Source organism: Comamonas sp. UBA7528 (assembly GCF_002479375.1).
Classification (GTDB): Bacteria; Pseudomonadota; Gammaproteobacteria; order Burkholderiales; family Burkholderiaceae_C; genus Comamonas.
This window is the reverse complement of sequence record NZ_DLMU01000016.1, coordinates 112,373-168,494: the sequence shown is the minus strand read 5'-3', so window position 1 is coordinate 168,494 and position 56,122 is coordinate 112,373. Positions and strand designations below refer to the sequence as shown.

57 protein-coding genes (2 of these 57 cut by a window edge) are annotated in these 56,122 nt (G+C 63.8%); 10 read left to right on the top strand and 47 right to left on the bottom strand.

Going from position 1 to position 56,122, the window contains the following annotated elements:
- The 3 genes in view from napA to napE are tightly spaced (at most 14 nt apart) and all read right to left on the bottom strand, a layout consistent with a single transcriptional unit that may run on beyond the window.
- Nucleotides 1–2,227 carry the 5' portion of a periplasmic nitrate reductase subunit alpha gene (napA, locus tag B3349_RS20225; RefSeq protein WP_291591472.1) on the bottom strand. It extends 269 nt beyond the left edge of the window, so only the first 2,227 of its 2,496 coding nucleotides appear in the window; it begins with the start codon at nt 2,225–2,227; its stop codon lies off the left edge, out of view.
- Nucleotides 2,208–2,495, bottom strand: a complete 288-nt coding sequence (locus B3349_RS20220) for a chaperone NapD (protein ID WP_291591471.1) — start codon at nt 2,493–2,495, stop codon at nt 2,208–2,210. Before B3349_RS20220 ends, napA begins: the two co-directional genes overlap by 20 nt.
- Before the next feature lie 14 nt (nt 2,496–2,509).
- Complete coding sequence (gene napE / locus B3349_RS20215) at nt 2,510–2,668, bottom strand: periplasmic nitrate reductase, NapE protein (protein WP_291591470.1); 159 nt, start codon at nt 2,666–2,668, stop codon at nt 2,510–2,512.
- Nucleotides 2,669–2,983: 315 nt separating this feature from the next.
- Between napE and B3349_RS20210 the strand changes: the two genes are divergently transcribed.
- A complete protein-coding gene (locus tag B3349_RS20210; RefSeq protein ID WP_291591468.1) occupies nt 2,984–3,487 on the top strand; it encodes a reverse transcriptase-like protein in 504 nt (167 codons plus the stop codon).
- 6 nt (nt 3,488–3,493) lie between these two features.
- Here the strand turns inward: B3349_RS20210 and B3349_RS20205 are convergent, their stop codons facing one another.
- Both B3349_RS20205 and B3349_RS20200 read right to left on the bottom strand, forming a co-directional pair.
- Nucleotides 3,494–4,573 (bottom strand): ion transporter, encoded by a 1,080-nt coding sequence (locus tag B3349_RS20205; protein WP_291591467.1) that lies wholly within the window; start codon nt 4,571–4,573, stop codon nt 3,494–3,496.
- Between the two features lie 339 nt (nt 4,574–4,912).
- Nucleotides 4,913–5,221, bottom strand: a complete 309-nt coding sequence (locus tag B3349_RS20200) for a hypothetical protein (protein ID WP_291591465.1) — start codon at nt 5,219–5,221, stop codon at nt 4,913–4,915.
- Nucleotides 5,222–5,734: 513 nt separating this feature from the next.
- Between B3349_RS20200 and B3349_RS20195 the strand changes: the two genes are divergently transcribed.
- The 3 genes from B3349_RS20195 to B3349_RS20185 all read left to right on the top strand — a co-directional run bounded on the left by B3349_RS20195 (nt 5,735) and on the right by B3349_RS20185 (nt 7,508).
- Nucleotides 5,735–5,881, top strand: a complete 147-nt coding sequence (locus tag B3349_RS20195; RefSeq protein ID WP_172591823.1) for a hypothetical protein — start codon at nt 5,735–5,737, stop codon at nt 5,879–5,881.
- 187 nt (nt 5,882–6,068) lie between these two features.
- Complete coding sequence (locus tag B3349_RS20190; protein WP_291591463.1) at nt 6,069–6,275, top strand: hypothetical protein; 207 nt, start codon at nt 6,069–6,071, stop codon at nt 6,273–6,275.
- Nucleotides 6,276–6,812: 537 nt separating this feature from the next.
- Nucleotides 6,813–7,508 (top strand): RDD family protein, encoded by a 696-nt coding sequence (locus tag B3349_RS20185; protein ID WP_291591461.1) that lies wholly within the window; start codon nt 6,813–6,815, stop codon nt 7,506–7,508.
- A gap of 174 nt (nt 7,509–7,682) precedes the next feature.
- On the opposite strand, the gene guaA is transcribed toward B3349_RS20185, so the two are convergent.
- From guaA to B3349_RS20055, 27 genes are all read right to left on the bottom strand, one after another.
- Entirely contained in the window at nt 7,683–9,299 is a 1,617-nt protein-coding gene (gene guaA, locus B3349_RS20180) for a glutamine-hydrolyzing GMP synthase (RefSeq protein ID WP_291591460.1), read from the bottom strand.
- A gap of 34 nt (nt 9,300–9,333) precedes the next feature.
- Nucleotides 9,334–9,768 (bottom strand): type II toxin-antitoxin system VapC family toxin, encoded by a 435-nt coding sequence (locus tag B3349_RS20175; RefSeq protein ID WP_291591458.1) that lies wholly within the window; start codon nt 9,766–9,768, stop codon nt 9,334–9,336.
- Nucleotides 9,765–10,025 carry a type II toxin-antitoxin system Phd/YefM family antitoxin gene (locus B3349_RS20170; protein ID WP_291591457.1) on the bottom strand — a complete coding sequence of 87 codons (261 nt, stop codon included), beginning with the start codon at nt 10,023–10,025 and terminating at the stop codon, nt 9,765–9,767. Before B3349_RS20170 ends, B3349_RS20175 begins: the two co-directional genes overlap by 4 nt.
- Before the next feature lie 101 nt (nt 10,026–10,126).
- Complete coding sequence (guaB, locus tag B3349_RS20165; protein ID WP_291591456.1) at nt 10,127–11,602, bottom strand: IMP dehydrogenase; 1,476 nt, start codon at nt 11,600–11,602, stop codon at nt 10,127–10,129.
- A gap of 396 nt (nt 11,603–11,998) precedes the next feature.
- On the bottom strand, nt 11,999–12,733 hold the full coding sequence (locus B3349_RS20675; protein ID WP_414646952.1) for a 4'-phosphopantetheinyl transferase family protein: 735 nt from the start codon (nt 12,731–12,733) through the stop codon (nt 11,999–12,001).
- A 62-nt stretch (nt 12,734–12,795) separates the two neighbouring features.
- Entirely contained in the window at nt 12,796–13,230 is a 435-nt protein-coding gene (locus B3349_RS20160; RefSeq protein ID WP_291591454.1) for an excinuclease ATPase subunit, read from the bottom strand.
- 54 nt (nt 13,231–13,284) lie between these two features.
- Nucleotides 13,285–13,680, bottom strand: a complete 396-nt coding sequence (gene apeA, locus B3349_RS20155; RefSeq protein ID WP_291591453.1) for an ApeA family protein — start codon at nt 13,678–13,680, stop codon at nt 13,285–13,287.
- Between the two features lie 18 nt (nt 13,681–13,698).
- Nucleotides 13,699–14,943 carry a beta-ketoacyl-ACP synthase gene (locus tag B3349_RS20150; RefSeq protein WP_291591452.1) on the bottom strand — a complete coding sequence of 415 codons (1,245 nt, stop codon included), beginning with the start codon at nt 14,941–14,943 and terminating at the stop codon, nt 13,699–13,701.
- Nucleotides 14,940–15,683 carry a 3-ketoacyl-ACP reductase FabG2 gene (locus B3349_RS20145; protein WP_291591449.1) on the bottom strand — a complete coding sequence of 248 codons (744 nt, stop codon included), beginning with the start codon at nt 15,681–15,683 and terminating at the stop codon, nt 14,940–14,942. The genes B3349_RS20150 and B3349_RS20145 overlap by 4 nt, the downstream gene beginning before the upstream one ends.
- A complete protein-coding gene (locus B3349_RS20140; RefSeq protein WP_291591448.1) occupies nt 15,676–16,179 on the bottom strand; it encodes a hotdog family protein in 504 nt (167 codons plus the stop codon). The genes B3349_RS20145 and B3349_RS20140 overlap by 8 nt, the downstream gene beginning before the upstream one ends.
- A gap of 12 nt (nt 16,180–16,191) precedes the next feature.
- Nucleotides 16,192–17,382, bottom strand: a complete 1,191-nt coding sequence (locus B3349_RS20135) for a beta-ketoacyl-ACP synthase (RefSeq protein WP_291591445.1) — start codon at nt 17,380–17,382, stop codon at nt 16,192–16,194.
- Nucleotides 17,379–17,957 (bottom strand): ApeN family LolB-like membrane protein, encoded by a 579-nt coding sequence (apeN, locus tag B3349_RS20130; RefSeq protein ID WP_291591444.1) that lies wholly within the window; start codon nt 17,955–17,957, stop codon nt 17,379–17,381. The genes B3349_RS20135 and apeN overlap by 4 nt, the downstream gene beginning before the upstream one ends.
- 14 nt (nt 17,958–17,971) lie before the next feature.
- Nucleotides 17,972–19,213 (bottom strand): NAD(P)/FAD-dependent oxidoreductase, encoded by a 1,242-nt coding sequence (locus B3349_RS20125; protein ID WP_291591442.1) that lies wholly within the window; start codon nt 19,211–19,213, stop codon nt 17,972–17,974.
- Nucleotides 19,210–21,651, bottom strand: a complete 2,442-nt coding sequence (gene apeM, locus B3349_RS20120; RefSeq protein ID WP_291591440.1) for an ApeM family transporter — start codon at nt 21,649–21,651, stop codon at nt 19,210–19,212. The genes B3349_RS20125 and apeM overlap by 4 nt, the downstream gene beginning before the upstream one ends.
- A gap of 12 nt (nt 21,652–21,663) precedes the next feature.
- On the bottom strand, nt 21,664–22,332 hold the full coding sequence (gene apeL, locus B3349_RS20115; protein ID WP_291591438.1) for an ApeL family LolA-like protein: 669 nt from the start codon (nt 22,330–22,332) through the stop codon (nt 21,664–21,666).
- Nucleotides 22,329–22,769, bottom strand: a complete 441-nt coding sequence (locus tag B3349_RS20110) for an acyl-CoA thioesterase (RefSeq protein ID WP_291591437.1) — start codon at nt 22,767–22,769, stop codon at nt 22,329–22,331. The genes apeL and B3349_RS20110 overlap by 4 nt, the downstream gene beginning before the upstream one ends.
- Nucleotides 22,759–24,309, bottom strand: coding sequence for an HAL/PAL/TAL family ammonia-lyase (locus tag B3349_RS20105; protein WP_291591436.1), 1,551 nt, complete (start codon nt 24,307–24,309; stop codon nt 22,759–22,761). The genes B3349_RS20110 and B3349_RS20105 overlap by 11 nt, the downstream gene beginning before the upstream one ends.
- Nucleotides 24,310–24,333: 24 nt before the next feature.
- Entirely contained in the window at nt 24,334–25,329 is a 996-nt protein-coding gene (locus B3349_RS20100; RefSeq protein ID WP_291591434.1) for a lysophospholipid acyltransferase family protein, read from the bottom strand.
- Complete coding sequence (locus tag B3349_RS20095; RefSeq protein WP_291591433.1) at nt 25,326–26,081, bottom strand: glycosyltransferase family 2 protein; 756 nt, start codon at nt 26,079–26,081, stop codon at nt 25,326–25,328. The genes B3349_RS20100 and B3349_RS20095 overlap by 4 nt, the downstream gene beginning before the upstream one ends.
- Nucleotides 26,081–27,808 carry an ApeI family dehydratase gene (locus tag B3349_RS20090; RefSeq protein ID WP_291591432.1) on the bottom strand — a complete coding sequence of 576 codons (1,728 nt, stop codon included), beginning with the start codon at nt 27,806–27,808 and terminating at the stop codon, nt 26,081–26,083. The genes B3349_RS20095 and B3349_RS20090 overlap by 1 nt, the downstream gene beginning before the upstream one ends.
- Nucleotides 27,809–27,821: 13 nt before the next feature.
- Nucleotides 27,822–28,397, bottom strand: a complete 576-nt coding sequence (locus B3349_RS20085; RefSeq protein ID WP_291591430.1) for a COG4648 family protein — start codon at nt 28,395–28,397, stop codon at nt 27,822–27,824.
- Nucleotides 28,398–28,411: 14 nt separating this feature from the next.
- On the bottom strand, nt 28,412–28,675 hold the full coding sequence (locus B3349_RS20080; protein ID WP_291591429.1) for an acyl carrier protein: 264 nt from the start codon (nt 28,673–28,675) through the stop codon (nt 28,412–28,414).
- A gap of 21 nt (nt 28,676–28,696) precedes the next feature.
- Nucleotides 28,697–28,957, bottom strand: a complete 261-nt coding sequence (gene apeE / locus B3349_RS20075) for an ApeE family acyl carrier protein (RefSeq protein ID WP_272971148.1) — start codon at nt 28,955–28,957, stop codon at nt 28,697–28,699.
- Complete coding sequence (locus tag B3349_RS20070; RefSeq protein WP_291591426.1) at nt 28,944–29,720, bottom strand: lysophospholipid acyltransferase family protein; 777 nt, start codon at nt 29,718–29,720, stop codon at nt 28,944–28,946. Before B3349_RS20070 ends, apeE begins: the two co-directional genes overlap by 14 nt.
- Nucleotides 29,713–30,501 carry a beta-ketoacyl synthase chain length factor gene (locus B3349_RS20065; RefSeq protein WP_291591424.1) on the bottom strand — a complete coding sequence of 263 codons (789 nt, stop codon included), beginning with the start codon at nt 30,499–30,501 and terminating at the stop codon, nt 29,713–29,715. Before B3349_RS20065 ends, B3349_RS20070 begins: the two co-directional genes overlap by 8 nt.
- 419 nt (nt 30,502–30,920) lie before the next feature.
- On the bottom strand, nt 30,921–31,274 hold the full coding sequence (locus tag B3349_RS20060; RefSeq protein ID WP_291591422.1) for an RnfH family protein: 354 nt from the start codon (nt 31,272–31,274) through the stop codon (nt 30,921–30,923).
- The gene (locus B3349_RS20055) at nt 31,267–31,707 is read right to left on the bottom strand and encodes a type II toxin-antitoxin system RatA family toxin (RefSeq protein ID WP_291591420.1); all 441 of its coding nucleotides are present in this window, start codon (nt 31,705–31,707) and stop codon (nt 31,267–31,269) included. Before B3349_RS20055 ends, B3349_RS20060 begins: the two co-directional genes overlap by 8 nt.
- Nucleotides 31,708–31,851: 144 nt before the next feature.
- Between B3349_RS20055 and smpB the strand changes: the two genes are divergently transcribed.
- Entirely contained in the window at nt 31,852–32,328 is a 477-nt protein-coding gene (gene smpB / locus B3349_RS20050) for an SsrA-binding protein SmpB (RefSeq protein ID WP_291591418.1), read from the top strand.
- A 232-nt stretch (nt 32,329–32,560) separates the two neighbouring features.
- Here the strand turns inward: smpB and B3349_RS20045 are convergent, their stop codons facing one another.
- The 11 genes from B3349_RS20045 to B3349_RS19995 all read right to left on the bottom strand — a co-directional run bounded on the left by B3349_RS20045 (nt 32,561) and on the right by B3349_RS19995 (nt 45,293).
- A complete protein-coding gene (locus B3349_RS20045; protein WP_291591417.1) occupies nt 32,561–33,658 on the bottom strand; it encodes an enoyl-CoA hydratase/isomerase family protein in 1,098 nt (365 codons plus the stop codon).
- Nucleotides 33,659–33,896: 238 nt separating this feature from the next.
- The gene (typA, locus tag B3349_RS20040) at nt 33,897–35,726 is read right to left on the bottom strand and encodes a translational GTPase TypA (protein ID WP_291591416.1); all 1,830 of its coding nucleotides are present in this window, start codon (nt 35,724–35,726) and stop codon (nt 33,897–33,899) included.
- Entirely contained in the window at nt 35,723–36,715 is a 993-nt protein-coding gene (gene truB / locus B3349_RS20035) for a tRNA pseudouridine(55) synthase TruB (RefSeq protein WP_291591415.1), read from the bottom strand. The genes typA and truB overlap by 4 nt, the downstream gene beginning before the upstream one ends.
- A gap of 4 nt (nt 36,716–36,719) precedes the next feature.
- Entirely contained in the window at nt 36,720–37,097 is a 378-nt protein-coding gene (gene rbfA, locus B3349_RS20030; RefSeq protein WP_291591414.1) for a 30S ribosome-binding factor RbfA, read from the bottom strand.
- Between the two features lie 6 nt (nt 37,098–37,103).
- The gene (infB, locus tag B3349_RS20025) at nt 37,104–39,935 is read right to left on the bottom strand and encodes a translation initiation factor IF-2 (RefSeq protein ID WP_291591413.1); all 2,832 of its coding nucleotides are present in this window, start codon (nt 39,933–39,935) and stop codon (nt 37,104–37,106) included.
- Between the two features lie 23 nt (nt 39,936–39,958).
- Entirely contained in the window at nt 39,959–41,446 is a 1,488-nt protein-coding gene (gene nusA, locus B3349_RS20020; RefSeq protein WP_291591412.1) for a transcription termination factor NusA, read from the bottom strand.
- A 76-nt stretch (nt 41,447–41,522) separates the two neighbouring features.
- Nucleotides 41,523–42,104: a ribosome maturation factor RimP gene (gene rimP, locus B3349_RS20015; RefSeq protein ID WP_291591411.1), complete on the bottom strand. Its 582-nt coding sequence runs from the start codon at nt 42,102–42,104 to the stop codon at nt 41,523–41,525.
- 203 nt (nt 42,105–42,307) lie between these two features.
- Nucleotides 42,308–42,697, bottom strand: coding sequence for a thioredoxin family protein (locus B3349_RS20010; protein ID WP_524535974.1), 390 nt, complete (start codon nt 42,695–42,697; stop codon nt 42,308–42,310).
- Nucleotides 42,698–42,722: 25 nt separating this feature from the next.
- A complete protein-coding gene (locus B3349_RS20005) occupies nt 42,723–44,024 on the bottom strand; it encodes a c-type cytochrome (RefSeq protein ID WP_291591409.1) in 1,302 nt (433 codons plus the stop codon).
- Nucleotides 44,025–44,107: 83 nt separating this feature from the next.
- On the bottom strand, nt 44,108–44,887 hold the full coding sequence (locus B3349_RS20000; RefSeq protein WP_414646947.1) for a c-type cytochrome: 780 nt from the start codon (nt 44,885–44,887) through the stop codon (nt 44,108–44,110).
- Between the two features lie 244 nt (nt 44,888–45,131).
- On the bottom strand, nt 45,132–45,293 hold the full coding sequence (locus B3349_RS19995; RefSeq protein ID WP_291591406.1) for a hypothetical protein: 162 nt from the start codon (nt 45,291–45,293) through the stop codon (nt 45,132–45,134).
- Nucleotides 45,294–45,816: 523 nt separating this feature from the next.
- Here B3349_RS19995 and B3349_RS19990 point away from each other — a divergent pair.
- Nucleotides 45,817–46,455, top strand: a complete 639-nt coding sequence (locus B3349_RS19990; protein ID WP_291591405.1) for a lipocalin family protein — start codon at nt 45,817–45,819, stop codon at nt 46,453–46,455.
- A 126-nt stretch (nt 46,456–46,581) separates the two neighbouring features.
- Here B3349_RS19990 and B3349_RS19985 read toward each other — a convergent pair whose 3' ends face one another.
- Complete coding sequence (locus B3349_RS19985) at nt 46,582–48,210, bottom strand: ABC transporter ATP-binding protein (protein WP_291591404.1); 1,629 nt, start codon at nt 48,208–48,210, stop codon at nt 46,582–46,584.
- A complete protein-coding gene (locus tag B3349_RS19980; RefSeq protein WP_291591403.1) occupies nt 48,207–49,292 on the bottom strand; it encodes an ABC transporter permease in 1,086 nt (361 codons plus the stop codon). The genes B3349_RS19985 and B3349_RS19980 overlap by 4 nt, the downstream gene beginning before the upstream one ends.
- A gap of 122 nt (nt 49,293–49,414) precedes the next feature.
- Here B3349_RS19980 and B3349_RS19975 point away from each other — a divergent pair, with 122 nt between their 5' ends.
- Complete coding sequence (locus B3349_RS19975) at nt 49,415–49,915, top strand: DUF2127 domain-containing protein (protein ID WP_291591402.1); 501 nt, start codon at nt 49,415–49,417, stop codon at nt 49,913–49,915.
- 20 nt (nt 49,916–49,935) lie between these two features.
- On the opposite strand, the gene B3349_RS19970 is transcribed toward B3349_RS19975, so the two are convergent.
- Nucleotides 49,936–50,967, bottom strand: a complete 1,032-nt coding sequence (locus B3349_RS19970) for a microcin C ABC transporter permease YejB (RefSeq protein WP_291591401.1) — start codon at nt 50,965–50,967, stop codon at nt 49,936–49,938.
- 84 nt (nt 50,968–51,051) lie between these two features.
- On the opposite strand from B3349_RS19970, the gene B3349_RS19965 reads away from it, so the two are divergent.
- Both B3349_RS19965 and B3349_RS19960 read left to right on the top strand, forming a co-directional pair.
- Nucleotides 51,052–51,936: an amino acid ABC transporter substrate-binding protein gene (locus tag B3349_RS19965; protein ID WP_291591399.1), complete on the top strand. Its 885-nt coding sequence runs from the start codon at nt 51,052–51,054 to the stop codon at nt 51,934–51,936.
- Between the two features lie 7 nt (nt 51,937–51,943).
- Nucleotides 51,944–53,698 (top strand): diguanylate cyclase domain-containing protein, encoded by a 1,755-nt coding sequence (locus B3349_RS19960; protein WP_291591397.1) that lies wholly within the window; start codon nt 51,944–51,946, stop codon nt 53,696–53,698.
- A gap of 52 nt (nt 53,699–53,750) precedes the next feature.
- On the opposite strand, the gene B3349_RS19955 is transcribed toward B3349_RS19960, so the two are convergent.
- Complete coding sequence (locus tag B3349_RS19955) at nt 53,751–55,583, bottom strand: extracellular solute-binding protein (protein WP_291591395.1); 1,833 nt, start codon at nt 55,581–55,583, stop codon at nt 53,751–53,753.
- Nucleotides 55,584–55,684: 101 nt separating this feature from the next.
- Between B3349_RS19955 and fabI the strand changes: the two genes are divergently transcribed.
- Nucleotides 55,685–56,122, top strand: partial view of an enoyl-ACP reductase FabI gene (gene fabI / locus B3349_RS19950; protein ID WP_066535028.1) — the 5' portion only. 363 nt of this gene lie beyond the right edge of the window; the window shows 438 of its 801 coding nt (coding positions 1–438); its start codon is at nt 55,685–55,687; its stop codon lies off the right edge, out of view.

Genomic DNA, 56,122 nt, shown 5'->3' with positions numbered 1-56,122 from the left:
CACGGTGCAGCTCGGGCACGCGGCGGGTCATCGACCCCGAATGCCAGTGCTCCAGCACGCGGCCGGTCGACAGCCAGAACGGGAACTCCTTGTCCGGCGACTCGGCAGCGGGCTCGTACGGCAGGGCAAAGATATTGGCCTTGTTGTCCACGTTGCCGTAGAACTGGTAACCGGTGCCTGCCTTCACATACGGGTCGGAGCCTTCGCGGTAGCGCCAGCGGGTTTCCTTGCCATCCACCACCGGCCAGCGCAGGCCGCGCACCTTGTGGTACTCGTCGAAGGGCGCCAGATCATGGCCATGCCCACGGCCAAAGGCCGCGTACTCTTCGAACAAACCTTTTTGCACATAGAAGCCGAAGTGGGTGGACTCTTCGTTGTCGTAGGCCTTGTCCATGTCCGTGACCGGGAACTTGTCCACCTGGCCATTGCGGAACAGCACCTCGTACATGGTCTTGCCGCGGTAGGCCGGCTTCTTGGCCAGCAGCTCCTCGGGCCAGACTTCCTCGATCTTGAAGCGCTTGGAGAACTCCATCAGCTGCCACAGATCCGAGTGGGCTTCTCCCGGCGCCTTCACCAGCTGGTGCCAGAAGTGGGTGCGGCGCTCGGCGTTGCCGTAGGCACCCTCTTTTTCCACCCACATGGCGGTGGGCAGAATCAGGTCGGCGGCCACGGCTGTCACCGTGGGGTAGGCATCCGAGACCACGATGAAGTTCTCGGGGTTGCGGTAGCCGGGGTAGCCTTCCTGGGCCAGGTTGGCACCGGCCTGGATGTTGTTGTTCACCATCACCCAGTAGGCGTTGAGCTTGCCATCCTTGAGCATGCGGTTCTGCAGCACGGCGTGGTAGCCGGGCTTGCCGGGGATGGTGCCTTCCGGCAGCTTCCACATCGCCTCGGCCATGGCGCGGTGCTTGGGATTGGTCACCACCATGTCAGCCGGCAGGCGGTGCGAGAAGGTGCCCACTTCCCGGGCAGTGCCGCAGGCCGAAGGCTGGCCCGTCAGCGAGAACGGGCTGTTGCCGGGCGTGGCGATCTTGCCGGTCAGCAGGTGGATGTTGTAGACCATGTTGTTCGCCCAGACACCGCGGGTGTGCTGGTTGAAGCCCATGGTCCAGAAGGACACCACCTTGGTCTTGGGGTCGGCGTACAGCTCGGCCAGCGCCTTCAGCCGGTTCGCGGGCACGCCGGTCAGCTCGGTCGTGTACTCCAGCGTGTATTTGGAGACGTACTTGGCGTACTCCTCATACGTCATCGGCTTGGCGCCGTTCGGATCGTCCGCATTCTTGGCCGCTTTCTGCAGCGGATGCTCGGGACGCAGGCCATAGCCAATGTCGGTATTGCCCAGCTTGAAGTTGCAGTGCTTGGAGACGAAGTCCTGGTTCACGCGCCCGGTGGCGATGATGTGGTTGGCGATGTAGTTCAGGATCGCCAGATCGGTCTGGGGCTTGAACGTCAGCTCGATGTCGGCCAGCTCATACGAGCGGTGCTCGAAGGTCGACAGCACGGCCACCTTGACGTCCGGATTGCTCAGGCGGCGGTCGGTCACGCGGGTCCAAAGCACCGGGTGCATTTCCGCCATGTTCGAGCCCCACAGCACAAAGACCGTGGCCTGCTCGATATCGTCGTAGCAGCCCATGGGCTCGTCCATGCCGAAGGTGCGCATGAAGCCGGCCACGGCAGACGCCATGCAGTGGCGCGCATTGGGGTCGATGTTGTTGGAACGGAAACCTGCCTTGAACAGCTTGGAGGCGGCATAGCCTTCCCATACCGTCCACTGGCCCGAGCCGAACATGCCCACCCCGGAAGGACCCTGCTTTTTCAGCGCCTTTTTGAACTGCTCGGCCATCACGTCGAAGGCCTTGTCCCAGGACACGGGCTGGAATTCACCGTCCTTGGCGTACGCGCCATTCTTCATGCGCAGCAGCGGCTTGGTCAGCCGGTCTTCGCCGTACATGATCTTGGACAGGAAGTAGCCCTTGACGCAGTTGAGCCCCCGGTTCACTTCCGCTTCGGGGTCGCCCTGCGTGGCCACCACGCGGTTGTCCTTGACGGCCACCATCACGCCACAGCCCGTGCCGCAGAAGCGGCAGGGGGCCTTGGACCATGTCAGTTGCGCGCCGCCTGCCTGCGGCACCGTACCCTGCGAAATGGCTTCAATGGGAATGCCGGCCACGGCACCTGCTGCCGCAGCGGCAGATTGACGAACGAAGTCACGCCTTGTGCTGCTCATGCTTTACCTCTTGATTGAGTGAATGCCATGCCTCGGCATGCTGGTAGACCAGAGAGACGTTGATCACGCCCTCCAGGTGTTGGATGTTGGAAACACGGTCCAGGACGGAAGCGGCGCTGGGCCCTTCCAGCGTGACGACCAGCTTGCCGCTGGGGTGGGTGCCGTGCAGCACCAGCCCGTCGACACCGATCACCGCCTGCGCCACCCCCGTCAACGACGCGGGCACCACATGCACGACCAGACTGGCGATATGCAGTTCATCGCTCATGTATCACCTCCCCTTCACGCGTGAGGGGGGCCGGCGAACATTTGATAGAACCAGACGAGAAAACCGTAGGTCACGATGATGGCACCCGTAAGGACGGGGGCCATGACCACAGTCAGAAACGCAAAACTGCGCAGTTCCTCTTGGCGGGTAGAGGGGGCTTGAGGGTCGGCCATAGGGACTCCCGTGGGTGTGGCACCAAGGTGCCTTGTAGGTCACGCCAAACGCTTGCCAGCCCTTTCGGGGAGCCCTTCCGGACCGGGTCAGCAGCTCAGTGCAACGGGTTTTTTATTAATGCGCCCATAATATTTTCGATACTACGCCAAGTACTTGATGAATATCAAATGCAGTGCACCATCTTGGTGTCACGACACCGTAATTCGCACCAATTCGAATCACACTTACCCCGCACTTTGCGCACCGCGCACCCATACGCGCCATACCGCAGCCGGGTGCCGCCGCGCTCCCGGGATCGGCGCTACAGTGCTGCCATGCCTGAGACTGCCGCTATCCCTGCTTCCCCTGCTTCTTTCACTATTTCTCCGGAGCCCAACGCGCTCCATTGGACCGTCCATATCGACGGCAGCGCCCTGCCCAACCCCGGCCGCATGGCGCTAGGGGCGGTCCTGGTCAGCCCTGCCGGTATCTGCCACACCGTGTCGCAGGACACCCACCGCACCGGCTGCAACAACGAAGCCGAGGTACTGGCCCTGCTGGCCGCACTGGAAGTGCTGCGTACCCAGCAGGCCCAGCATGCGCGTGTCTACAGCGACAGCAGCATCCTGGTGGAACAGCTCACCCTGGCCAAGCCCAAGCCCGTGGTGCGCCTGACTCCGCTGTATGACCAGGCCCGTGCGGCAGTGCGGCAGTTTGCGGAAGTCACATTGCATTGGGTGCCGCGCCACCGCAACCAGCAGGCCGATGCCTTGGCTCGCGCGGCCTTGCAGCTCGCGGGGGCTGTGCCTGTCCCCACAGCCGTCAACCGTAAGCCGTAAGTCTGATCAAGCGGCCTGCGCCTCATCTGTATGCCTGCCGTCATTGGCAGGAGGCGTTGCAGGAGCCGCAGCGGGATCGGCTGGGGTGGTGCTAGCAGCCGGTGCTGTCCCCGCTGTGCTGGCAGTGCTGCCGGCACCGACTGCACCCACATCCGGTGCCGCCGCCCGCACCGTGCCTGCTTCGGCCTCGCTACGCGCCTCCGTCAGACGGGTGCCGCAACGCCGGCAAAAGCGTGCATCGTCCTCATGGCGTGCCTCACCACAGGTCTCGCAGTGCAGCGGCCGCCGGCAGGGCTTGGTGCCAAAACCGCGCGACAGTTCCACCCCCACAATACCGGTGGGCACGGCCAGAATGCTCCAGCCCACCAGCATCATCGCGGAGGCAAAGATCTTGCCCAACGGCGTGGACGGCGTGACATCGCCATAGCCCACGGTGGTCACAGTGGAAATGGCCCAGTACATGCCCATGGGCATGCTGGTAAAGCCATGCTCGGGGCCCTCGATCACAAAGATCAACGCGCCCATCACGAACACGATCACCGCCACCACGCTGAGGAAGACAAATATCTTGCGTGCGCTGTGCTTCAGCGCCCGGCCCAGCATGAAGTAATCCTCCAGGAAGCCACGCAGGATGGGGAACACATGGAAGGTGCGCACCAGCCGCAGCGCCCGGATGGCGCCCAGGAACTGGTATTCCGGATGGAACAACGACAGATAGCCGGGGATGATGGCCAGCAGGTCCACCAGTCCGTAGAAGCTCAAGGCATAGCGCCAGGGCCGACGCACGGAAATCAGCCGCAGGCCATATTCCACCGTGAACGCCAGCGTGAACATCCACTCCAGCGTGCGCAGCCCGTACACCATCCAGCCCTGGGCAATCGACGGAATGCTGTGCGCAATCACCACGCACAGGCTCAGCACGATGGCCACGGTCAGCCGCTTTTCAAAGCGTTTGCCCATGGGCGTGTTGGTCTCGAACACCGTGCGGTAGATGCTCTGGCGCCAGCGCGCCACCGGCACCCCCAGGCGCTCGGCCGAGGGGTATTTATCGTGGAAAAAGTCGATCAGAAAATCCAGCCAGCGCATGGGTCACCATCAGGTGGAGCGCATGACCGGCAGCTGGCGTGCGGCACGTCCCGCCTGCCCGAACCCAGCGGCCGGTCGCACGCCCCTGAAAATAAAGCGGCTTGTGCCGCTTTCGTCGGCAAAACCGCCAAGATCAAAGCTGCAAGCGCACAAGTTGCTCACATTTTGCCTAATCTCGCCTGCGCCATGCCTGGCACGACCTGCAAAACCCCGTCCTGTCGCCGCAATCCACCGCGGTGTGTCCCTCTGCCACAACTGGATGCAGGGGCAGCACCAAATGAAACACCCCGCCAGAAGCGGGGTGTGGTGTCAGCAGTGCGCATGCGCCGCCGCAGGGACTCAGGGGCGGATCACCACCTGCGGGCTGATCACGATCGCACCGGGCGGCACTGCAGGATAGACCATGACGGGCGGCGGCGGGCGGTGGTAGACCATGGGTTGCGCACGGCACTTGCGCTTTTCCTTGAACTCGCCGTTGCGCTTCCACTTGCGCTCCACCTTGCAGTGGCCGTCCCAGAATTCTTCCTTGTAGCTGCCGCCTTTGTGCTTGTGGCGGTGGCCATGGTCGTCATGGTCCGCCAGCACCGACAACGGGAGCGCACACAACAAGGCCGACAACAGCCAGTGGGGAGCCTGGGAGAAGATCATTGTTAGGAACCGGAAAAACAGAACGCGCAAGCCTACTGGAATGCCGCACGATCAGGTGTTTCCAATCATCACAGCAGCCCCGGCCACGGCTCAGCAATTGCCCTTCTTGGCCTGCCCCGGCGGACAGAAATCCCGGTCATTTCCACGGCCATGGTCATGGCCATAGCCCGGATACACCACACAGCCCGACAACAGGGCCACCACAGACAGCATCGCACACCATTTTTTCATCGCACAACTCCTTTGCAAGGCGTGGGAAGTCTAGAAAGTTTGCACCGCCAGCAATGGAAAGTCTTGTAAGAAATTGTCCGCTGCACCGACCTGTCCCATAGCCCGCGGCGCCCACATGCCTTGCATACCCACTCGGTTGGCACACCGCCGCTGCCAGCACGCTGACATGCCAATCAGCTACTGACTGACAAGCAGACACCCTGTCTGCCTCATATTGCGCCCCCCGGCGCCACCGATAGTGGGCAGACGAACGCACACCTACCCCCAGTCAGGAGACCGCCCATGACCGACGCTGATGCTGCACGCCTGGAATCCCATGCACCACCACCCGTCCTGGCGCCCTTGCCGGAGCCACTGCCGCCGGAAGAGGTGCTGCAGTTGCTGGCCCAGCAGTCCCCGTTGGGCGAACACAGCGTGGACGCGTTCTGAACTTCCACTGGCCCAGTTCCAGCACCCTGCGTGTGGTAGCTGCTAGAATTTGCACACCAGCTTCAAGTGCTGGTCGCCCGAGTTATGACTATTGCAGGGGCGTTACCAACTGCTAAAACGTTGAGCCGCGCACTCCTCCCCGCACGTAGCAGACGTTTCAACAGTCTGCGGGGAAACAGGAGTCCACATGGCAATCACCCAAACCACCGTATGCGCGCAGTTGGATGCCACCATCCAGTCCTTGGGGGCAGACCAACACCACCTGCTGATCACCAGCGTCGTCCCCAGCGCGCGGCGGCCAGAGCACCAGGTGCGCTACAGCAGTGCACTGACCACCGCAGAACTGCGCCGTCTGCGCGATGTGATCGACCAAGCGCTGACGCAGGCAGCCTGAGCCGTAACAACCCAAAGCCGACAGCCTCGGCATCCTTGTGCGCACCAGGTCAGCCCTACACAGCGGCGTGCCGCTGATCCGTATGTTGGCTACGTTCTGCGCTGGTCGATGGCGGAGGCTTTTCTATCCTTTGTTGAATCCAGCGCAGCGACGGCATGCCGCCATGAAGGCTGCAAGCACACGTGCCCCTGCGATCAAACGCACGGTCAACAAGCAGATGAATAGGACAATCATGCCGGCAGCGGAAACGTTCGAATCCGGATGACCCAAGCCAATTGCATCAATGGCTGATCCATTCTTGCGTGGCTGCCCGCAAGCAGCAGCCCTGGAGGTGCATGCATGGCAAACGGTACGTCCGCGGCCAAGCAAAATGCCCAGCCGCACTGGTCAACAGCCAAACTCTAATTCCCTGGGCTGCGGACAAACCATTCGCTTCATGTCGATCCGAATGCTCTGATCGGGCTGAGAGCAGACAAGAGAACCGGCGTGCTGTGCAGGTAAGATAAAACAAAATGTTTCACTCAGGGAGAAAATCAAATGTTTTGCACCCACTGCGGCACCGCACTGCCTACGCAAGCGCAATTCTGCCAAGCCTGCGGCAAGGCAGTGGCCGCTTCGGCAGCCTCGCCGAATTGGCTGGATGCCCAGGTAAACAAGCCCACCACCTTCAGTGCGCCTGAATCTTTTTCTTCTTCAAAGAGTCAAACGACCGAGGAAACAGACGTCAATCAAGTGCGACCATGGGTTCGGTTCTTTGCGCGGACCATCGACATATCGTTATGGGCAATTACTCTCGGAGTTCTATGGGGGATATTTGCTCCCCAACTACCTATCACAAAGGAAAATGAATACGCAACTGGTCTGCTTGCACTATTCACGTGGGTTTTTGTAGAACCGTTCTGTCTGTCCACATTTGGCACCACGCCAGGCAAGTTCCTGCTCAAGACCCGGTTGATCTACAACGCCCCGCACGCCCTCACCTACGGTCAGGCATTGAAACGCAGCGCCAAAGTCTGGTGGCGAGGCTTGGCCGCAGGATTCCCTTTGATCAACTTGGGCACATTGATTTACGCCTATAGGATGCTCCGTGCGAACGGCCGGACCACCTGGGATGCCGAAGAAGGATTCAGAGTATCCCACGGGCGGATTGGGACAGGGCGTGGCCTCCTCGTGGTTGCCCTTTTACTCGTTTTCTTTGCAGCGCTTGTCGTCGGTTCGATTCCAGAGAACTGACTATATTGCTCAACGCCTCTCCGACAACGGTGAGCAACAGATCCGATAACGCGTCAAAAACTCCCGGGACAAACTGCTTTTGATGCATCCCCTATCAAGGGCTCCATAAAAAAGGCCCGCAATTGCAGGCCTTTTTATCTGCAGTGGAGCGCCACGCTCCACCAGCCAGCGGGATTATTCCCACTCGATGGTTGCAGGCGGCTTGGTGCTCACGTCATAGGTCACGCGGTTGATGCCACGCACCTCATTGATGATGCGGCCGGACACCTTCTTCAGCAGACCATAAGGCAGCTCTGCCCAGTCGGCCGTCATGAAGTCACTGGTCTGCACCGCACGCAAGGCCACCACGTAGTCGTAGGTGCGGCCATCGCCCATCACGCCCACGCTCTTCACAGGCAGGAAGACCGTGAAGGCCTGGCTGGTCAGGTCGTACCAGCTCTTGCCGGTCTTCTCGTCGATCCAGTTGTTCAGCTCTTCGATGAAGATGGCATCGGCGCGGCGCAGCAGGTCCGCGTATTCCTTCTTCACCTCGCCCAGGATGCGCACACCCAGGCCCGGGCCGGGGAAGGGGTGGCGGTAGACCATGCCGCGCGGCAGGCCCAGGGCCACGCCCAGTTCGCGCACTTCGTCCTTGAACAGGTCGCGCAGCGGCTCCAGCAACTTCAGGCCCAGCTGTTCTGGCAGGCCGCCCACATTGTGGTGGCTCTTGATGGTGACAGCCTTCTTGCTCTTGGCACCACCAGACTCGATCACGTCGGGGTAGATCGTGCCCTGGGCCAGGAAGGTCGCGCCCTTGCTGCCGGCGTTGGCCGCCTTGAGCTTGGAGGCTTCGGCCTTGAACACGTCCACAAACAGGCGGCCGATGATCTTGCGCTTTTGCTCGGGCTCGGACACGCCAGCCAGCTCGCCCAGGAACAGGTCGGAAGCATCGACACGCACCACCTTGGCGTGCAGCTTGCCTTCGAACATCTCCATGACCATATCGCCTTCGTTCAGGCGCAGCAGACCGTGGTCCACGAACACGCAGGTCAGCTGGTCGCCGATGGCGCGGTGGATCAGCGCCGCAGCCACCGACGAATCCACGCCACCGGACAAGCCCAGAATCACTTCCTCGTCACCCACCTGTTCACGGATCTTGGCGACCGCTTCTTCGATGTAGTCGCCCATGATCCAGTCGGCCTGTGTGCCGCAGATATCCAGCACAAAGCGGTTCAGCAGCGCCTGGCCCTGCACGGTGTGCGTGACTTCGGGGTGGAATTGCACGGCGTAGTAACGGCGTGCTTCGTCGGCCATGCCGGCGATGGGGCAGCTGGGGGTCGAGGCCATGACCTTGAAGCCGGGAGGCAGCTCGGTGACCTTGTCGCCGTGGCTCATCCAGACCTTGAGCATGCCGTGGCCTTCGGGCGTGACGAAGTCTTCGATGCCCTTGAGCAGTTCGGTGTGGCCATGGGCACGCACTTCGGCGTAACCGAATTCGCGGCTGTTGCTGCCTTCGACCTTGCCGCCCAGCTGGGTGGCCATGGTCTGCATGCCGTAGCAAATGCCCAGCACGGGCAGGCCCAGCTCGAACACGGCGTCCGGTGCGCGGTCGTCCACTTCGTAGACGGACGCGTGGCTGCCGGACAGGATGATGCCCTTGAGCTTGCCATCGGCGGCGAATTCGCGCACCCAGTCGCTGCTCACATCGCAGGGGTGGACTTCGCAGTAGACATGGGCTTCGCGCACGCGGCGGGCAATCAGCTGTGTGACCTGAGAGCCGAAGTCCAGAATGAGTATCTTGTCGTGTTGCATGGTGTTCAAGGGCAAGAGGGTGACAAAAAAGGGGCTAGAAATCTTCTGGCGCCAGCAGCGCGACGCCGCGTTTGCGGGCGGCGGCGATCTGGGCGGCATCGAATGTGGCAAGTGGCAGGCGCAGCGACTGCGCCAGCCACAGGTAAGCAGCGTCGTAGGTGGGCAAACCCGTGTCCAGCGCCACATCCAGCACGGCTTTGTGCTGGGCGGGTGCCAGATCGTGCAGCTCCACGCGGTGGCGGATGGCTTCCAGCACGCCCCACAGGCCTTCGACAGACCCATGCGGAATGCGGCCATTATTCACACCCGAGGCGATCAGATTGCCGCATTCCCACTGCCAGAGATTGGGGGCTTGCGGATCGACCTCATCGCGGCGGATGCGGGTGTACAGGCGCTCGGTGTGGCGGCTGGCATGTTCGGGCAGCAGCCAGGCAGCGGTGACAGAAGCATCCAGAATGAAAGCGCTCATGCCACGCTCCGTCCGGTCTGGCGCAGCGGGGCCACCGTGTCCACCGCCGTGGCTGGGCGGACGGAGCGCTGCAGCGCCTGGATCTGCTCCAGCTCGCGGGCGATCTGTTCATCGGTGATCACCGGTTTGCGGCGCACCGGCAGCATGCGCACCACTTCCTTGCCGTGGCGCGTGATGCGCACTTCCTCGCCCTGCTCGACCAGTTCGATCAAGGCAGAGAAACGGGTCTTGGCTTCGTAGATGCCGACGGATTGCATAAAGTGGCTGCGCAAAAAAGAAAAATCTGGCCTGACATTGGAATCAGACCAGATTTTAACATTCAGACCAGAATTTGCAATCTGGTCAGATTGAGTGGAACTCAGTCGGCGCGGTAATTGGGCGCTTCCTTGGTGATCTGCACATCGTGCACGTGGGATTCACGGATGCCGGCCGCCGTGATCTCCACGAACTCGGCGCGTTCGTTCATCTCGGCAATCGTGGCGCAACCGCAGTAGCCCATGGAGGCGCGCACGCCGCCGGCCATCTGGTAGACGATGGAGACCATGGAACCCTTGTAGGGCACGCGGCCTTCAATGCCTTCAGGCACCAGCTTGTCGGCATTGGGGTTGCCGGTGGAAGATTCCTGGAAGTAGCGGTCGGCCGAGCCTTGCTGCATGGCACCGATCGAGCCCATGCCACGGTAGCTCTTATACGAGCGGCCTTGGTACAGAATCACTTCACCCGGTGCTTCTTCGGTACCGGCGAACATGCCGCCCATCATGATGGTGGAGGCACCAGCGGCCAGGGCCTTGGCGATGTCACCCGAGAAACGGATACCACCGTCACCGATCAGCGGCACGCCTGTGCCCTTCAGTGCCTGGGCCACGTTGTCGATGGCCATGATCTGGGGCACGCCCACACCTGCCACGATACGAGTGGTGCAGATGGAGCCCGGGCCGATACCGACCTTCACGCCGTCGGCACCGGCTTCCACCAGTGCCAGCGCAGCCGCGCCGGTGGCGATATTGCCGCCGATCACGTCCACCTGCGGGTAGTGCTGCTTGACCCAGCGCACGCGGTCGATCACACCCTTGGAGTGGCCATGTGCCGTGTCCACCACCAGCGCATCCACACCGGCCTTGACCAGCAGTTCCACGCGCTCTTCGGTGCCAGCACCCACGCCCACGGCAGCGGCCACACGCAGGCGGCCGGCGGAGTCACGCGCCGCATTGGGGAAGGTGGTCTGCTTGTTGATGTCCTTGACCGTGATCAGGCCCTTGAGTTCAAAGGCATCGTTGACCACCAGAATACGTTCGAGCTTGTGCTTGTTCAGCAGCGCCTTGGCCTGTGCCGGGGTGGTGCCGTCTTTTTCGTTGACGGTGATGAGCTTTTCGCGCGGCGTCATGATCTCGCGGACCTTGACGTCGTAGCGCGTCTCGAAGCGCACATCGCGGCTGGTCACAATGCCGACCACCTTGCCGCCATCGCACACGGGGAAGCCGGAGATGCCGCGCTCTTCCGACAGCTGCAGCACTTGCAGCACGGTGTGCTCGGGGGTGATGACCACGGGATCGTGCACCACACCGGATTCGTGGCGCTTGACCTTGGACACTTCGGCGGCTTGCTGCTCGGCCGTCATGTTCTTGTGGATCACGCCAATGCCGCCTTCCTGGGCAATGGCAATCGCCAGACGCGCTTCTGTCACAGTGTCCATCGCGGCCGAAACCAGGGGCAGGTTCAGCGTGATGTTGCGCGTGAATTGGGTGGAGAGAGAAACGTCCTTAGGCAGGACTTCAGAGAATGCGGGAACCAGCAGAACGTCGTCGAACGTCAGTGCTTTACCGAGAAGGCGCATGTGAAAGCTCCAAAAGAAAGATTGTACCTGCCCTCTGATTCCCTTTGCCAACGGATAGCCCAGTCCCCATGCATGATGCCCCTGAACTGCCCCGCTCTCTACGCCCACCGCCAACTTCTGCTAGCACGGGAAAACACCCATTCAAGCACTGTACATCCCCCGAAACGATGGAGGAACGGCAGCGGCCATCATGATGCGGTCAGCCTTATCCCGGCCAGAACCGCTCCTTACCCGACACGCCCCTGCCCGATGCCGGGCCACGCCACAGCACCGGATGAGCGAAGCTTGGGGGGATGCGATGCCACACCCAAAGCAAGTGAGCCAGCAAACCAGAGCAGTCAGGCACCAAACTTCCCAATGCAAGCGGTGACCAACAATGTCTTCTTTCCTTACTTTTCAGTATGGCTCCGACCTCTGCGTCACCGCTAACAGGCGCCATTCTGTAACGCTGCGCCAACCCAATTCGGCACCGGTCACACAAGGCGTAAGGGCTGGCAGCGGGCTGCAGGCACACAGAGCCATGCACACCACTGCGCCGTCCTCCGTCCACGACTGCCACACACGTGCATGTGCCTGGGGCAGGCGGTGCGCCCGAGCAACCACAGGCACATCCGGCGTGGAATCGCCGTGGCGAACATGCCATGCACTGTGGCGAATGCGTGCCAAATCAAGCCCTGTGCCCAGGCATTTGAAATACGCCTCTTTCAGGCACCAAAGTTGTAAAAAGCACTGCTGCTGCGTCTCGGTAGGATGCGACAGCACCCAATCCAGCTCCGAAGGCGCACACACCAGCGCCGCCAGAGCCTGCACATCACGCTGTCGGTCCGCTGCTTGCACCTCCAGATCCACGCCGACCGCCACCGGCGCCTTGGCGCAGGCAATCCAGCCTCCGCTGTGCGACAGGGACAGCCATGGAACCGGGCTCAGGTCAACCCGGCCCCCATCCCGCTCCACCCATGGAGCACGAGCCGCGCAACTGCCCAACGACCAAGTGTTCGGAGCTCCACCGTCTGCCGCCAGCAACTGCCGCAACGCAAAGCGACACGCCACAAACAAAGACTGGCGGGCCGCTGTTCGCAGTCCCGCCAGTCTGTGCTGCTCTGAATCACTCAGCCACCCGGGGCACTCCATGCCCGCCTGCTCCGCCATGGCGACCTGCGGGGCCAGCAACAGCCCCCAGGGGGCTGCTGCCATCACTTCGCTACGCGGGCGTATGTGCCCTTCAGCGCCACCCCTATGACGACATTGCCGGCATGGCATTCGAAGTTCACAGGGTCCTTTTTCGGGTTGCGCTTGTAGAAGCTGTGCAGGTCCACCACCGCATTGGCGTCCTTTTGTTTCGCAGAAGCCTCGAAAGCCATCAGCGCCGACAGCGCCGCCCATTTGCAGGCGGCGGCATCGTCCTTGCCCACCCCATTGGTCTTCTTGTTGGAGACATCATCGCCCAATTGGGCACTGACCCGGGGGGTCGCTGCACCAGACAGATAGAACTTCACACTTCCATCCAGCTTGCCCAGGTCCAGGCCCATTTGCACCACATCCGCCAGCGGCAGCACCACCACGTCGTCGCGTGCGTGAGCCAGCGTGGTTGCGGCCAAGGCCAGCAACGTCAATGCCATCTTCTTCATGTCCTACCCTCTCCCTTCAAAGGCGTTGTTATCAGCAAAGTGCGCACGTTCCCCTCACGCCGTACCGATTCGTTTCATCAGGTTGCGAACCCAGCGGTTGTAATTGGGATGGATTTTGCGCACGCCGTTCGCCTCGGCAAAATCCAGATTCACGCTGCTCAGGTAGTCAATCTTGTAGCCTGTGGCGTCATATTGCACGGCAATCGTGACCTGGTGCTTGCCTTGTTTGTCATACAGCAGCTCCAGGCGTCCTGCCTCATCTTTGCTCACCACCCAGCCCAGCGACTGCCCTGCCGCCACAATGCGGTCACGCAACTGCTGCGGTGTCGGTTCCGCCGCTGATGCCCACAGCATCTTTGGTGGCTCATAGATTTCGGTGTTGCGTGCCATCGCACTGCCCACGGCCACAGCCATCACCACGCCCAAGGCGATTTGGCGTATCGTTTTCATGATTACTCTCCTTGTGATTTACGGGTTCCAGCGCCGAAAGATCAGCGATGTATTGATGCCGCCGAAAGCAAAGTTGTTGCTCATCACCACATCAGTGTGCAGTGCGCGCGGCGTATCCATGATGTAGTCCAGCGCCCCGCAGCGCGGGTCTGGTTGTGCGAGATTGGCGTTGGCAGCAAACCAGCCTTCGCGCATCATCTCGATGGTCATCCACGCCTCCAGAGCACCGCACGCACCCAATGTGTGCCCCATATAACCCTTGAGCGTGCTGACCGGCACGCGGCCGCCGAACAACTGGTGCGTGGCCTGCGACTCGGCAATATCCCCCTGGTCGGTGGCTGTTCCGTGGGCATTGATATAGCCCACGGCCTCCGGTGCCAGGCCTGCATCGTCCAGTGCCATGCGCATCGCCTGTGCCATGGTGGTGGGATTGGGGTGGGTGACATGGGTGCCATCGGAATTGCTGGCAAAGCCAATCAACTCCGCATGAATGTGCGCGCCGCGCGCCTGCGCATGTTCCAGCTCTTCCAGTACGAAGGTGCATGCCCCTTCGCCCAGCACCAGGCCATCACGCTGCGCATCAAAGGGACGCGGTGTCAGCTCCGGGGTGTCGTTCTTCAGGCTGGTGGCAAACAGGGTGTCAAAAACGGCCGCCTGGGTTGCATCCAGCTCCTCGGCACCGCCTGCCAGCATGGCCAATTGCTTGCCACTTTGGATCGCCTCGAAGGCATAGCCCAACCCCTGGCTGCCCGAAGTACAGGCACTGGACGTGGTGATGATGCGCCCCGTGGTGCCAAAGAACACACCGATGTTGACTGCCGCCGTGTGCGACATCATCTTGATGTAGGTATTGGCGTTGATCCCCTCGGTACTTTTCTCGGCCATCATGCGGCCAAAGTCACCGATGGCCGCCGGGGTGCCGGCCGATGAACCGTAGGACACTCCCATCTGCCCGCTCTTGACCAAGGGATCGCCCAGCAGACCCGCATCTTCCAGCGCCAGCTCACTCGCCCGTGTGGCCATCAGCGCCACACGCCCCATGCTGCGCATGGTCTTGCGGTTGTAATGTGCCGGCAGATTGAACTCTGGCACGGTGCTCCCGAGCTGGGTGTTCAGGCCATCATAGGCCTTCCATTCGTCCATCACGCGGATGGCCGTGCGGCCCGCGCGCAACCGCTCACGTACCGTGGACCAGTCATGCCCCAGGGGGCTCAGTGCGCCAATGCCGGTGACGACCACGCGCCGTTTGCTGCTTGCGCTCATCCGATCATGCCCCCATTGACGGAGATGACCTGGCGCGTGATGTATGACGCATCTTTCCCCATCAGAAATGCCACCAGGGCTGCCACTTCCTCCACCTGTCCCATGCGGCGCATGGGGATCAGCTCCAGCGCGTGTTCCAGTACCTCGTCGTTGACCATGTCGGTATCAATCAGGCCCGGCGCCACACAGTTGACAGTGATCTCGCGCTTGGCCAGCTCGATGGCCAGCGATTTGGTTGCGGCAATCACCCCGGCCTTGGCGGCGCTGTAATTGGTCTGTCCCCGGTTGCCCATCAGGGCCGATACTGAAGCCAGCGTGACAATGCGCCCCGGCTGGCGACGGCGCACCATGGGCATGACGATGGGGTGCAGCACGTTGTAGAAGGCATCCAGATTGGAGTGCACCACGGCGTCCCACTCTTCACCCGTCATGGCAGGAAAGGCGTTGTCCTGGGCGATGCCGGCATTGCAGACCACGCCGTAGTACGCGCCGTGGGCAGCCATATCAGCCTCCAGTTGCTGGGCACATGCTGCACGGTCGGCCACATCAAATTGCAGCACGCGGGCTTGTCGGCCCAACGCCTGGATGGCCTCCACCGTCTGCTGTGCCTGTTCGCGTCCGCTGCGGCAATGCACCACGATGTCAAAACCATCGCGCGCCAGGCGCATGGCAATCGCGCGGCCAATGCCCCGGCTGGACCCGGTCACCAACACGGTGGTGGTTTGGTGGGTCTCATTCATCTTGTTCACTCACTCCCTGTTTTTCCAGCGCGTGAATATATGCGCTTCCATCCTCGGGCTCGTACACCGAGATGCGTGCCTGTGCCAGCACACACTCCTGTCCGCGATCCCCTTCCGCCCCTCCCTGCACAATCTCGCAGGCGAACATGCCCAAGCCGTTCTCCCCCACCAGTTCACTGCGCACCCGCACAAGCAGCACCGCCCCCGGGGCGAAATGGCCGCATGCAGCCTGATACTTGCGTGTGCCCAGCAGGAACCCGAGCTTCACCGCCCTCTGGGCTTGCAGAGCCTGCCAGCCCGCCCAGGCGGCCACAGTCTGGGCCATGTACTCCATCCCCACCCAGGCCGGCATACCAGCATCCTGCACAAACAGTCCATCGCGGGAGACCGTCACCTGGGCCTCGGCGCCCTCGGCATCGGCATGCAGCAGGCGCTCAAGCAGCAGCATCACCCCCCGGTGGGGGACATAGTTCTCAATGGGTAAAAACACACTCATCTGGATCGCCCCTCAGGCAGTCGCCAGTAGCAAGGCACAGTTGCTGCCGCCAAAGGCAAAGGAATTGCTCAGCACCGCACGGGGCGCGCGGCCCAGGGACATACCAGGCTGCACCACGCGCAGCGCAGGCAACTGCGGATCGGGCACACCATCCCACCAGTGCACGGGCAGCCGCCCCTTGGGATTGTCCTGCAACAGTTGCCAGGCCATCGCGGCCTCCAGCGCACCGGCTGCAGCCAGCGCGTGGCCAGTCAGGGGCTTGGTGGAGCTCACGGGAACCTGGTCGCCCAGCACCTGGCGCACGGCCAAGCTTTCCATGGCATCGTTGTGCACCGTGGCCGTCCCATGCAGATTGACATAATCCACATCCTGCGGTCGCAAGCCCGCGCGCTGCAGCGACAGTTGCATGGCCGCTGCCGCGCCCTGCCCACTGGGATCGGGAGCTGACATATGGTGGGCGTCCTGCGTCTCTCCCCAGCCGGCCAGCCATACGGGAGACTCTTGCCGTGTCAACAGGCAAAAAGCCGCACCTTCCCCCAGATTGATCCCCCTGCGCTGCGCAGACAGCGGATTGCAGCGCACTTCCGACACGGCTTCCAGTGCGCTGAAGCCCGCCACGGTAAAGGCGCACAGCGCATCCACCCCACCGGCGACCACGGCGTCAACCAGTCCCGCCTGCAGCCAACGCGCAGCCGACGCCAGCGCCTTCGCCCCCGAAGAGCATGCCGTGGAGATGGTGTGTGCCGGGCCCTGAACACCCAGGTGCTGGGCCAGGAAGGCCGCCACATTGCCCATCTCCTGCACCGCATAGTCAAAATCCTGCGGAAACTGCTGCTGCGCGCGCCAGTGTGTCGCGGCCTGCGCACCTTCTTGCACCCCGGCCGTGCTGGTGCCCACCACCACGGCCACCCGGTGCGCACCCCAGCGACCAATCGCCTGGTCAATGTCTGCGCGCAACTGCTGGGCCACCGACCAAGCCAGCGCGTTGTTGCGCGAACGTTGCTCCGGTGGCGCGAAATCCAGCGCAGGCAATTGCAGCTGTGCGGGCAAACACCCCAGCGGCAGGCTGCGACCAGGGGAATAGCGGTCGGTAGTCTGCAAGCTGCAGGGATCTTGCTCGGCCCACATGCCGGCGCGCAAGCTGGCCGCATCGCCACCCAGGGCACTGCAGGCCGCCATCGCTGGGATATATACACGGCTCATGGCGCCTCCTGTCCTACCGCACAAGGTTGCAAGCCACCGGGTGATGCCACATGCAGGCTCCAGCCTGCCGGCACATAGCGGATATCGAATGCCCCGGCTCCGGCTGCCAGCACATCCGTCCGCACCTGCCCCTTGTAAGACAGGAGCCGCCCCTGCGCCGCCTCCTGCACCTGCCACCCGGCAGGCAGTGCCTGCGCAATGGCGGCCACCGGCCACAATGCCAGCTGCAGGTCACTCAGCACTTGGGCAGGCGGCAGCTGCGCAGGCCACCAGCGTGACAGCTCGGTCTGCAGTTGCTGGCCATCCCAGTGCAGCACCCCCATGCGCTGCCCCATATGGAAAAGGGCCAGATGCACGGCCTGCCCATCCACTTCCAGCAATGCATCCAGCGTCTGCACAGCTGCGCTGGGCGGCTGCACCGTAAGTTGCTGCTGCACCGCCACACTGCACCCCAGCGCGGCCGGAGCCAGCGCAAGCTGCAGTGGCGCTGCGCCAGTAGCCACCGGGCCGCTGGCACAACCGGTCAGCACACAGACCGCCACACAGGCACTCCAGGCCGAGAGTGGCGCAACCAAACCAGGCATTTTCATCATGCGGCCACGGCCCCACACAGGTCGCGCAGCACACCCAGGCGGCGCTGTGGCTCAGCCACATAGGGGTTGTCCGCATCCCAGGCGTAGCCCGCCAGGATGGATGAGATCATGCGACGTATCTCCGGCGCGTGCGGCTCATGGAAGATCACATCCTGAAAGCCGCCGTCGTACCAACCCTGCACAAAAGCGCGGAAAGTGTCGACGCCGGCCTGCAGCGGTACGGCATAGTCCGTCTGCCAATCCACGGCCTCGCCCTGCCACATGCGCGCAATGCAGCCGGCCGCCAGGCTGGCGGACTTGAAGGCGATGGTGACACCGCTGGAGAACACCGGATCCAGAAACTCGCCCGCATTGCCCAGCAGGGCATAACCGTTGCCCCACAGCGAAGTCACATTGGCAGAATAGCCCGTGATGGATCGCCCAGGGCTGTCCCACCGGGCATTGCGCAACACATGCAACAGGCTGGGCGCTTGGGCAATGATGGCACGCAGGCGCTCCACTTCCGAGCCCTGGTAGCGGGCCAGGAATTCCGGAGTGGCCACCACGCCCTGCGAGCAACGGCCGTTCGAGAACGGGATGGTCCAGAACCACACATCCCGGTGCTCTGGATGCACCGAGATCAGAATCTTGTTGCGGTCCATGTCCTGGTGCGCGATACGGTCCTCGACATGGGTAAAGAGGGCCCCACGCACCGGAAAATCCGAAGGATATTCCAGGTCCAGCATGCGTGGCAGGATGCGCGCAAAGCCGCTGGCATCCAGCAGATAGCGGGCCTGTACCACATATTCTTCCCCTTCGGGCGATCGAACTCTCACCTGCGGCTGGATACCGCTGACATCCACCGCCACCACGGTGTGGCGGTAACGGATTTCGGTACCGGCTTTCTCCGCCGCATCCGCCAGTACCTTGTCGAAATGACCGCGCTGCACCTGGTAGGTCGTACCCCAGCCTGGCGAGAATTTGTCGCGAAAGTCAAAGTCCGTGTGCTGCTCGCCTCTGGCAAAAGCCGCGCCATTCTTGTACTGGAAGCCCGCTTCCACCACGTCCTGCAGCATGCCCGCTTGCGCGATGTATTCCATGCTCTGTGGCAGCAGGCTTTCGCCAATCGAAAAACGGGGGAAGGTCTCTTTTTCCAGAATCAGCACCTGGCGTCCCTGCCGGCGCAACAGGCCTGCGGCCACCGCCCCCGAAGGGCCGGCGCCAATGATCAAAATCTCGGTCTGCTCCATCCGTGTCATCTCCTCACTCCTTTGTGGCAAGGGGTTGTACCCTCTCCCTTGCCAGGTGCGGCTTGCTCTCGATCAAGCAATGGTGGCGCGCCAGCGCCGGCTGCCGCAGTGTCCGCGCGAAAGAGCGGCGCCAGCACCAGAACCAGCGGCAGGCCCAGCATCAGCGTCACGCCAAAGGCGCGCAGCGCGGGCGTGCTGGACAGGCCCAGCAAACCGAAGGACAGCCAGGTGCTTCCCGCGCCGATGACCACGGCCAGCCAGGCATGGGGATCGCCCTCGTGCTCCTGCAGGAAAATGCCGTAATCAATACCAACCCCCAACAGCAGCATCAGCGCCAGCACGTTGAACAACTGCCAGGGCAGGCCCCAGACCGCCATCACGGCCACCACCGCCAGGCTGGCCATCACCGTCGGCACCCAGGCACGCAAGGCCTTGCGTCCGAAGCGCAGCCACAAGGCGCCCAGGACCAGGACGTGGCCCAACACCAGCAACTCGGTCATGGAAACGCGATAGCGCTGCAGCAGGCCCGAGATTTCCGCAGGCTTGTCCACCCAGGCCACTCCTTCCAGCCCCTGGGCCGCAGCAGCCAGCGCAGGCAGTGCCGCCTGACCCTGCACGCCACGCAGCATCAGCAAGCTGCGCATGGCACCGCCATCCGCACCCAGCCACAAAGGCCTGACCGCAGCGGCAATGGGCTGAGCCAGCCAGTCCGACAGCGTCAAAGGAGGCACGAAGGCCGCAACCGGGGCTTCAAAGGCCTCGCCCAGCTGCGCATTGATGCCCCGCAGCACATCGGCTTGGACGCTGCGCACCAGGGCCACATCCTGTGCTTGGCGCTGCGCGGAAGGCACCCAATCCGATACCGCCGCATAGCCATCCAGCAGGTGCTGCTGCACCAGCGCATCCAGCCGAACCTTGAGCGCTTCTTCGCGCTGCAACACCTGCTGTGCGTCGCTGCCTTTGACCAGATAGAACTGCGCCGGGCTGGGCAGGCCCAGCATCTCACCCACCTGCCGTTGCTGCGCCACCAGGGCCGGCGATCCGTTTTGCAGCTGGCGCACGTCGTCCTGGATGTTGACGCCACCACCCAGCCACAGCGCAGCGGCCATCGCCACGCACAGCAGTGCCGATCCCCAGGCAGCACCACGCCAACGCGGCCATGCATTGAGCGTCAGGCCTATGCGCTGGGCAATGCGGCTTTGTGGCACCTTGCCGCTGTCCAGCCACGGAAACCAGCACACCACCGTCAACATGGCGGCAGTCAGTCCCACCACGGAAAACAGCGCCATCTGCCGCAGCCCCGGAAAAGCAGCCGTACCCAGTGCCACATAGGCGATCGCACTGGTGCCCAGTGCCAGCCACAGCGCGGGCTGCAGTGCCCGCATCAACGCATGGGGTGTACGCTCAGGGGCGCCCTGGCGCGCAGCGAAATAGTGAATGCCATAGTCTTCGGCCACGCCCACCAGGCTGGCGCCAAATACCAGGGTCAGCAAATGCACCTGCTCAAAGCAGATGGCCGTCACCGACAATGCGACCGCCGTGCCCACCAGGAGTGACAGGCCCACCAATGCCACCGGCCGCACCGAGCGGAACGCCAACCAGACCAGCAGCAACACACCGGCCAGCGAGCCCCAGCCAATGGTGTTGATCTCGCCGTGGGCCTGGGTGGCCGCAGCTTCGGCATGCAGTGGCACACCAGCCAACAGCAGCTGGGCGTCGGGCCATTGCTGGCGCACCTGGGCCAATGCGGCCTGCATGGCCTCCTGCAAAATAGGTTCGCCCGACAGGCGAAAGGCAGAACCTGACAAGCCATACTGCAGCAGCACCCACTGGCGATTCTGTGCCGCCAGCCACAGCTCTCCATCGCGTGGTCGCGCCTGGCTCTGTGCGGCGCGGGCCGTCCACCACTGCGTCCACAAGCCCAAGGGGTCGCTGACCCAATCGGTCAGCCGGGCCTGCATGCCGGGCTGGTACAGATCCTGCAACGCTTGCTGCACCAGTGCCTCGCGCGGCGTGTGCAGCAAGTGCTCACGCTGGTGCGGGGTAAGCAGCGCCTGCCGCCAGGGCTGGTAGAAATCCAGCGCCGACCGCATCGAGGTCTGCTGCGCCAGCGGCTCTTCGCGCAGCGGCGCACGCTGTTGCCGCACCAGGCTGTGGCGAAACACCTGGGCGGCCTGGCGACTGTCAGACCACTGCGCCGTGCCCAGCAACACCACCACCTGGCGTGACAGCTGCTCGGACAGTTGCTGTGTGGCACGTGCCACATCCGGAGCCTGCTCGTTCAACGGCAGCAAGGCCAGCACATCGGTGTCGATGCGGTTCTGCTGCCAAAAATGCCACTGGTGCCCGGCCACCGCCAGCACCACCAGCAGCCAGGCAAACGCCGCCCCACGCCACAGGCGGCCAGGGCCTGCTGCAGACCCAGTGGAGGAAGGAGAAAGGTGCATGCAGTTCAGGCTTTACTCAAAAAGTGGAGCATCCTGTGCACGCAGCGCTTTTTCTGCGACGGGATTCTGTATCAGAATCTGGCTGTGATCGCCACGCGCTTCCTGCAGCTGCACCTCCTGCACAAACTGCTGACCGCGCAGGTCTACCGCCTGCAGCCATTGCGCCAGCATGGCGTCGCGTGGCACCAGGTGCAGCGTCCAGTTGCCTGCCTGCACCTGCCCGGTCACCTCGAAATATTGGCCCAGCTGTTCCAGGTCGGCTGCCATCACGGCAAACAACATGGCATTGATGGTGCGCAGCACCGGCTCATCCTGCGCCTTCATCTGCATGGCCACGCGGCCATCCGCGCCGCGTGACAGCAGGCTGTCTGGCTTGACGATCAGGGTCGATGCGAACGGCTTGCGCACCAGCCAGGCAATGCCTTTGCCCCGTGCCGCCACAAAATCGCCCGACGACTGCAGAGGCTGCTTGAAGCCCTGTACCGTCTTGCGCTGCGTGAACTGCCCACGCACCACCGGTGCGTCCTGCACGCGCTGGCGCACCTGTGCCAGCAGGGTCTGCACGGCCGGTGTTTCTGCTTTCGCCGCAGCGGCCGGTGCCGCCTGCACCGCCGAAAAACCTATCAGACTTGCACAGACCGCCAGCAAGGCGCCCACGCACGACCGCGGCACCCGCTTCATGGCTGCACTCCCAGGCGTTCCCAGAGCACCGGGGGGCAGACAAAGCACATCTCACGGGTTTGCATATTCACCGCCACCTGGATGGTATGGGCCGTGTTGACCTTCTTTCCCGTGGCTGCATCGCGGATAACGTAGTCGATGCGCAGGCGGTTTTCCCACTCGGTGATGCTGGCACGCACCTTGAGCTTCTGCCCGAACAGCGCCGGGCGCACATACTTGAGGCGCATGTCCACCACCGGCCAGCCATAGCCGGAATCGCGCATCCGTGGATAGTCGTAGTCGAACTGGGCAAGCAGCGCGCTGCGTGCCAGCTCCAGGTAACGCACATAGTGCCCGTGGTAGACGATCTCCATCACATCGATGTCGTAGAACGCAGGGACCACGTCGATCTCGCAGCTCAGTCGCTCCCGCGAAGCGATTTCTGGTTCAGTGGGCATACAGGCTCCAGGCGCGATCGCGAATATCCACCAGCAGACGCTGCAGATCCTGGTCCAGCGCACGGTCTTCCTCCACCAGCGGCACGCGGGCGGCCAGGTCCGCAATCCAGGAGCGTACTGCCGCCCCCACGGGCACATCGGCCTGCACGCGCTGGCGCAAGGTCACAGCCTGGCGTGCTGCAATCAGCATGGCGGCCACTACCTGCTCCGTCAGCTCCAGCACCCGCAGCGCATCGCGCGCGGCAATCGTGCCCATGCTGACCTTGTCCTGGTTGTGGCATTCGGTGGAACGCGAGAACACCGAAGCCGGCATGGTCTGCTTGAGTGCCTCGGCCGTCCAGGCCGACACGCTAATCTGCACCGCCTTGAGCCCGTGGTTGATGGCCTGGCGTTCGCCCTGGACGGCGGAAAGGTTGGATGGCAGTCCCTGGCTGTAGCGCGTGTCCACCAGCTGGGCCAGCTGGCGATCCAGCAAATCGGCCACATTGGCCACGGCGTTCTTCAGTCCATCCATGGCGAAAGCAATGTGACCACCGTAGAAATGGCCGCCGTGCAGCACACGTTCCTGCCCGGGATCGATCAGCGGGTTGTCGTTGGCCGAGTTCAGCTCACCCTCCACCAGCTGGCGCATAAAGGGCAGTGCGTCTTCCAGCACCCCGATCACATGCGGGGCGCAGCGCAGCGAATAGCGGTCCTGCAGTCGGTGGGAATTGCGCAGCGGTGCCTCGGCCACCAGGTCGGAGCGGATGCGCGCAGCCGCCCGTTGCTGGCCAGGGTGCGGCTTGGCGGCAAACAGGGTCTCATCGAAATGGTGGGCGTTGCCGGCGATGCCCACGACATTGGCTGCCGTGATGCGGCAGGCGAGCTGGGCCACATACTGGGCGCGCTGCCAGGCCAGGCAGGCCAGCGCGGTCATCACCGCCGTGCCGTTCATCAACGCCAGGCCTTCCTTGGGCCGCAGCCGCAATGGAGTGACACCAGTCAGCGCTAGGGCATCCGCGGCAGACATGCGTTCATTTTGAAAGAGCACCTCGCGTTCGCCACACAAGGCTGCAGCAACATACGACAACGGCGTCAGATCGCCGCTGGCGCCCACCGAGCCTTCGGCCGGGATCAGCGGCAAGATGTCCTGCTGCAGCAGGTGCTCCAGCTGCTGCAGCAGCGCCCAGCTCACCCCCGACATGCCTTGCGCCAGCGATGCCATGCGACAGGCCAGCACTGCGCGTGTCTCTACCGGCGTCAGCCAGCGGCCTGCACCGCAGCCGTGGTAGGCATACAGATGGTGCGGCAGCTCGGGCACCAGCATGGGAGGGATTTCCACCGTGCACGAATCGCCATAGCCCGTGGTCACGCCATAGACCACACCGTCTTCGGCCAGCAGGCGGTCCAGAAAATCGGCGCCTTGCTGGATGCGCGTACGAAACGTGGGCTCGGGCGACAGCGCGGCCTGTGCCTGCTGGTGGGCAATGGCATGGATCTGCTCGATCTGCAGGGGTGTGCCATCAAAAAAGATGAGCACAGGGCGGGCATTCTGGGTCATACGAAATCACTCACGGCAAACAAATCAGGCGGAAGGCAGGGGTTGCACGGCCATTGACGCGCCCTGCTCCCAGAACGGGAAAAAGTTGAACCAGTCGTAGGGCGCGGTGCACAGCAGGCGCTCCAGCTGCTGTGCATACAGCTGGGCATAGCCAGCCAGCGCCTCGTTGCGCTTTGCCCGCGGCAATTGCACCTGGGCGGCAAGCGGCACAAACTCCACCGCATAGCCCAGGCCCTCGTGCACACAGCCCATGAAAAACAAGGGGCACTTGAGCAGCGCAGCCAGCACATAGGGGCCGCAGGGAAAAGCCGCCTCATGGCCCAGAAACAATGCGCGCGTGGTCTTGCTGTCGTGCACCGGCACACGGTCGCCGGCAATGGCGATGAACTCCCCCCGCGCCACGCGCTCAGCCAGCAGCATCGCCGTGGCAGCACTGAAGTCGGACACCTGCAGCAGACACACACCGCTGTCGGGTGCCAGACGCTGCAGCAGCCGGTTGAACTGCCTGGCATGCTTGGTGTGCACCAGGATGTTCAGGCGCAGACCGGGCCTTTGCCTCGCCAGGACCTGGCACAGCTCGATGCATCCCATGTGCGCCGTGACGATGACGGCACCCTGGCCCCGCTCCAGCAGATCCCGCAACGGCTGGTCGCCACCACAGCGCACCCGCTCGGTGCCGTAGCGCCCCGTCAGCGCCAGCAGTTTGTCCAGAATCACCTGGGCGAAGGTGCGAAAGTGCTTCTGACTCTGCCACCAGCCCGGCATGCGCTGCCACAGGCCATGGGCATGCTGCAAGCGCTGTAGATACTGGAGCGATGCACGCCGAGCCAACGGGCGGGTGAGCCAGTAATAGGCCACCACCGGGTACAGGCACCACAGAAACGGCCAGCGTCCCAGCACGCGATGCACGTGGTAGAGCGCCCACATCCCTGCCACAAAGGTACTCTCGCCGATCTGGGCCCAATGGGTGGCAGCCAACGGCGCCGTCCCCTGCACGCTACCTTGCGGAGTGGTGTTCATGCGCCACGCCTTCCTGCCAGCTTGCGCACAAGCAGCCGGGGACTGCGCCACAACATGCCGGCAAAAAGGCGTGCATGCATGCCCGAGATCAGCAGGTTGTCCCGCCAGACCTGGAAATGCGACAGGCCGTCGAGCGGATAGGTCACCGCCGTGGGCTGGGTCACAAAGCGCAGACCCCACCAGTGCATGCGCACCAGCACCTCGGTATCAAACTCCATGCGCTTGCCCATGGGGGCACTGTCCAGCACGGCCACCGTGGCCGACAGCGGGTAGATGCGGTAGCCGCACATGGAGTCACGGATATCCAGCGACAGCGTATTGATCCACACCCACACATGGGTGAGGTAGCGGCCATACAAACGGCCCTTGGGCACGCTGGCGTCATACACCGGTGCACCGCAGACCATGGCCTGCGGATGCTGGCGTGCCAGCGCAACGAAAACAGGGATATCGGCCACGGCATGCTGGCCATCGGCATCGATCTGCAGCCCATGGCTATAACCCTGGGCATGGGCCTGGCGCAGGCCGGCCATCACCGCCTGCCCCTTGCCCTGGTTCTGTGCCAGACGCAGCAGCTGTACCCGGGGCGCATGCTGGAGGGCCAAATCCTGCAGCACGGCGGCACAGTGCGGCTCGCTCCCGTCGTCCACCAGCAGACAAGGCAACCCTGCCCGCAACACCCCTTGCACCATCTGGCCGATGGTGTTTGGGTGGTTGTAGACGGGAATCACGGCAATCGGGCGAAAGCTCATCATGCCCTCCACTGCAACAGCTTGCCGCTGGCATGCGCGCCGCGCGCCGATGTCAGGGCAAACTGCAGACAGCCTTTGTCCGGCAGCCATTGCAGTTGCATCTGCACGGTATCGCCCGGCAGGATGGGCTGCTGGAATTTGAGCAACTGGGCGTCTGCGAAATGTGCATCCAGGCCGAATGCCTGCAGCCCCAGGCTCACCGCCCAATGCAGCTGCGCTACACCTGGCACCAGCGTCGCTCCGGGGAAATGGCCTTCCAGCACGCGCAGCCGGGGTTGGATGTATAGCTCGGCTGTCGCCTGGGTGGCACTACGCTCCCGCCAACGCGGCAACGGCACCACCGGATTGAACAGGGTCTGCAGACTTTGCTGTGTGATCTTGCTCTGGGCGTTGACCGGCAGTTGCGCCACATAGCGCCAGCTGCGTGGCAGAGCCACACGCTCCACCGCGCCTTCCAACACTCCGCGCAAGGTCTGGCCCATATGGCGTCGGCCGTACTGCTGCAATGCGTGCCAGCCAGCATCGGTCAGCTCCACCACCATGCCTACCCGCGCAAGGGAGGGACCGCCTTCGGGCGTCTGCTCCAGCACCACCGCCCTGCTTTGCTGCACCCAGTCGTGGGCCTGCAGGCAGCGCTCCATGGCGGTCAGCGACACACGCTTCTCCGCAATCTTCACAATGCGGTCTGAGCGGCCGAGCAGTACAAAGCTCCGGCCATCACCACTGGCTTCGACACAATCGGCGGTTTCCCACCAGGTCGTCGCTGCGGGCAGATGCGAAGACTTCACGGCCAGACAACCGTTGTCCAGCACACGCAATGCGACACCCGGCAGCGTCTGCCAGGTGTCGCCCTGCTCGGAGCGGCGGCGCCATGCAATGCCGCCGGTCTCGGAGCTGCCAAACACCTCCGTGGGTGAATGGCCCAGCAACTGCTGGGCGAGAACTGATGCCTCGTGCGGCAGCGGACCACCCGAGGAGAACACGCCATGCAAACCCACTGTGGCCGCTGCCCAGTCCAACTGCACAGGCAAGCGCCCGAGCAGGGCTGGACTGGACACCAGCAGGCTCGACGGAGCTGCCTGCAACTGCTGCACCAGCTCTTCCGGGTAACGTGCAAAGCTGGTGCCCAGCAGGCGCCCGGTCGACAAAGGCCACAGCAGCCGGAACAGCAAACCGTAGATATGGTGGTGCGACACGGTCGACAACACCTGTGCCCCATCTACAGCCAGATCCGCAGCGAAAACGGATTGCAGAGCGTGGACCTCGGCATCCAGCTGCGCCAGGCATTTCTCAATACGCTCCGGCATGCCAGTGGATCCGGAGGTGAACAACACCAGGCGAGCCAGCGCCATGTCCAGAGGCTGCAGAGCCACCGCATCCACCGCGGTCGCATCCTGCGCCGGACCGATGGCACCGGGCCACGGCCCCACGCAGGCCCCCACCTGAGGCAGCAACTGCGCCACGGTCTGGGGCTGGGTGTCGCTGAGCAGTACCGGCGTCTTGCCCGCATGCCAGGCGCCCCACAGCGCCGCGGCAAAGACCAGCGGATCCTCCAGATACAGGGCCACATCCTGCCCCTGCACCTGCTGCAAGGCGGCACACCAGGCTTTTACCTGGCGCACCCATTGCGCATGCGTGACCACGCCCGCAGCCAGCCGGGCCACGGCATGCGTCGCCGCACGGGACTGCGGCAGGGCCACCTGGGCCAATGTCAAGCCTGGATTCACAGGACCTTCATCCTCATTCGTTTGCGGCCGCCCCGGCCGGATGTCCACCTTGGCGGCGCTGCACATGCTGGCGCACCAGCCACTCGCCGGCCATTAGCCCCCCCATGGCCACGTAGGCCAGCAGCCCGTTGTAGAGGGCCCAGATGGCATCGCTGCAGTACAGCGCCGTATAGACCGCGGCTGCGCCATTCAGTACAAAAAAACCGCACCACAGTGCCGTGACCCGTGCCGTGTAAGCCACGGCCGCAGCCGGCAAGTCCGGGGTCTGCAAGCGCGCCAGCCGCTCCACCACCGACGGCGGGCAACGCAGGCTCCAGCCAAACACGACCAGCAACACCGCATTGACCAACACCGGGTAAAGCTTGACGGCGCGGGCATCACCCAGCCACCACGACGCCAGGGCCAGCACCCCAGCCCCTGCGGCCACCAGATACCAAAAACTCTGGCGCGTGCTGACTGCCCGCAGCAGGACCAACAGCACCAAGGCTCCAGCCAGCCACTGCGGCGCCACATGGTCCAGCGCAGCATAGATTCCCAGCGGATACAGCAGCGTCAACACCAACAGAGCCCCGGCCGCGGCTTTGCGCATGGCGTGTGCGGCTTTCAGACGGCGACGGCGCTGTCTTCGTTGACCAGCAGGTACAAGGCGTCCACCACGTCCTGGATGGTACGCACGGCCTTGAAGGCCTCGGCGTTCAGACGCTTGCCCGCCAGAGGCTTGAGTTGCACGATCAGGTCCACGGCATCGATGCTGTCGATGTCCAGGTCTTCATACAGTTTGGCACCAGGCGTAATGCGTTCGACCTCGATATCGAAGGTGTCCTGCAAGATCTGGACGATGCGCTCGTAAATGGCTTCTTTGTTCATGGGATATTTCCGGTTCAGGACTCAGTGGGCACGGTGAGAGGCCACGAAAGCGGCCAGCGCCTGGACGCTGCGAAAATGCTGACGGGTCTGCTCGGAATCGGCCGACATGCTCACGCCATAGCGTTTTTGCAGTGCCAGGCCCAGCTCCAGCGCATCGATCGAGTCCAGGCCCAGGCCATCGACAAACAGCGCCTCGCTGGCATCGATGTCCTGCGGCGTGATGTCTTCCAGCGCCAGGGAAGAAATGATGAGTTCTTTAATCTCTTGCTCAAGCTGAAGCACGTGAAGGCTCTCTAAAAAGTTGCTCTGACAGATGTTCTGTGACCTGGCGCGCAGCCAGCACCTCGCTGGGCGCGGTCTCGCAAAAGGGCGCCACGGCAATGTCCTCACGCACCTCGATGGTGAAGTGCGGTTTGCGCAGCGGCACCTGCCACCAGGGCGTGCCCTTGGTCAGCATGGGCAGACTGCTGTGGATATGCACCGGCGTGATGGCGATGCGCCCTTTCACTGCCACATGGGCAGCGCCGCGCTGCAGCCGCACCCGACCTTGCAGAGGCGTGCGCGTGCCCTCGGGAAAAATGATCAGGTTGTTGCCGGCCTGCAGCGAGTGCAGGCAGTCGTCCAGCAGTTCGGACCCACCGCTGTTGGTGATGAATCCCGCCGCCGTGATCGGCCCACGCGTGAATGGATTGCGTGCCAGCGCCGCTTTGACGATGCAGTCCGCATGGCGCACAAAGGAAATCAGAAACACCACATCGATCAGCGAGGGGTGGTTGGCCAGAATTAACAACCCTCGGCGCTGCAGGCGTTCCATGCCCCGCACCTCGTAGGACAGCACCCCAACGCAGCGCATCAGCGCCACAAACCAGCGGAAGCTGTGGTGAATCACCGCCTGCGACAGATGCTGGCGCCGCCCGGGTTGGCGCACCCCCAGCAACAGTGCCGGGTAGACCACGCAGCGCACCACCAGCCCTCCCAGGCCAAAGACAGCAAAGCACAGCCCGGTGGCCAACACGCGCCAGCCACGGTTCACCCATTCACCCATGACGACGCTCCCACAACCAACTGCCAGCATTGGCGGACACCGCTCCTGGCCTGCTGCGCAACTGGGGACTGCGCAGCGTGGGAGGCTCTTTTTGCAGAAGAAATTGCAGCACCTCCAGGCCATGGGGAAAGCGCCGCGGCGTGTCCTCCGCATGGTTGCCCGGCGCTGCTGCCGGCAGGGCCTGCAAGCTGAAGCCAGGCTCGCCAGGCGCCGCCCATGCCAGCAAGGCCGCCCAGGCGAAAGGCAGAACTGGCTCATCGTGAAAGCGGTCGTAGGGGGCCGGCAACGGTGCGTCGTAGCACACCAGCATCACCTCGGCCGCACCTTCGTGCAGCAGCCCCTGTGCCTCCACCACACCGGCCTCAGGGGCAGCATGGGCACAGGCCACACACACCGCATTGGCGCGCAAGCCACGCAGAATGGAATGCTGGGCACCGATGCCGTTGTGCACCGACAGAGCAAAGGCCGTAGGGGACAAAGGCTCGCCAGCCGCCTGATCCCGCAGCAGGGCCAGGGATTTTTCGGCATCACCGTGGCGCGAAGCCCAGACCACAGGCAGATCCGGCTGGCCGGCATGGGTCAGCACGGCATCGGCCACGAAAACCGCCCATTTGGCCTGCTGTCCCAGACGCCGGCGCGCCATGGCAGGGACATGCGACAGATCCAGCGTCACCTCACCACAGGGCCACACGGGCTCCTGGACCCACTGTTGCCAGTGCGCAGATGTTTGCAGCCCAGGCGCCAGCGCCGACCACGCACGCAAAGCCCAAACACGGCCCACGCAATTCCCTCAGTAATTTTTGGTATTGGATTTATCAGTGCATGGCGGATGCCCTGCGCCTGCTCTCTCAAAAGCGGCGCAATTGTACATATTGATACGATCAACGGTACAAAATATCAACGGCGTTGCAAAAGATATCCAACGGGCTTGATGCCGTGGCGCTTTTTTTCAAAAGACAGCCGTTGAAATCGATACCGCACGCCCTTCAAAAGTGTTTCCCAGAGCAACTTGTCAAAAGAGAAATGGGATTGAGAGATATTCAATGTCAGCATCCGCTCACATTCTGATTGCGCGGTATATGCGCGTTTATTTTCGGATCCACTGACATCGCGGAGCGAAAACACCCTCCCACCTGGAAATAAAGCCTTTGCCGTCCATATCAAAGGCGGTGCGCTGCACCACCCGGCTGGCCTTTGAATTCAGTAGCCTGCCTTGCTGTTCGCCCGTCGCTTGGCAAACAGCCCGGAGCGGCGTGCACCCTGCTGGGCAAAGCGTTCGCGGCGCGCCACCTTAGGGTCTACGGTCAAGGGGCGGTACAGCTCCACCCGATCCCCGTGATACAGCAAGGTGGCGGCATCGCACACCCGCCCCCAGATACCACAGGCCTGCCCTTCCTGCCAGGCCAGGCCGGCCGCCTGCAAGGCATCGGCCACGGTGGCGGGCGCTGACAGCCGCACACAGCGCTCCAGCACTTCACCCGGCGCAGGCGAATGGCACACGCACACCTCCAGCTCCGCCAGGGGCGTGGCAGCCGCAGACGAGGTATCAGCCATACACCGCTTCGGCGCGCTTGATGAAGGCATCCACCATGGAGTTGGCGATGCGATCGAACACCGGCCCGACCACCGCCGCCAGCGGCGCGGAGTCAAAACCATAATCCAGCTGCAGCTCTACCTTGCAAGCGCGCTGACTGCCATCCCCTACGGGGTGGAAGATCCAGCGCCCTTCCAGCCGCGAGAACGGCCCCTTGACCAGCCGCATGGCCACGCTGTGGCCTTCTTCGTGCGTGTTGCGGGTGATGAAGGACTTTTTGAGTCCGCCCAGCGACATACCCACCTCGGCCGTCATGCCCGTGGCGTCCTGCTCCAGCACCTTGGTGTGGGAGCACCATGGCAAAAACTCCGGATAGCGCGCCACGTCGGTGACAAGGGCGTACATTTCAGCAGGGCTGTACCAGATCAGGACGGATTTGTGGACGTTTTTCATCGATGGGTGCAGGGCCCCTGCATCCACCGGGAATGATTTCCCAGGCGGCACAACAGACCGTGCGAAACTAGAATTGCAGCTTGCGGCTAAGCGCCCATTGTAGAGAGAGCCCTGCTGGCACGGGGCGCACCGTATCAAAAACCCATGGCAACAAAAAAAACCGAAACACCCTCGCGCATTGCAGACAACAAGAAAGCGGCTTTCAATTACTTCTTCGAAGAGCGCTACGAAGCCGGCGTGGTGCTGCACGGCTGGGAGGTCAAAGCCCTGCGTGAAGGCAAGGTGCAGCTGACCGACGGCTACGTCCTCATCAAGGAGGGCGAGATGTTCCTGCTGGGCTGCCAGATCAACCCGCTCAAGACCGCCTCCACGCACGTCAACCCCGATGCCGCGCGCATCAAGAAGCTGCTGCTCAAGAAGAACGACATTGAGCGCCTGACCACCAAGGTTGAGCAAAAAGGCTACACCCTGGTGCCCATCAATCTGCACTGGAAGAACGGCTTTGTGAAGTGCGACATCGCACTGGCCAAGGGCAAGGCCGAGCACGACAAACGCGACGTCATCAAGGACCGCGAAGGCAAACGCGAAGTCGAGCGCGCGCTGAAAAGCCGCAGCCGCTGAAGCGCGTTGCCCCTGCCCACCACAGGCCGCCTTGCGCGGCCTTTTTTGACCGCGTTGCGGCATGCCTGAGATGGCTGCCGGCGCTGCACCATACGGGCACGGGCAGCCTGCTGCCGTCGAACGCCCGCGATCCGGAATCCGGGGTCCGGGACCTGAATACTCTTCAACCAGCAAAAAGGCCGCACCGGGGTGCGGCCTCGGCCTGCGGCACCACAGTGCCTGCGTTGCCGGCTTACGCGTCTTTCAGCATGGCCAGCGGGTGGGAATGCGCCGGCCAGGGGCTGACAAAGAAGGCGCGCCACAGGTCTTCGCTCACCTCTTCAATGCGTGGCGGATTCCATTGCGGATTGTGGTCCTTATCCACCGCCAGCGCACGCACACCTTCCACGGTCTCGCTCTGGCCAGGGCGCAGATAGAAGCAGTGGCGCACCATGTCGCGCTCCATGCGCAGATCGGTGGCCACATCCATGCCGCGCGCGCGGCGGATCTGCTCCAGCACCACATGCAGCATCAGAGGCGAACGCTTGCGCAGCGCCGCCGCTGTGCCCTGCGCCCATTCGCTGCCATCGGCTTCCAGCGTATCGATGATGGCCTGCACGGTGGGCAAGGCAAACACACGGTCGATATCGGCCGTGCTGCGCACCGTGCCCGGAGCCTGGGCTTGCGTGCGTGCCTGTGCAAAAGCCTGCACCGCCCTGCCGTCGGCAAACGACTGCGTGGCCAACGCCTCCCACAGCGCGCCCTGCTCTGCCGTGGGCAGGTAGGCATCGGCCAGCTTGAAAGCGATGGCATCGGCTGCGGTGATGGTGTCACCGGTCAGCGCCAGCCACTCCCCCACATGGCCGGGGCAGCGCGACAGGAAGTAGCCACCGCCCACATCGGGGAACAGGCCGATGATGGTCTCGGGCATGGCCATCTTGGTCTTCTCGGTCACGATGCGCAGGCTGGCCCCCTGGCTGATGCCCATGCCGCCGCCCATGACGATGCCATCCATGAAGGCGATATAGGGCTTGGGGTAGTTGAAGATCAGGTGGTTGAGGGCGTATTCCTCGGTGAAGAAATCCTCCAGCTCGGGATTGCCCGTGCTGCCCGCCGCATGCAGAAAGCGAATATCCCCGCCCGCGCAGAAATGGCCGAACACCCCTTCCTTGTGGCTGCCACGGATCGCCACGGCCAGCACCTGGTCGTCATGCTGCCATGCCAGCAGCTGGGCCAGCAGCGCGCGCACCATGCCCAGCGACAGGGCGTTGATGGCCTTGGGGCGGTTCAGGGTGATAAAGCCTACCTGGCCACGCACTTCGGCCAGAACGTCTGCGGTTGTCTCTGTCATGGGGAAAATCTCTCCGTAGGGGTTCGCGGATCCGGCGCACACCGCAAACTCTGCGGCTGCACCCGGTCAAACCGGCACGATAACCGAGGATGGTGCCAACTTCTGTCCCTCGCGCGCACCGCCTCCGCGTATTGCGCGATCTGGCCCTGCGGCGGCAGCTATTGCAACCGGAACGTCCAAAGAAAAAGGCCGCACAAGGCGGCCTTTGCTTGCAACAGCTGCCGAAGCAGCCGCTGGCTTATGCGTTTTCGCGCGAAGCACGCTTGCGATCGTGCTCCTTCAGGTGGCGCTTGCGCACGCGCAGGCTGACGGGAGTGATTTCCAGCAACTCGTCTTCTTCGATGAATTCCACACCGTATTCCAGCGACAGCTCGATGGGAGGCGTGATCTTGATCGCGTCTTCCTTGCCGCTCACGCGGAAGTTGGTCAGCTGCTTGGTACGGGTGGCGTTCACCACCAGGTCGTTGTCACGGCTGTGGATCCCGACGATCATGCCTTCGTACACGGGGTCGTTGGGCTTGACAAACATGCGACCGCGGTCATCCAGCTTGCCCAGGGCGTAGGTGAAGATTTCACCGTCGTCCATGGAGATCAGCACGCCGTTCTTGCGGCCGCCGATGTCGCCCTTATGGGGTTCGTAGCTGTCGAAGATGTTGGCGATCAGGCCGGAACCACGGGTCAGGTTCAGGAATTCGTTGGTGAAACCGATCAGGCCACGGGCTGGGATGCGGTATTCCAGACGGACGCGACCGCGGCCATCGGGTTCCATGTTCACCAGCTCGCCCTTGCGCTCGCCCAGGGCCTGCATCACGCCGCCTTGGTGGCCTTCTTCGATGTCGGCCGTCACCAGCTCGATAGGCTCATGGCGAACGCCGTCGATGGTCTGCATCACCACGCGGGGCTTGGACACGGCCAGTTCATAGCCTTCGCGGCGCATTTCTTCCAGCAGAATGGTCAGGTGCAGTTCGCCACGGCCGGAGACTTCAAAGATACCGTCTTCGTCGGTTTCCTTGACGCGCAGCGCCACGTTGGAGCGCAGTTCCTTTTGCAGGCGGTCCCAGATCTGACGGCTGGTCACGAACTTGCCTTCACGGCCTGCCAGAGGCGAGGTGTTCACGCAGAAGTTCATGGTCAGCGTGGGCTCGTCAATCTTCAGCATCGGCAGAGGCTGGGGATTGGCGGGGTCGGTGATGGTTTCGCCGATCCCGATGTTTTCGATACCGCTGATCAGCACGATGTCCGAGGGACCGGCTTCGGTCACCTGCACACGGTCAATACCCTGGAACTGGTGGATCTGGTTGATCTTGCCGTTGTAAGGCTTGCCTTCCGGACCGGCCATGACCGTCACGTTCTGACCCACCTTCAGCGTACCCTGGGTGATGCGACCCACGCCGATACGGCCCACAAAGGTGGAGTAGTCCAGCGCGGAAATCTGCATCTGCAGCGGTGCCGAAGCATCGCCTTGCACCGAAGGCACGTGCTCCAGGATGGTGTCGAACAGGGCCGACATGTCGGTACCCCATTGCGCGCCGGGCTCGCCCTCTTCCTTCGAAGACCAGCCGTTGATACCCGAGGCGTACACCACGGGGAAGTCCAGCTGTTCATCGGTCGCGCCCAGCTTGTCGAACAGGTCGAACGCAGCGTTGACGACCTTGTCGGGGTTGGCACCAGGCTTGTCCACCTTGTTCACCACCACGATGGGGCGCAGGCCCAGGGCCAGCGCCTTCTTGGTCACGAAACGCGTCTGGGGCATGGGGCCTTCCTGCGCATCGATCAGCAGCACCACGCCGTCCACCATGGACAGGGCACGTTCCACTTCGCCGCCGAAGTCCGCGTGACCGGGGGTGTCGAGGATGTTGATGTGGGTGTCGTTCCAGGACACGGCGCAGTTCTTGGCCAGAATCGTGATGCCACGCTCGCGTTCGATGGCGTGGTTGTCCATCACCGTATCCACGACTTTTTCGTGTTCGGCAAAGGTACCGGATTGGCGCAGCAACTGGTCAACCATGGTGGTCTTGCCATGGTCAACGTGCGCAATGATGGCGATGTTGCGGATTTGTTTGCTCATAAAGTTTCCAAACTGCCGCGCTCTGTATGCAGCGGCGTGCCTTCCAAAATCTGTTGAATTTCCAGGGGACTGAGCAGGCGGTCAGGAATCAGCTCCCCGCTTGTGACATGCCCCACACCCAACAGGGCACGGGGTTGGTCTCCATACACCGCCACGGCGCTGGCATCGGGCCAGTCACCACGGCGGCGCAAGCCGGACAGGAAACGCCCGGCATCTTGCTCGCCCAATGTGACAGGCACATGGGCATGCAGCAATGTGTCCGCAGGCAGCACATGCTGCATGCGTTCGGCCTCCGGCATATCGATCAGCGCCTGCAGCGTCACGCAGCGTGCAAGATCGATGCCACCGGTATCGGTGCGGCGCAGTGCGCGCAGATGCGCACCACAGCCCAGAGCTTCCCCCACATCTTCGGCCAGCGTACGGATGTACGTGCCTTTGCTGCAGGTCACCACCATTTCAATGGCCGGCTGGCCATCCTCGTCCTGCGTCAACGCCAGCTTCAGTGCATGGATCGTGACCGCGCGCGCCGGGCGCTCGATCTCCACACCCGCGCGGGCGTATTCATACAGGGCCTTGCCGTCTTTCTTCAGAGCGCTGTACATCGGCGGCACCTGCAGGATATCGCCGGTGAACTGCGCCCGCACAGCCGCCAGGCACTCGGGCGTGATGGACGCCAGATCCACCGCACGCTCGCGCAGCACCGCGCCCTCGGCATCGGCCGTGGTCGTGGTCTGCCCCAGGCGGGCAATCGCGGTATAGGTCTTGGGGGCTTCCAGCTGCAGCTGGCTGAACTTGGTGGCAGCACCAAAGCACAGTGGCAGCACGCCACTGGCCAGGGGGTCCAGGGTTCCGGTATGGCCGGCCTTTTCGGCACGCAACAACCACTTCACCTTCTGCAAAGCGTCATTGCTGGAAAGGCCCAGCGGCTTGTCAAGCAACAACACCCCATGCACAGGGCGCCGCTGCACCCGTGTGCGAGGGGCGTTCATATGCTCAGCCTTCTTCAGGTCCGCGCGACGCCACAGCCTTGGCGATCAAGGCATTCATGTCGGCCGCGCGCTCAGCGGTGCGGTCGAAATGGAAGTGCAGCGTGGGCACGGTATGGATGTGCAGGCGCTTGAACAGGCCGTTGCGCAGAAAGCCTGCGGCCTGGTTCAGCGCCATTTCGGTTTGCACAGGATCACCCACCAGCAGGCTGAAGTACACCTTGGCGTGGGCATAGTCGGGAGTCACCTCCACGCTTTGCAGCGTGACCATGCCAACGCGCGGGTCCTTCAACTCGCGGGCGATCAGCTCCGACAGATCACGCTGGATCTGGTCGGAGACTTTGAAGCTGCGATTGGGCGCAGCGGATTTCTTGCGTGTTGCCATCGGTGATTACAGCGTACGCGCGATTTCCTTGATCTCGAACACTTCGAGCATGTCGTTCTCACGAATGTCGTTGTAGTTCTTGAGCTTGATACCGCACTCGAAGCCTTCCTTGACTTCCTTGACGTCGTCCTTCATACGGCGCAGCGATTCGATTTCGCCCGTGTAGATGACCACGTTGTCGCGCAGCAGACGGAAGTGTGCATTGCGGGTGACGTGACCTTGCGTGATGTACGAACCGGCAATGGTGCCGATCTTCGTTGCCACGAACACGGTGCGGATCTCGGCCATACCGATGATCTCTTCGCGCTTCTCGGGAGCCAGCATGCCCGACATGGCCGACTTCACTTCATCCACGGCGTCGTAGATGATGTTGTAGTAGCGGACATCCACGCCGTTGCCTTCGGCCGTCTTGCGAGCCTGGGCGTCTGCACGCACGTTGAAACCGATGATGATGGCCTTGGAAGCCAGCGCCAGGTTGACGTCGGATTCCGAGATACCGCCCACGCCGGAGTACACCAACTGGACCTTGATCTCCTCGGTCGACAGCTTGAGCAGCGAGGTGGCCAGCGCTTCCTGCGAGCCTTGCATGTCGGCCTTGATGATGATGGGCAGCGTCTGCACATCGCCAGCGGACATTTCGGCAAACATGTTTTCCAGCTTGGCCGCTTGTTGCTTGGCCAGCTTGGTGTTGCGGAACTTGCCAGCGCGGTAGGTGGCGATTTCACGGGCACGGCGCTCGTCCTGCAGCACCATGAAGTCATCACCCGCCATGGGCACTTCGTTCAGACCCTGGATTTCGACCGGAATCGACGGACCGGCTTCCTTGGTCTGCTTGCCGTCTTCGTCCAGCATGGCACGCACGCGGCCATAGGTCTGGCCTGCCAGCACGATGTCGCCCACCTTCAGCGTACCGGACTGCACCAGCACGGTGGCCACGGTACCGCGGCCCTTGTCCAGCTGGGCTTCGATCACGAGACCCTTGGCTGCGGCATCCACAGGTGCCGTCAGTTCCAGCACTTCGGCCTGCAGCAGCACCTGCTCCAGCAGCTCGTCGATGCCCTGGCCGGTCTTGGACGACACCGCCACGAAAGGCGAGTCACCGCCGTACTCTTCAGGCAGCACCTCTTCGACCACCAGTTCTTGCTTGACGCGGTCGGGGTTGGCGTCGGGCTTGTCCGCCTTGGTGATGGCCACCACGATAGGAACACCAGCCGCCTTGGCGTGCTTGATGGCTTCCTTGGTCTGGGGCATCACGCCGTCGTCGGCAGCGGCCACCAGCACCACGATGTCAGTGGACTTGGCGCCACGGGCACGCATGGCCGTGAAGGCCTCGTGGCCCGGGGTGTCCAGGAAGGTGATCATGCCGCGAGGCGTCTGCACGTGGTAGGCACCAATGTGCTGTGTAATGCCGCCGGCTTCGCCCGACGCCACCTTGGTGCGGCGGATGTAGTCCAGCAGCGAGGTCTTGCCGTGGTCCACGTGGCCCATGACGGTCACCACAGGAGCGCGGGAGATCATCTCGGCTTCGGAGTTGGACACTTCCTCGGCGGTGAACGCTTCCAGATCGTCCAGTGCAGCCACCTTGGCCACATGACCCATTTCTTCCACCACGATCATGGCGGTGTCCTGGTCCAGCGGCTGGTTGATGGTAACCATCTGGCCCATCTTCATCAGCGCCTTGATCACTTCGGAAGCCTTGATGGCCATCTTGTGCGCCAGTTCGGCCACGGTGATGGTTTCCGGCACCGAAATCTCCAGCTGGCGGAATTCCTGGCTCTGCTGCTGTTGGTGATCGTTGCGGTCATTGCCGCGACGGCCACCACGCGGACCACCGCGCCAGTTCGAACGGCCCACGCCGCCCGAGCTGTCGCCACGGGTCTTGATTTCCTTCTTCTTGCCGTTGGCGTCATTGGCCCAGCTGGAGGACAGCTTGGCCGACTTGACTTCCTTGCCACCGCCGTTGCGGTTGCCGGCGCCCGCGTTGGCGGTAGCGCCGCCGGCTGCAGGCTTGCCATCCTTGGCAGCAGGCGCAGCCTTCTTGGCGTCGGCCGTGGTCGCAGCAGGCTTCTTGGGCTCTTCCGGCTTCTTGGCAACCAGCACCTTCTTGGGTGCGGCCATCATGGCGCGGATGGCTTCGGCTTCGGCCAGGGCCTTGCGGCGGCGCTCGTCCAGATCCTTGGCACGTGCGGCTTCCTCCGCAGCGCGCTGGCGGGATTCCTCGTCGGCCTTGGCACGGGCTTCGGCCTGTGCAGAAGCGCGGGCTTCCTGGGCGGCCACGGCTTCTGCAGCGGCTTCCTTCTTGGCTTCCTTTTCCTGGCGCACCTTGGCGGCCTCAGCCTCGGCATAGGCACGGGCACGCTCTTCGGCTTCGCGCTCGCGGCGCACCACGCCTTCACGCTCTTCGCGTTCCTTGCGCTCGGTCACCAGAGCTTCTTCCTGCTTGCGCAGGTCTTCCACTTGCAGGCGTGCCTCTTCCTCACGGCGGGCCAGCTCGGCCGCAGGACGTGCAGCCTGGGCGGCTGCTTCGGCCGGGGTTTCGTCGCGTTGGATGAAGGTGCGCTTCTTGCGCACTTCCACCTGAATGGTGCGGGCCTTGCCAGTGGCATCGGCCTGCTTGATCTCACTCGTCGATTTCTTGGTCAACGTAATCTTCTTGCGGTCAGCACCTTCCGCGCCATGGCTGGCCTTCAGGAAGCTGAGTAGTTTTTGCTTGTCCGATTCGGTCAAAGGATCTGCGGACGTGGCTTTGGCCACACCTGCGGACTTCAGTTGGTCGAGCAGGGTCTCGGGGGTTTTCTTGAGTTCGGCGGCAAACTCGGCGACTGTATTCAACGACATATTTCCTACTTACCTCCGTACCCTTACTCTTCACCCTGCGTGAACCAGTGCTCGCGCGCCTTCATGATCAGTGCCTTGGCTTCATCGGCGGTTTGACCGGTCAGTTCGGTCAGCTCGTCAATGGCCAGATCGGCCAGATCATCACGGGTTTGCACACCACCGGCAGCCAGCTTGGCCACCAGATCCGGTGTCAGGCCTTCCAGATCACGGAGATCCTGGGAGACATGGGCCACGCTCTCTTCCTTGGCGATTTCCATCGTCAGGAGTGCATCCTTGGCACGTGCACGCAGTTCGTTGACGGTTTCCTCGTCGAACGCCTCGATTTCCAGCATTTCGGCGATGGGCACATAGGCCACTTCTTCCAGGCTGCTGAAACCTTCGTCAATCAGGATGCCGGCGAATTCCTCGTCCACATCCAGCTTTTCCATGAACAGCTTGCGGGCGGAGTCGGTTTCCACAGCCTGCTTCTGGGCAGACTCGGCGGCATCCATGATGTTGATCTTCCAACCGGTCAGGTCAGAGGCCAGACGCACGTTCTGACCACCACGACCGATGGCGATGGCCAGGTTTTCCTCGTCCACCACCACGTCCATGGCGTGCTTTTCTTCATCCACCACGATGGACGACACGTTCGCAGGTGCCAGGGCGCCGATCACGAACTGTGCAGGGTCTTCCGACCACAGCACGATGTCCACGCGCTCGCCGGCCAGCTCATTGGTCACCGCGTTGACGCGCGAACCACGCACGCCCACGCAGGTACCGATGGGGTCCACGCGCTTGTCGTGGGAGATCACGGCGATTTTCGCACGGCTGCCCGCATCGCGTGCGCAGCTCTTGATTTCCAGCAGACCTTGCTCGATTTCCGGCACTTCGTTGCGGAACAGCTCGATCATGAATTCCGGAGCAGAACGCGACAGGATGATGGGGGCACCGCGCAGCGTCAGGTCCACTTCCATGATCATGGCACGCACGCGGTCGCCGTTGCGCAGGTTTTCCTTGGGAATCATTTCCCCACGGCGCAGGCGGCCTTCCACACGGCCGGATTCGACAATGATGTCGCCCTTGTCCATGCGCTTGACGGTGCCGGTGAAGATCTTTTCGCCACGGGCCATGAATTCGTTAAGCAGCATTTCGCGCTCGGCGTCACGGATCTTCTGCAGGATGACCTGCTTGGCGGCCATCGCGCCAATACGGCCGATGGGCAGCGACTCGATCTGCTCTTCAATGAACTCGCCCACCTGAATGCCGGGCACGCGGTCTTCCGCATCCATCAGCATTTCTTCGGCGTCGGGGTTTTGCAGGCCGGCGTCATCGGACACCACCACCCAGCGGCGGAAAGTGTCGTAGTCGCCGCTGTCGCGGTCGATCGCCACACGAATGTCCACTTCACCTTCGTACAGCTTCTTTGTGGCTTGCGCCAGCGCTTGCTCCACCGCGCCGAAAACCACATCGTGCTCGACATTCTTTTCACGCGAAATGGCTTCCACCAACATCAACAGTTCGCGATTCATGCGACGACTCTCCTATTTTCTTTCCAAGAGGAGGCACCCACAGCGCCTTCCTTGCCCAAACGATGACGATCCAGCCTTACTCCGGCTTGGCCGCGCGCCCTTTGAAATTGACGATGGGCGCCAGCCGCGCTTCACGCAACTCGTCGAACGTGAAGCCCAGCGCCTGCAGTGGCGGCGCTTCACGCTTTTTACTCACTCGTACCCCAGGCTTGATGGGAGGGGCATCGCTCCAGACGATCTGCCATCCACCGCCTTCGGCGCGCTCCAGCGTGCCGCGGAATTTTTTGCGATTGGCATTGATGCTGCCGGTCGCGGCCTCGCCAATGGCTTCCTTGAGCGTCAAGTCCACTTCTTGGCCTTCAAAACGGATGAAGTCCTGCTCGTGGCGCAGCAAACGGTCGATGCCGGGCGATGAAACTTCCAGGCGCTTGTAATCGGCACCATCGACTTCCAGCGCAAACTGCAGCTGGCGCGTCACACGTTCGCAGTCTTCGACGGTGATGAACTGCTCAAGCAGCGGCACAGGCTGCCCCTCGACCGGCGGCGCCCAAGGCAAATCGATCGTAATACGCAACAGCCCGCCTGCGGTGCGTTCGATCTCGACCAGGTCATAGCCCAGACCTGTCACGGTTTCTTCAACGATTTGCTGTAATGCCACGTGTATTCAGTTCAATCCCGGAAGTACAAAAAACCCGATAACCACCGCTCTGATAGGGCGGCAGCTTCGAGCTCCAAATCCTACCGACCAAAAAAAACGGGCGGTTGGTACCCGCCCGTTTGGTCGTGAAGCCCGTATTGTAGCCGCTAAAGCGTTGATTCGCAAAGACAGCCTACAAGCCGGATGGAAGCCTCCAGACCGCCTTACGCCAGTGCGGCTGTCACCCGCTGCAAAAGCGGTGTGGCCTCGGGGGGCAAGTGGGGCGTGGCCGGCGCGCCATCGATAAAAGACGCCACCAGCCGCTCCAGCACCGCATGCTGCGGCAGCAGCGGCCCCAGAAAGAAGGCGCGCGCGCCCTGGCCGATCAGCAGCGTGGGGAACGTCTCCACATCCACGTCGTCCACAAGGTCTTCTCGGTCTTCCACGTCCAGCCATTCCCAGCGCACGCCCGGCCAGCGCCGGGCCACATCCTCGAACCCGCTGCGGTATTCCCGGCACACCCCGCACCAGTCTGCGCACAGACACACCACCCACCACGGGTCGACAGGCACACCGGGCACCGTGGTCCGCACAGCCGCATCCTTCATTTGCATTGCACTCCTGGCCCTCCAGCCACCGTCACGGACGGCCCTGCCGGGCGCGAAAAACCTCCATGGTAGCGACTGTCGCTGCCTGGTTGCCCCAGGACTGGCGGATATACGTGGCCAGCGCTGCGATTTCCGCATCCCCCAGGGTCTGCATGAACGGCGGCATGCCGTGCGGTGCCGGGTTACCCGCCGTGGTGGGACCATAGCCGCCCTGCAGAATGCTGCGCAGCATATTGCCAGGGTCACTGCGCAGCACCGCCCTGTTGCCCGCCAGCGGAGGAAACGCCCCGCCGGGGCCGCCACCCTGGCCCTGAGCTCCATGGCAGTCCGCACAATAGAAGCGAAAGTTAGCCTGGGCGACGCTGTCATGACGTTGGCCGCCACCTGCGGCGGGCGGCGTCACCGCGGCAGCCGCCCCACCTGCTCCTGCGCCCGCCGATGCATCCGGCAGGCGCTGCAGATAGGCGGCCACTGCCCGGGCATCACCATCGGTCAGATACCGTGTGCTCCAGAACACCGCATCCGCCATGGGCCCGCTGGCCGTGGCCCCTGCATCGGTGCGCCCGGTGCGCAGCAACTGCACCACAGCCTGCGGAGTCCAGCGCTGCACACCGGCCTCACGACTGTCCAGCAACGACGGCGCCTGCCAGCCCTCGGTAGGCATCAACCCTCCTTCCAGCCGCTGCCCCCCCCCCAGCGCCCCCAGACCGTTGCGCGGGGAATGGCAGGCCGCGCAATGGGCGACGGCCTGCACCAGATAACGCCCCGCTTCCTGTGACCCTACCTCCCCCACCTGCGCCACGGCAGCGGACGGACGGAAGTACAGCCCCCGCCACAGCGCCAGCGCCCATTGGGATCCATAGGGAAACGCCAGCACGTGCGACTGGGCCGGCTGCACCACTGGCGGCAGGCTGCGCAGGTAGTGGTAGAGGGCATCCACATCGTCCGTGCGCATAGCCGTGTACTGCTCATACGGGAATGCCGGGTACAGCAGGCGCCCGCCCGGCGCCACCCCATAGCGCATGGCACGGCGAAAGTCGGCCAGGCTCCAGCGGCCGAGACCGGTCTCAACATCCGGGGTCAGATTCGGCGCATGGAACACGCCGAACGGTGTGCGCACCTCGCCTCCACCCGCCAGCACCACCCCGCCCTGGGCGGTATGGCAGCCCATGCAAGCGCCAACCCGCACCAGATAGGCGCCGCGCTCCAGCACCGCAGCAGAAGGCGGGGCCACCGGCTCCACTTCCTCCGTCTGCGGCGGCGTACCCGCCGCACTGCCGCGCCACAGCAGCCAGGCCAGTGCGGCCGCGGCCAGCAAGGCACACAGAACCACGGCCCGGAGCCACCCGCGCCGCCCCCGTACGCCCGGACTGACCGGCACTGGCTGTAGCGTGGTACGCGGCATCCGTGGTGCACTCATGGTCGGCCCTCCCCAGGCTGCGGCGCCGCACCGCACGGCAGCGGCCAGCGCGCCGCTGCAGGGGCGGCTGGTTTGGAAGGCACGGGCACTGGCTGCGTGGCCAGCCAGGCACTCAGGTCGGCCACATCCTCCAGCGCCAGCCCCTTGGCCACCTGGGCCATGCAGTCCGGGGCCCGGGCGGCACGCCGCCCGGTGCGCCAGGCACCGAACTGGCTGTTCAGATAATCGCGCGACAGACCCAGCAGCCCGGGCACCGCCGGCAGGCTGCCCGTCAACTGGTCGCCGTGGCATTGGGTGCAGGCGGGAATACCGCGCGCTGCATCGCCCTGGCGCACCAACTGCGCGCCACGCGCCAGGCGGGCGGCGGTGGATGCCGGGGGCTCCGGCGGCGGATATGGCACCTCCAGCGCCGCAAAGTAGCGCGCCATGCCCTGCAGCATGCCGTCATCCAGGTGTTGCAGCAGATGGCCCATCAAGGGGTAGCTACGCCGGCCGTCGCGGAAGTTCAACAGCTGCTGGTAGAGGTATTCCTCGGGCTTGCCCGCAATGCGTGGAAAGTAACCGGACGGCGTGGCCCGGCCCTGCGGCCCATGGCAGGCCGTGCAGGCCGCCACATGGCTGTCCTGCAACCGGGGCACGACACCCTGGCCCGCCCAGGGGGATGGGGATGACAGTGGTGCGGAAGCAGGCGCGGCCTGCGCTGCACCTGCACCGATGGCAGCGCACAGGGCCGCCCACAGTGCGGCAGCGGCCAGCCCTGGCCAGCGCATCGGCATCCGCCAGCGCAGCCCCCTATCGCCCCCCGCCCTTCCCTCCCGACAAGGGGTCTGCCAATCCCAAAATACGCAAAGCCTGTGGTGCATGCCCACACGCTAGCCCAGTGCCGCCCGGCTGCACCATCCGGGACAACACCCCTGGCATGCTGCCCCCGGGTGCCACCCTGAAATGCCAACAGCCCGCCAAGGCGGGCTGTTGTGCAGTGCAGCAGATCCGCAGGCAGATCGCCTGCAGGTCCGGGAATCAGCCGTGGCGCTTGCCGGGCTTCTTCTTGCTGCGGGTGTGCGAACCACGTTCCAGGCTCACGCGCTGGCCACGGCCGCCGGTGGGCAGGGTCACGCCGTTAGGCACTGCGGGTTGGGGGGTGAACTTGCGATCGGCTTCGGTCACGATTTTGTTGCCCATGATGGACTCCTTTTGCGAACAACGGTAAAGGGCAGGATTCTTCCACATCCAGCGCCCGGCTTGAACAGTGCGCGTGCAAATCCCTGCACAAAGTCACAAATACATAGCCAACTGTGCTAGTGCCACCTACGTTACAGGCCGATTTCACCGGCCATTCAAAAACACCGCAACGACCTCGACCAAGGCCGCAGGGCCCCGCGTTCCTGCCATGTGGCACAGAATCCCCCTGCAGCACGGCCGGGGCGAGCCCCGTCGTCACCCCGCAAAAACCCGTAGTGCACAGCGTTGTACTGCATCAGCTTTCCCCCACAAGCCCCCCTCCGGCACACCGCTGCCGGCACGCTGACATGACTGCAAGCCCTGCACCTGCGCACGCGTTTTGCCAAAAATGGACTACAAGCGCTGCAACTACGCCACACCTACAGTCAGAACCTATAGCAAGCGCCTGCGGATATGCCTAAGCTGGTAACCGCACCCGTTTGCGCCGCCCGACTTCTTCTGTTTGCAGCCAAAGGAACCTGCCATGCTCCGCCTCCCCGACCCGACCCGCCAGGAACACACCGAAGCACGCACGCACCTGCAAGTTCCGCAACTGCTGGAGCGCAACATCCCCGTGCTGGCCACCCTGGCGCTGACCACCGTGGGCGCGATTGCCTGGTACGCGCTGCGCCGCCCGCCGATCCCTCCCACGGCCATTCCGGTGTCCGACTTTGAACTGGGCCGCTACCTGGGCAAGTGGTACGAGGTCGCGCGCATCGACAACCGTTTTGAAAAAGGTCTGCAGCGCACCCAGGCGGAATACAGCCGCATGCCCAATGGCGGTATTCGCGTGGAAAACCGCGGCTACGACCCACGCAAGCGCGAATGGCATATTGCCACCGGCAAAGCCAAGACCGTGCTGGGGCCAGATGTGGGGGCGCTGAAAGTGGCATTTTTCGGCCCTTTCTACGACGGCTACAACGTGGTGGCCCTGGACCCCAAATACCGCTGGGCCATGGTGGTGGGCTCGCAGCTGGACCGCTTCTGGATTCTGTCGCGCACGCCCTTTTTGCCCATGGGCGTGGAAGAGCGCCTGCTGCGCCAGGCGCGCGAGATGGGCGTCCCGGTGGATCGCGTGATCTGGGTGCACCAGGACGGCGTCAACCCCACCGGCAGCTACTAGCACCCACGCGGCCGCCTGCGGCGGCAGGGCGGCGGCCATATGCCAGCGACCGCGCCGTGCACAGGCCGCAACGGCCACACCCCTGCATGCCGGAAGTGGTGCATGCCCTTCCATGGTGGTGCTGCCCTATTGTGTGGCGGCCACCAGCTTCTGGGTGTAGGGATGGCGGGGTTGGGCCAGTAACTCCAGCGCCGGACCTTGCTCGACGATGGAGCCATCCTTCATCACAAGCACTTGATGGGCCATGGCGCGGATCACATCCATATCGTGGGTGATCAGCAGGTACGCCAACCCGCGCTCGCGCTGCAGGCGCTGCAGCAGAGCCAGCACCTGTTGCTGAATGGTCACATCCAGCGCGCTGGTGGGCTCGTCCAGCACCATCAGTTGGGGCTCCAGCACCAGGGCGCGGGCCACGGCAATGCGCTGACGCTGACCGCCGGAAAATTCATGTGGATAGCGCTCCAGCAGGCCGGGGAATTGGGCCTCCCCCAGGCCCACCTCGTCCAGCATCGCCAGCACCTGCTGGCGTACCCGCTCGGCCGACAGCGCAGACGCATGCACCCGCAGGCCTTCACCGACGATCTCGCCTACCGTCATGCGCGGCGACAGCGACGAGAACGGGTCCTGGAACACCACCTGCACCTGGCGGCGCAGCCGCTGGTTGTGAAGGCTGTTGCGGATAGCCGGTTGCTGCCACTGCTGGCCGCCCAGGTCCAAGGTCCCCTTGGACGGCAACAACCCCAGAATGGCCTGCGCCAGGGTGGACTTGCCCGAACCCGATTCGCCCACTACCCCCAGTGTCTGGCCCGGCTGCAGCGCCAGGCTGGCGCCCTGCACGGCCACGAATTCGCCGTGGCGAAACCACCCCCGGATACCCGGCAGCGGCGTGGCATAGGCCACGCGCAGATCTTGCGTGTGCAGCACAGGGGGCTGGGGCACAGCGCCATCCGCCACCTCCACCACCTGGCGCCGGGGTGCACTGGACAGCAGCTTGCGGGTGTAAGGGTGCTGCGGGGCTGCAAACAGCTGCGCCACTGGGCCCTGCTCTACCAGGTGGCCATGCTCCATCACCACGGCGCGGTCGGCAAAGCGGCGCACCAGGTGCAGGTCATGGGTGATCAGCACCATGGCCATGCCCGTCTGGCGCTGCAGGTCGCCCAGCAGCTCCAGAATCTGCGTGCGCAGCGTCACATCCAGCGCGGTGGTGGGCTCATCGGCCAGCAGCAGGCGTGGCTGGGACGCCAGGGCCATGGCAATCATGGCGCGCTGACGCTGGCCGCCGCTGAGCTGGTGCGGATAGGCTGCAGCGCGGCGCCCGGGCTCCGGGATGCCGGTGGTGGCCAGCAGCTCCACGGCCTGCTTCCAGGCCTGGGCCTTGCTGAGGGCCTGCTTGATCAGCAGCACCTCTGCCACCTGGTCGCCCACGGTCATCAGCGGGTTCAGCGCCGTCATCGGCTCCTGAAAGATCATGGCCACATCGCCGCCGCGCACGGCCTGCATCTGCCGCTCCGGCAAAGTCAGCAGATCGCGCCCGTCCAGCAGGGCCTGGCCGCTGATGCGGGCATCCCCCAGCAGGCGCAGCAGGCCCAGCGCCGTCACCGTCTTGCCCGAACCAGATTCCCCCACCAGGGCCAGTTTTTCACCAGCGTGCAGCTCAAAGCTGGCGCCGTGCACCACCTCTTTGCTGCCAAAGGCCACGCGCAGATCGCGTACCGACAGCAGCGGGACTGGATTCATCGATGTGGACTCGCTCATGCGCCCCCCTTGCCCGCACCGGCGGGGGCGGCAGGCGCCGCCGGTGTTTCCATCGCCTTGCGCGGGTCCAGCGCGTCGCGCAGCGCGTCCCCCATGAAGGTCAGCAGCAGCAGCGTGGTGACCAGCACGCCAAAGGTGGACAGCGAAATCCACCAGGCGTCGATATTGTTCTTGCCCTGGCTCAGCAGCTCGCCCAGGCTGGGGGTGCCGGGCGGCACGCCCAGGCCCAGAAAGTCCAGCGATGTCAGCGCCAGAATGGCCGCACTCATGCGAAAAGGCAAAAAGGTGACCACCGGCGTCATGCTGTTGGGCAGGATGTGGCGCCCGATGATCTGCCCGTTGGACACCCCCAGCGCGCGTGCCGCCTTCACGTAATCCAGCTGGCGGTTGCGCAGGAACTCGGCCCGCACATAGTCGGACAGCCCCATCCAGCCAAACAGGCTGAGCAGCACCAGCAGCAGCGTGATGCTGGGCGCAAACACGGCGGAGAAGATGATCAGCAGGTAAAGCTCGGGCATGGAACCCCAGATTTCGATGAAGCGCTGAAACACCAGATCCGTCTTGCCGCCAAAAAAACCCTGGATGGCGCCGGTCACCACGCCCAGCATCACGCCGGTGGCTGTCAGCGCCAGCGCAAACAGCACGCTGACGCGAAAGCCGTACAGCAGCTGCGCCAGCATGTCGCGGCCCCGGTCGTCCGTGCCCAGCCAGTTGGCCGCGGTGGGCGGCGCGGGGTTGGGCGACTGGGCAAAATAGTTGATGGTGTTGGCGCCGTAAGGGTTGGGCGGAAACACGGCCCAGTTGCTACCCTTGGACAGCTGCGCCTGGATGAAGGGGTCCAGGTAGTCGGTGGCGGTGTCAAAGTCGCCGCCAAAGACCTTTTCGGGGTAACTGTGCCACAGCGGCCAGTACATCTGCCCCTCATAGCGCACAGCCAGCGGCTTGTCATTGCTGACCAGCTCCGCCCCCAGGCTGATGACCACCAGCACCACAAACAGCACCAGGCTCCAAAAGCCCAGGCGGTTGCGCCGAAACCGCGCCCACGCGCGTGCGGCTGGCGAACGCGCTGTCTCCAACGTCATGCAAACACTCCTTGTACTGCCAGCAGCGACCGCTGCCGACGGCGCATCCATTGCCAGGCACGCAACTGCGCGCCCATACTGCGGCGACTGCATACCGCCAGCCTCGCCCGACACCCGCATCCATGCCTTCGTCCACCCCAGCTTCGCCCCCCAGCATACGCAACGCCGTGCGCGGTGTGGCGATCTTCGAGGCCCTGAAAGGGGTGACAGCCTTTGTCGGCCTGCTGGGACTGCTGGAGCTGTTGCACCACGATCTGCACCATCTGGCGCTGGAATGGATGGGGCATATCGGCCTCAGCCCTCTGCAGCACTACCCTGCCCTTCTGATGCAGGCGGTAGACCGCATCAATGCCACGCCCGTGCACACGCTGGTGTGGCTGGGTGGGCTGTACATCACCGTGCGCTGGGTTGAAGCCTGGGGCCTGTGGCAGGACAGGGCCTGGGGCGAATGGCTGGGCGTGCTGTCCTGCGGCATCTATGTGCCACTGGAGGTGCAGCACCTGCTGCACGCCCCCCACTGGCAGGGCGCCGCCGTATTGCTGATCAATCTGGCGCTGGTGGCCGTGCTCGCCCTGCGCTTGCGCGAACGCCGCCGGTTGCCTGCACGTATGGAAAGGCCTTGAAGTGTGCACAGAGTGCGCCTTCAATCGAACTTTACGCGGGGGTCCACCCACACGTAGCACAGATCGCTGATCAGTTTGGTCACCAGGCCGATCAGGGTGAAAAAGAACAGCGAGCCCAGCACCACCGGGTAGTCGCGACGGATCACGCTCTCATAGCTGAGCAGGCCCAGCCCGTCCAGCGAAAACAGGGTCTCGATCAGCAGAGAACCCGTGAAGAAGGCCCCCACGAATGCCGCCGGAAAGCCGGTGATGATGGGAATCAACGCGTTGCGAAACACATGCTTCCACAGCACCTGGCGCTCCGACAGGCCCTTGGCCCGGGCCGTCAGCACGTACTGCTTGCGGATCTCTTCCAGAAACGCGTTCTTGGTCAACATGGCCGTGACCGCAAAGCTGCCTGCCACCATGGCCGTCACCGGCAGCGCGATATGCCACAGGTAGTCCGCCACTTTGCCCAGGGTGCTCAGCTCCTCCCAGTTGGCCGATGTCAGCCCGCGCAACGGGAACCACTGCAGTTGCCCCCCGAAAATCACCAGCAGGGCCACGCCCAGCACAAAGCCCGGGATGGCATAGCCGACCAAAATCAGCAGCGTGGTCAGCAGATCAAAGCGGCTGCCCGCGCGCACCGCCTTGGCCACGCCCAGCGGCACGGCCACCAGGTAGCTGATGAAAAATGTCCACAACCCCAGGCTGATGGAGACCGGCAGCTTCTCGGCAATCAGCGTCCAGACGTCCTTGTTCTGAAAAAAGCTGCGCCCCAGGTCAAACCGGGCGAACTGGCCCAGCATCTGGAAAAAGCGCTCGTGTGCCGGCTTGTCAAAGCCGTACAAGGCCTTGATCTGCTCCAGCCGCTGCGGGTCCACGCCCTGCGCCCCGCGGTAGGCCATGCCCCCGCCTTCGGCACCGCCCCCGCCGATACCGGCCTTGGCCTCTGCCAGGTACTGCTCCACCGGGCCGCCGGGGACAAACTGGATCACCACAAAAGTCAGCAGCAGCACACCCAGCAGGGTGGGCACCATCAACAGAAAGCGTTTGAGGATATAGGCCAGCATAGAACATGCATTATGTCGCGCGGAATCGGCTAAGCTTTGCAGCTTTTGCTTACATCTCGCCCGTTTATCCGCTGCATGGACAACATGGTCTGGCTCCTCCGCTTTCGATCCGCTCTGCGCATTCTGGCACTCGCCTGCGGGCTGGGCAGCCCGGCATGCCAGGCCGCCACACCCGTTTTCGTGGTGCAGAACGAGCCCCACCTGGCCCATGCCCGCGCCCTGGTGCGCGCCGCACTGGATGCCGCCGGCATGCAGGCCACCTTCGCCGACGCCCCGCAGGGCAACGAACGCCGCAACCTCCACCAGATCAGCCACGGCCACACACATATCGACATGATGCCCGCCACCCCGGCACGGCTGCGCCTGGTGGAGCAAGGCAAGCTGCGCATGGTGCCCATTCCATTGGACCGCGGGCTGCTGGGCTGGCGCATCAACCTGCTGCTGGCATCACAGCGCGACAAGCTGGCCAAGGTGCGCACGGCTGCCGACCTGGCGCAGTTCTCCATGGGGCAGAACGTGGGCTGGATGGATGTGGAGATCTACCGCGCGGCCGGCATCCCCACCAAGGAAATCAAGCACTGGAGCAACGGGGAATTCGCGGAACAGATGGAGGCCGGCTTTCTGGACCTGTTCCCGCTGGGCCTGGAAGAAACGCTGAACTACTTCCTGCCCCACTTCCAGAAGTACTACCCCCAGCTCACCATCGACCCCTACCTCCTGGTGCGCTACCCCTGGTTCCGCTTTGTCTGGGTGGCCCCGGGAGCGGAGACCGAGGCGCTGTACCAGGCACTGCAGACCGGCTTTGACCGCATCGTGGCCAACGGCCAGTTCATGCGCGTGTGGAACCAGTACCGCCACCCGCCCGACGCGCGCTTCTTCCGCGAACGCACCACCATCGACATTGCCAACCCCTTCTACGACCAGCGCCTGGTGCCACCGCGCTACCGCCACCTGCTGTTCAAGCCCTGAGGCCCGCATGCCCCCTTCCCCCACTACATCGGCGCCCCCGCTGTCACGCCGCCGCACGCTGCACGGGCAGTTCGTGCAGCGGCTGCTGTGGCCGCTGGTGCTGGCCTTTGTGCTGGCAGCAGGCACCACGGCCACCGTCAACTACCACAGCGAAAAAGCGCAGCACACCGCACTGCGCGAACAGACCTTGCGCATTTTTGCGCGCACCTTGATCAAGCCGCTCTGGGACTGCGATGGCGCCACCGCACGCGGGATTGTGGACACCCTGGCCCAGCAGCCCCTGGTACAGGCCGTGCGCCTGCACGACAGCTGCGGAGACAATGTAATCGCCTCCGAATCCGCCCCCGACACCGCTCTCCCAGCCCAGGACCCCACACACACCAACCAGTTGGCCATGCCACTGCACCACCGCGACGAACAAGGGCGCGACCACCAGGTGGGCCACCTGAGCGTGCAGTTCACCCCTTTCTCCATGGCCCAGGCCGCCATGCAGAACCTGGGCCAGCAACTGGCCGTATTTGCGGCCATGCTGGTGGTGGTACTGCTGGGGGCCGCCCTGGTGTTCCGCCACCTCATCGGCCGCCCGCTGGCACGCTTTCGCCAGGCCATCCGCGACCAGCGCACCGTGCACAGCCACGCCGGCCCGGAGGATGCCAGAGAGCGGCTGCGCAACGACGAACTGTCTGACGTGGTCCAGGCCTACGACACCCTGCTGGAAGAACTGGACTCCCGTTTCTCCCGCCAGTCCACCCTGGCCCACTGCGCCCGCAGCCTGCTGGCCACCGCCGCCGGCCAGCAAAGTCCGCTGCCCGAGGTACTGGCCCAGGTGCTGCGCACCACCGGCGCGGACCGGATCTACCTGGCAGAAAATCTGCAGACCACCGCCGCCACTTGGCAGGCCCAGGCCCGCGTGGTGGCCGGCGCGCCCTGGCCGGACGCAGCGCAGGCCCTGGTTCCAGCGCGCTGGCGCAGCTGCTTCGAGGAACGCTCCGGGGTGCTGGGCACCGTACAGGACCTGCCCGAGCCCGAACGCCAGCAGCTGATCGCCGCCGGAGTGCGCAGCGTGGCCGCACTGCCGGTGTGGGGCCAGGGCCAGTGGTTCGGCTATCTGTGCGTGCAGGACCTGCAGCAGCAGCGCCGCTGGTCGGACAGCGAGCGGGTGTTTCTGCACACCGTGGCCGACATGATCGGCGCCTTCCTGGAAAGCCGGCAGCACACCCGCACCCTGGACCGTGCCATCGTGCAGTTGCGCGACAGCGAGCGGGCGCTGCAGCACCGTGCCCGCCACGATCCGCTGACCGGGCTGGGCAACCGCGTGGTGCTGGAGGAAGCCCTGGGCCATGCGCTAGCGCACGCGCAGTCCGGGGATGACCTGCACGGCTATGTGCTGCTGCTGGACCTGGATGGTTTCAAACCCGTCAATGACACCCACGGCCACGCGGCCGGCGATGTGCTGCTGCAGACCGTCGCACAGCGTCTGCAGGCCTGCCTGCGCAGCACGGACACCGTGACCCGGCTGGGCGGCGATGAATTCGTCATCGTGGCGCAGGGCAAGGGCCCGCAATTCCAGCTGGACCAACTGCTGGACAAGGTGACGGCCGCCGTGGAAGCCCCGGTGGACTACCTGGACCTGGCGCTGCAGGTGGGCGCCAGCATCGGTGCCGCCCGCTTTCCGGAAGCAGGCCGCAGCAGCGCCGAACTGCTGGTTCGTGCCGACCAGGCGATGTACGCTGCCAAACAAGCCAAGCGCATGGCGCGCTGAACTCCTGGCACACCTTCCGTCCCCGTGGCGGGGAACGGTCCAGGCAAATGGCTCAGGGCGCAGGCTTGCCCGCGGGCGACCGGGCCCACCAGGTATCCATCACCCAGCCTTCGCCGCTGGAGTACGGCGGCACCACGCTGGGCACCGCCAGGCGCCAGGCGTTGTAGGCCATGCGGTGGGTACCGGCCGACCACTGCGGAATCAGGTAGTGACCGTGCGCAATGGCGCGTTCCAGCGCATGGCAGGCGGGCAGCAGTTGCTCCTGCGTCTTGGCACTGGTCATGGCCTTGATGAAGGCATCCACCGCCGGACTCTTCACCCCGGGGAAATTGCCCGAATCCTCCTGGTCGGCCGCCGCGCTGCCGAACAGGTCCGCAAATTCCTGGCCCGGGTTGTTCGTGCCCTGGTAGGCAATGGTGGTGATGTCAAAGTCGAACTTCTGCAGACGCTGCTGGTAGAGGGCGAAGTCCACCGCGCGGAAGTTCAGGCGGATGCCCAGTTTCTCCAGGTTGCGCTGCCAGGGCGCCACGGTGCGGATGCCGCCATCGCCACTGTCCAGGTACTCCAGCTCCATGGCCTGGCCCTTGGCATTGCGCAGCACGCCGTCCTGCACCGTCCAGCCTGCATCCGCCAGCAGTTGCTTAGCACGGCGCAGATTGTCGCGCAGGCTGCTGGGCGGCAAGGTGCTGGGCGGCACCGTCATCGGCCCGAAGGCGGCCGCAGGCAGCTGCTTGCGCCAGGGTTCCATCAGCGCCAGCTCGGCCGGCGTGGGGCTGCCGTGGGTTTCACACAAGGTGTTGCCAAAAATGCCGTTGACCCGCTGGTAGGCGCCATAGAACATCTGGCGGCTCATCCAGTCGAAGTCCACCGCCAGCCCCAGGGCCTCGCGCACCCGCGCATCCTGCAGCAGCGGGCGGCGGGTGTTGAGGACCGAACTCTGAAAACCCGTGGGCAGCTTGTGCGCGAACTCGCCCTTGACCAGCTCGCCGCTGGTGAACTTGCGCCCGTTCACCCGCCGCGCCCAGTCGCCGGCGCTGAAAAAGCGCATCAGATCGAACTCACCGGCCTTCAGCGCTTCAAGCTTGGCCGTGTTGTCCTTGTAAATCTTGACGCTGATGCGGTCGAAATTGGCCGCGCCCTTGCGAACCGGCAGGTCACGCGCCCAGTACTGCGGATCACGCACATAGGTGATGTCCTTGCCAAAGCGCACCGGCCCGATCCGGTAGGCGCCACTGCCAATGGGGGTGTCCATCACCACCTGATCGAAGGGCTTGGGCTTGCCGTTCTCGCCCAGGCCCCAGTCGCGGCTGAAGATGGGCAGGCCGCCCACCGTCAGCGGCAGCTCGCGGTTGGGCACCTTGAAGACAAAGCGCACGGTGCGCGCATCCAGCACCTCGCAGCCCGCCACCTCGGCCAGCAGCGTCTTGTAGCCGGGCGACACATAGGGACCGATCAGCGTGTCATAGCTGTGTTTCACATCCTGGGCCGTGACCGGCTTGCCATGGTGAAAGCGCGCCTGGGGCCGCAGGCGGAAGGTGGCCGACAGCCCGTCCGTCGCCACACTCACATCCTCGGCCAGCAGGCCGTAGCCGGTCGACGTCTCGTCCATGCTGCCCAGCAGCAGGGTGTCGAACATCAGCGACGACAGATAGGCCGGTGCCGAGCCCTTGATGGTGAACGGGTTGTACTTGTCGAAGGTGGAAGTGCGCAGATTGCTGACCAGCCGCAGCTCCCCGCCCTTGGGGGCCTGCGGGTTCACATAGGCGAAGTGGTCAAAGCCGGACGGGTACTTGGGCTCCCCCCATAACGCATAGGCGTGGGCGGACCAAGACGGCAGGGCCGCAGTGGCTCCTGCAAGCAACAGGCAAAACTTCCAAAGGCGCATGCGACAATTCTGCACCACAGCGGCCCCGGCCCGGCAATGCCTCCTGTAGATGCATGGCCTGCACCAGCCGCTTCCACCCTTTACCCCTCAGGAGAAGAACAATGGGTTTTCTGACCGGCAAGAAGCTGCTCATCACGGGCGTGCTGTCCAACCGCTCCATTGCCTACGGCATTGCCAAGGCCTGCCACGAACAAGGCGCCGAGCTGGCGTTCAGCTACGTTGGTGAGCGTTTCAAGGACCGTATCACCGAATTCGCCGCCGAATTCAATTCCACGCTGGTGTTCGACTGCGACGTGGCCGACGACGCCCAGATTGACAAGATGTTCGCCGACCTGGGCGCCGTCTGGGGCAAGTTCGACGGCTTTGTGCACTCCATCGGCTTTGCTCCCCGTGAAGCCATTGCAGGCAACTTCCTGGACGGTCTGTCGCGCGAATCCTTCCAGATCGCCCACGACATCAGCGCCTACAGCTTCCCCGCCATGGCCAAGGCCGCACTGCCTTACCTGAACGACAAGTCCTCGCTGCTGACCCTGTCCTAC

Coding starts and splice junctions, on each gene's coding strand:
- B3349_RS20220 (WP_291591471.1), bottom strand. CDS start 2,495: ATGAGCGATGAACTGCATATCGCCAGTCTGGTCGTGCATGTGGTGCCC.
- napE (WP_291591470.1), bottom strand. CDS start 2,668: ATGGCCGACCCTCAAGCCCCCTCTACCCGCCAAGAGGAACTGCGCAGT.
- B3349_RS20210 (WP_291591468.1), top strand. CDS start 2,984: ATGCCTGAGACTGCCGCTATCCCTGCTTCCCCTGCTTCTTTCACTATT.
- B3349_RS20205 (WP_291591467.1), bottom strand. CDS start 4,573: ATGCGCTGGCTGGATTTTCTGATCGACTTTTTCCACGATAAATACCCC.
- B3349_RS20200 (WP_291591465.1), bottom strand. CDS start 5,221: ATGATCTTCTCCCAGGCTCCCCACTGGCTGTTGTCGGCCTTGTTGTGT.
- B3349_RS20195 (WP_172591823.1), top strand. CDS start 5,735: ATGACCGACGCTGATGCTGCACGCCTGGAATCCCATGCACCACCACCC.
- B3349_RS20190 (WP_291591463.1), top strand. CDS start 6,069: ATGGCAATCACCCAAACCACCGTATGCGCGCAGTTGGATGCCACCATC.
- B3349_RS20185 (WP_291591461.1), top strand. CDS start 6,813: ATGTTTTGCACCCACTGCGGCACCGCACTGCCTACGCAAGCGCAATTC.
- guaA (WP_291591460.1), bottom strand. CDS start 9,299: ATGCAACACGACAAGATACTCATTCTGGACTTCGGCTCTCAGGTCACA.
- B3349_RS20175 (WP_291591458.1), bottom strand. CDS start 9,768: ATGAGCGCTTTCATTCTGGATGCTTCTGTCACCGCTGCCTGGCTGCTG.
- B3349_RS20170 (WP_291591457.1), bottom strand. CDS start 10,025: ATGCAATCCGTCGGCATCTACGAAGCCAAGACCCGTTTCTCTGCCTTG.
- guaB (WP_291591456.1), bottom strand. CDS start 11,602: ATGCGCCTTCTCGGTAAAGCACTGACGTTCGACGACGTTCTGCTGGTT.
- B3349_RS20675 (WP_414646952.1), bottom strand. CDS start 12,733: ATGGAGTGCCCCGGGTGGCTGAGTGATTCAGAGCAGCACAGACTGGCG.
- B3349_RS20160 (WP_291591454.1), bottom strand. CDS start 13,230: ATGAAGAAGATGGCATTGACGTTGCTGGCCTTGGCCGCAACCACGCTG.
- apeA (WP_291591453.1), bottom strand. CDS start 13,680: ATGAAAACGATACGCCAAATCGCCTTGGGCGTGGTGATGGCTGTGGCC.
- B3349_RS20150 (WP_291591452.1), bottom strand. CDS start 14,943: ATGAGCGCAAGCAGCAAACGGCGCGTGGTCGTCACCGGCATTGGCGCA.
- B3349_RS20145 (WP_291591449.1), bottom strand. CDS start 15,683: ATGAATGAGACCCACCAAACCACCACCGTGTTGGTGACCGGGTCCAGC.
- B3349_RS20140 (WP_291591448.1), bottom strand. CDS start 16,179: ATGAGTGTGTTTTTACCCATTGAGAACTATGTCCCCCACCGGGGGGTG.
- B3349_RS20135 (WP_291591445.1), bottom strand. CDS start 17,382: ATGAGCCGTGTATATATCCCAGCGATGGCGGCCTGCAGTGCCCTGGGT.
- B3349_RS20125 (WP_291591442.1), bottom strand. CDS start 19,213: ATGACACGGATGGAGCAGACCGAGATTTTGATCATTGGCGCCGGCCCT.
- apeM (WP_291591440.1), bottom strand. CDS start 21,651: ATGCACCTTTCTCCTTCCTCCACTGGGTCTGCAGCAGGCCCTGGCCGC.
- apeL (WP_291591438.1), bottom strand. CDS start 22,332: ATGAAGCGGGTGCCGCGGTCGTGCGTGGGCGCCTTGCTGGCGGTCTGT.
- B3349_RS20110 (WP_291591437.1), bottom strand. CDS start 22,769: ATGCCCACTGAACCAGAAATCGCTTCGCGGGAGCGACTGAGCTGCGAG.
- B3349_RS20105 (WP_291591436.1), bottom strand. CDS start 24,309: ATGACCCAGAATGCCCGCCCTGTGCTCATCTTTTTTGATGGCACACCC.
- B3349_RS20100 (WP_291591434.1), bottom strand. CDS start 25,329: ATGAACACCACTCCGCAAGGTAGCGTGCAGGGGACGGCGCCGTTGGCT.
- B3349_RS20095 (WP_291591433.1), bottom strand. CDS start 26,081: ATGAGCTTTCGCCCGATTGCCGTGATTCCCGTCTACAACCACCCAAAC.
- B3349_RS20085 (WP_291591430.1), bottom strand. CDS start 28,397: ATGCGCAAAGCCGCGGCCGGGGCTCTGTTGGTGTTGACGCTGCTGTAT.
- B3349_RS20080 (WP_291591429.1), bottom strand. CDS start 28,675: ATGAACAAAGAAGCCATTTACGAGCGCATCGTCCAGATCTTGCAGGAC.
- B3349_RS20070 (WP_291591426.1), bottom strand. CDS start 29,720: ATGGGTGAATGGGTGAACCGTGGCTGGCGCGTGTTGGCCACCGGGCTG.
- B3349_RS20060 (WP_291591422.1), bottom strand. CDS start 31,274: ATGGCTGATACCTCGTCTGCGGCTGCCACGCCCCTGGCGGAGCTGGAG.
- B3349_RS20055 (WP_291591420.1), bottom strand. CDS start 31,707: ATGAAAAACGTCCACAAATCCGTCCTGATCTGGTACAGCCCTGCTGAA.
- smpB (WP_291591418.1), top strand. CDS start 31,852: ATGGCAACAAAAAAAACCGAAACACCCTCGCGCATTGCAGACAACAAG.
- B3349_RS20045 (WP_291591417.1), bottom strand. CDS start 33,658: ATGACAGAGACAACCGCAGACGTTCTGGCCGAAGTGCGTGGCCAGGTA.
- typA (WP_291591416.1), bottom strand. CDS start 35,726: ATGAGCAAACAAATCCGCAACATCGCCATCATTGCGCACGTTGACCAT.
- truB (WP_291591415.1), bottom strand. CDS start 36,715: ATGAACGCCCCTCGCACACGGGTGCAGCGGCGCCCTGTGCATGGGGTG.
- rbfA (WP_291591414.1), bottom strand. CDS start 37,097: ATGGCAACACGCAAGAAATCCGCTGCGCCCAATCGCAGCTTCAAAGTC.
- infB (WP_291591413.1), bottom strand. CDS start 39,935: ATGTCGTTGAATACAGTCGCCGAGTTTGCCGCCGAACTCAAGAAAACC.
- nusA (WP_291591412.1), bottom strand. CDS start 41,446: ATGAATCGCGAACTGTTGATGTTGGTGGAAGCCATTTCGCGTGAAAAG.
- B3349_RS20010 (WP_524535974.1), bottom strand. CDS start 42,697: ATGCAAATGAAGGATGCGGCTGTGCGGACCACGGTGCCCGGTGTGCCT.
- B3349_RS20000 (WP_414646947.1), bottom strand. CDS start 44,887: ATGCCGATGCGCTGGCCAGGGCTGGCCGCTGCCGCACTGTGGGCGGCC.
- B3349_RS19995 (WP_291591406.1), bottom strand. CDS start 45,293: ATGGGCAACAAAATCGTGACCGAAGCCGATCGCAAGTTCACCCCCCAA.
- B3349_RS19990 (WP_291591405.1), top strand. CDS start 45,817: ATGCTCCGCCTCCCCGACCCGACCCGCCAGGAACACACCGAAGCACGC.
- B3349_RS19985 (WP_291591404.1), bottom strand. CDS start 48,210: ATGAGCGAGTCCACATCGATGAATCCAGTCCCGCTGCTGTCGGTACGC.
- B3349_RS19980 (WP_291591403.1), bottom strand. CDS start 49,292: ATGACGTTGGAGACAGCGCGTTCGCCAGCCGCACGCGCGTGGGCGCGG.
- B3349_RS19975 (WP_291591402.1), top strand. CDS start 49,415: ATGCCTTCGTCCACCCCAGCTTCGCCCCCCAGCATACGCAACGCCGTG.
- B3349_RS19970 (WP_291591401.1), bottom strand. CDS start 50,967: ATGCTGGCCTATATCCTCAAACGCTTTCTGTTGATGGTGCCCACCCTG.
- B3349_RS19965 (WP_291591399.1), top strand. CDS start 51,052: ATGGTCTGGCTCCTCCGCTTTCGATCCGCTCTGCGCATTCTGGCACTC.
- B3349_RS19960 (WP_291591397.1), top strand. CDS start 51,944: ATGCCCCCTTCCCCCACTACATCGGCGCCCCCGCTGTCACGCCGCCGC.
- B3349_RS19955 (WP_291591395.1), bottom strand. CDS start 55,583: ATGCGCCTTTGGAAGTTTTGCCTGTTGCTTGCAGGAGCCACTGCGGCC.